This window comes from Roseivirga sp. AWQ4_251, from assembly GCF_056158225.1.
Genome location: NZ_JBSWSW010000001.1, coordinates 1,149,467 through 1,207,137, shown reverse-complemented (window position 1 = coordinate 1,207,137; position 57,671 = coordinate 1,149,467). Strand labels below are relative to the sequence as shown.

Below are 57,671 nucleotides of genomic sequence, written 5' to 3'. Positions count from 1 at the left end.
TTAACTGCTCGTTCACTATTACGAATGGCTGCTGCTGACAATGAATATTTATTAAACCCCGATTACGAAAGAAGAAAGAGAGAGTTAGAAAATGTTGCAAATGCACTAACGGAAGATGTTTTAAAATACTGGAGCCAAAATCCAGAATTGAGAGTCAATCCAGATATAACACAAAAAACTGAACAGAATCGAAATGGGCAAACTTCAGTAATCGATGAGCTGAAAATAAGAATATGGGACAATAAACATTTATTATCACTTCCGTTCAATGAACACTCAACAGGATTCCAGTGGTTTTTCTCTTTTTTGTCTGCGTTCTCCGAATATGAATTCTCTACAAACCAGATGGCCATTCTTTTGGATGAGCGTGGTCTTGGGCTCCATGGAAAAGCTCAAGACGATTTCCTTCGATTTATAGATGAAAGACTTGCCATCGAAACAAGACAAGTTTTATACTCAACCCATTCACCATTCATGATTCAACCAGATCGGTTGGAAAGAGTAAGGGTAGTTGAAGAGAAAGGCAGAGATGAAGGTTCTAAAATCACTGAAGAAGTCTTTTCGACTGATGGTGATACTTTATTTCCTCTCCAAGGAGCTATTGGTTATGAATTAAGTCAGCACTTATTTATTTCACAAAATAATTTAGTTCTAGAAGGTACATCCGATTATACCTACTTATCAATAATTTCGGACTATTTAAGAGAACTTGGGAAGGGAAATTTAGATGAAAAGTGGACACTGGTCCCAGTGGGTGGTGCAGATTTGATTCCCACTTTTGTTGCGTTGCTAGGAGTCAAACTGGATATAACCGTTATAATAGATGCTCGTAAAGAAGGAAATCAAAAACTCTCAAATCTTAGTAAAAAAGGCTATTTAAACACTCAAAGACTAATAACCTTAAATGAGATAACTGGCAACAATTTATCTGACATAGAAGACCTCTTTGAGCCGACTGATTATTTGAATATGTATAATATTTGTTTTAATAAACTTCATCAAATTCAAGATTTAACCGGTGATGATCAAATAGTAAATAAAATAGCGAGAAAAGAAGGAATCAAAAGGTTTGATCATGGTAAACCAGCAGATTATTTCTTACGAAATAGAGATAAAATTTTACCAACCCTAAGCAAAATAACTCTTGATAACTTTGAGAAATTAATTCTCAGGGTAAATCAGACTTTAAAAAACAAGCCATAACAAACACTAAAATGAATATGCGAACTGAGCACTTTGAAAAGACAATGCGAATTAGAAACTTCGGTGTTTATAGCAACTGGGGCGCATACTTTTTTTAGTTGGACTTTGTGTAGGATTTATTTTTGGGACAGATCAACTGAGCCAATATTTGACAATGCCTGACTCAATATGATGGCACAAAATATTCTTTCGACTAATTAGTCATCCTATTTTCATCATTCACCATGTGGAGCATCTACTCGGGGAGATAGTCAAAACAATAAATTTCTGAAACTTTATAATCGTCACTTTTTTCAACAACCTTTTGATTAGTTTCAGGTTGAAAAGGCGTTTTTAGTTAACATTGCGAAAAAAATTACATGGCCCAAAAAAGGAAACCAACCCCCAAAAAAAAGACTGCTGCAAAACGTAAATCAGGAGGAGGACCAAGCTTAGGTAAAATCAGCCTTGGACTTATCATTTTGATTGGATTGGGGTATGGCTATTTGGCTATAAAGGAAGAAAAACTTATTCCTTCGGTTTTTGAAGAAATAGAAGCTCCCTTTATGGAGTCGGATGAAAACCCTTCTATTTCAACACCAGAGGAAAAAAAACCGACAACTACAAAACCTGAAAAGGGCACCTCTTCTACTCCAAAGAATCAGAATACAACCGTTGATTTAGACAACTTCGACCTGTACTTCACCAAGGCTTTTGATTTTGCCTGGCCGGCCTACGAGGCGAATCAAGCAATTATTGAAAGACCTTATTACACGCTTCGTTATAATGAAGAGCATGAACAGGCCATGTGGGTGGCTTATGTGCTTTATGCCGATAGCTTGAAACAAGAAACGTTTAAGCGCAAAGATGATTTCAGGGAAGACCCAAGAGTAAAAACAGGCTCTGCTGATTTAAGTGACTACAAAGGCAGCGGTTACGATCGCGGACATTTAGCACCTGCAGCTGATTTTTCGTACGATGAATTCGCCCTAAGCCAGTCCTTTTACATGAGCAATATGAGTCCGCAAGATGCTTCGTTCAATAGAGGCGTTTGGAAAAAGCTTGAAGACCAGGTTAGAGATTGGGCAATGGAAAATGATCAGATTTACGTGGTGACTGGCCCAGTGCTCAATAAAAGCTACAAAACCATTGGCAAGAACAAAGTATCGGTACCTGAGTATTACTACAAGATTGTGCTGGACATTCGCAAACCTGAAATCAAAGCCATTGCATTCTTAATGAAAAACGAAAAGAGCTCAGCGCCATTGAGCAGCTTTGTAGTCACTATAGACAGTGTTGAGAAACTGACAGGGTTAGATTTCTTCCCAAGTATGTCGGATGAGTTGGAAAACGCTTTAGAAAGCACTACCATGACAGGAAAATGGTTTTAAGCCCGATCTTGATTACCAAAAAACTCACTTAAGAAGAGAATACTTCTCTTAATACCAAAACAAAAAAGGCTTCGGGTTTCCCCAAAGCCTTTTTTGTTTTCTTCTTTAAAACCTTATTTGCAATGTTTAGCCAAAGCTGCTTTTGCTTCTTTCGAACCTAAAGCGCTTGCTCTTGTAAAATCATTACAAGCAGACTTATTTTGGTTTAATGCTATTTTCAAAGCTCCTCTGTATAAAAAGGCCTCTGAATTCTCTTTATCGAAATTGATGGCTTGGTTGTAGTTATCCATCGCTTTATCGAAATCTCCTAATTGGTGATAGCTTCTTGCTCTGAACATATAAGCGTCAGAACGTCTACCTTCTACCATAATCACTTTATCGAAGTAGTGAATACCTTTTTCGTACTCCTTATTGGTATACCAGTATTTACCCAAACTCATATTCGCATTTAGGTTATCTGGAGCAATATCAATTGCCTTGATGAAATCTTCTTTGGCTTTTTCGGTATCGCCAAGCTCTTCATAAGCTCGTCCACGATTGTAAATGGCACGCACATCTTTAGGATGAGTAGTTAAATACTCGGTGTATGCGTCAATTGATTCTTTGTACTTACCCTGATTGAACAGCTGATCACCTTTCTGGCTCACATCCGATCCACACGCCATTAAGGCCAAACAAAAGAAAGCTATCAGTGCTAATGAATTCTTCATGAATAATTTTGATTCGAATTTTCTTTAAGCCTGCAAAGGTATCTGTTTCGATAATATTCGAAAAGGTTTTAACATCTGTTAAAGTAAATCGGATGCAAAAACATGTGGCAGGCTTTCGGTTGTAAGGATGTTTGCGCCAGAGAATAAAAGAAGAGGGACTTAAAAAGCCCCTCCCTAGGTAGCGTGAAAGACCTCTACCTCTTTCACGCTTTCTCAAAACATCATTAACTCAAAACAACAACTGCATTATTACAAGCCTTACACCAAAATACCAATAAACTGATTATCAATTATTTAACAATAATCAAACATCCAAATCCTTCTCTATTTGAGAAATTCATTCCCAAAACAAAACTTAAGCGAACGTTAATAAACTCGTCAAAAAATTAATGGTTCAGTCAAACTTGCCCTCCAACCTTTGTTCTTCAATAAGTGCCTAAACGGAAAACTCTCTTCGTATGAAATTGAAACCCATCAGAAACGGATTTTACTTGAGCTTGCTTTACTTATGCATTGCCAGTTGCGAACCAAGCGAAATGGTAGACAAAGACCTCTTTAATATTGAATTCACAGAAATCGGTCAGGGTAACCTTTATGGGAATAAGCAGGAAAGGATTTCGAAATCCAACCTTGTAATCCGCAAGCAGGAAGACTGGGAAAGCCTTTTGGAAAAAATGAATTCAGTCAATCAGGTGAGTGACGAATTTACGGAAACTGATATCGATTTTGAGCAATATCAAATCATTGCCGTTTTTGATACCATATATGGAACTGGTGGCAATTCCATAGATATAACAAACATTTCATCTTTTGGTGGCTACGATTATGTGAAGGTAGAAAACCTTTTAACTGGCAATTTGGCCACTGTAATCACTCAACCTTTTCACATTATAAAAATGCCTAAAGACAAGCGTTACGTTTTCTTTCAGTAAAAGAAAAAGCTGCCCAAATGGACAGCTTTCTATTAAAAATCTTCGAAAGAAAATCGCTTAAACGGCTACATTGTTTTCTCTCAACGCATCGTTTAAAGAAGTTTTCTTATCAGTACTTTCTTTTCTCTTTCCGATAATCAAAGCTGCAGGCACTTGATATTCTCCGGCTGGGAATTTCTTAGTGTAGCTTCCTGGAATCACTACCGATCTTTCAGGAACATAGCCTTTGTATTCCACAGGTTCGTCACCAGTAACATCGATAATTTTTGAGCTTCCGGTCAAAGTTACATTGGCGCCAAGCACAGCTTCTTTTCCAATTCTTACTCCTTCTACCACAATACATCTTGAACCGATGAAAGCGCCATCTTCCACAATTACAGGAGCAGCTTGTACAGGCTCTAATACTCCTCCGATTCCTACGCCTCCACTCAAGTGAACATTCTTACCGATTTGCGCACAGCTACCTACCGTTGCCCAAGTATCCACCATAGTTCCTTCGTCAACATAGGCTCCAATGTTCACGTAAGAAGGCATCAAAACCACACCACTGCTCACGTAAGATCCGTACCTTGCAATGGCATGAGGAACTACTCGCACACCCTTGCTAGCATAGCCTGTTTTCAGTCTGATTTTATCATGGAATTCGAAAGGTCCTACCTCAATAGTTTGCATCTTTTGAAGTGGGAAATACAAGATCACAGCCTTCTTAATCCACTCGTTTACTTTCCAGCCGTCACCATCTGGTTCAGCCACTCTTCTTTCCCCTCTGTCTAAATCTTCAATGATAGTTTTGATGGCCAAAACAGTTTGCTTGTCTTGCAATAAACTCCTGTCTTCCCAGGCTGATTCTACGATCTCCCTTAAATCCATAAACGCTTTAGAAATTTTCGATAAATTAGAATGTTAATGAAAAAGACCAAGGTAGTCATCGCTTCAGTGCTTAAGCCCATAGACGACACTCGCATGTTCGAGAAGCTTGGTCTTTCAATGGCGAAAACAAATAAATATGAGGTTAATATCATAGGCTTTACCTCAAAAAATGCCATCAATCATGATTCCATTCGGCTCCTCGGCCACGGACCTTTCCAAAGAACGTCTTGGCAAAGGCTAATTTGCAAATGGAAAGTTTTCAGAAACTATATTAAAGTAAAACCTGAACTTATCATATGTAATACTCATGAATTACTGACAGTTACCTCTTTATACAGAATTTTCTTTGGCGCAAAAATCATCTATGATATTCGAGAAAACTACCAAAAGAATATTCAAGAGACGAATGTGTTCAGCAATACGCTAAAACCCATTTTAGCACATTATGTACGATGGAAAGAAAGGCTCAACAAACCGTTTTTCCATGGTTTTATTCTTGCGGAAAGAGTATACCAAAGCCAATTACGCTTCATTCCCTCCTCAAAATCGATAATTATCGAGAACAAATTCATCCCATTACCTAATCATTCTTCTGGGGAAAGAACACTCGCCAACACTAACATCACATTGCTTTATTCTGGCACCATTTCAGGATCAAACGGTGTTTTTGAAGCCATTGAAATCACTAAAGCTTTACATAACATAGATTCAGACATCAGACTGAAAATCATTGGGTATTGTGCCTTGAAAAAAGATTTAAAAGCTTTACAAGAAGCCATCCAAGACAAAGATTACATTGAGCTCATTGGAGGAGATTTTCTGGTGCCCCACAGTCAGATTGTAGAAGAAATTAATCAGGCCAATTTCGGCTTAGTTCTTAAAAAACCAAACAATGGTGTAAATGACGATAAAGTACTTACGCGCCTATTTGAGTATACCGCATGCAAACTACCCATCATTACTTTAGACAATCCCACCTGGGTTAAATTCTGCCAAGAATTCAATGCTGCCATCCCAATCGATCCTACTAATTATAGCCCTGAAGAATTACTTCACAAGATGAAAAACACTCAATTCTACACATCAGGGAACACGGATAGTAGCTTATGGAAATTAGAAGAAAATCGCTTCCTCAACTTCATACAATCCATCCTCTAATCATTTTTAGATTTATCTAAAAAATATTTACAAACATTTCAACACACTAATTTTCAAAAGATTACACTAAAAACACATACATTTAGAAACTACTTATATTTTTTTTAGACAATTCTAAATACTATATTCGTTACCAGATTTAACTGTTTAGCCTTAGTAAGGCCAAGCATTAAAAAAGTAACCATGTTAAGCTTTGTAGAAGAGAATTACCTTAAGGCCATTTACCACCTTTCCGATAGCGGAAAAAGGTCCGTCAACACCAATTCATTAGCCGATGAAATGAAGACAGCCCCAGCCTCGGTCAGCGATATGATCAAGCGACTGTCGCAAAAAAAGATGGTGGAATACCGGAAATATCGAGGCGTAAATATTTCGGAAGAAGGGAAATCCCGTGCCTTACATGTGATCAGAAAACACCGACTTTGGGAGGTATTCTTGGTTGAGAAACTGAACTTTCATTGGGACCAAGTTCATGAAGTTGCAGAGCAATTGGAACACATAAAATCCCCCCTACTGATTAAGCGACTCGATGAGTTTTTGGGCTTCCCAAAATACGATCCTCATGGCGATCCTATCCCCGATGAAAATGGTCAGTTGATTGAAAAAAGAAAAGACCCAATTGCAGATTTAGCCATTGGCATTAGCGGTGTTGTGGTGGGTGTCAACGACTCTAGCTCAGCCTTCCTCAAGTACCTCGACAAGGTTGGAATTTCCATTGGAACGAAAGTGCGGATTGAAGATCGGATGGAGTTTGACGGTTCTGTCGACATCAAAATTGACGGCTCTAAATCCATCACCATTTCCTTGACCGTAGCAGAAAACATTCTGATTTCCGAAGCATGATCCATCGACTTCTCCCCTTACTTGCCCTTCTCTTTCTATTCTCTTGCAAGCCCAAAGAAAGGCTTAACAAAGAAAAAGTGAATGTTGTAGCCTCCACTGGAATGATAGCCGATGTGGTTAGGAATGTAGGACGCGATTCCGTGACCGTCACAGCGCTAATGGGCCCCGGAGTAGATCCACACTTATACAAGGCCACTCAAGGCGATTTAAGCCGCCTTAAAAGCGCTGATGTAGTTTTCTACAATGGTTTACACCTAGAAGGAAAAATGGGCGAAGTATTCAAAAAATTGGCTCGCATCAGAACTGTGGTTCCTGTTTCTGAAGAATTGGACGAAAGTCAAATCTTAAACAATTCGGCATTTGTGGGCGCACACGACCCTCATATTTGGTTCGATGTAAGCATTTGGGCGGCAACCATCAATGAAGTGAAGAAAACACTCGTGGAAAAAGACCCCAACAGCAAAGCCTATTATGAAAAGAATGCCGAAGAGTTTCATGCCAAGCTTTTAGAGCTTCATCAATGGGTTAAAGCGCAAATCCAGACCATTCCTGAGTCACAAAGAATTATGATTACTGCGCATGATGCCTTTAACTATTTCGGCAGAGCTTATGGAATTGAAGTAAGAGGGCTTCAAGGGATTTCGACACTTTCAGAATTTGGCTTAAAAGACCGTGTTGATTTGGTCAATTTTATTGTAGAAAAAAAAATCAAGGCGGTGTTTGTGGAAACTTCGGTTTCGGAGAAAAACATCAAAGCCATAATTGAAGGTTGTAGACAAAAGGGACACGAAGTATCCATTGGCGGCAATTTGTTTTCTGATGCCATGGGCGCTGAAGGCACTCCTGAAGGAACGTACATTGGCATGGTAAAGGCCAACGTGAACACCATAGTGCACGCCTTGAAGTAACAAAAATTGAACGTTTGAAAATGGCTTGACCATTCGATACGAGAAGAAATAATTGAAAAGAAATGAAAATAGATGCAAATGATCCCGCGGTTGAATTCCATGACCTAACGGTTTCTTATCATAAGAAGCCCGTTTTATGGAATATCGACATGACCTTGCCAAAAGGTGCTTTGATAGGCATTATTGGCCCTAATGGCGCAGGAAAATCTACTTTGATAAAAGCAGCCATGGGTTTGCTGCCTCTCGGTTCTGGTTATGTAGAAATGTTTGGCCAACCGCTAGACAAAGTTAGAGACAAGGTGAGTTATGTGCCGCAAAGAGAAACGGTTGATTGGGACTTCCCTACTTCGGTTCTGGACGTAGTGTTGATGGGCAGATACGCCAAACTTGGCTTGCTCACTCGCCCACGAAAAGCAGATAAAGAAATGGCTTTGAACTGCCTAAGAAAAGTGGGAATGGATGCTTACGTAGACCGTCAAATCTCGCAGCTTTCCGGAGGTCAGCAGCAACGTGTTTTTCTTGCAAGAGCATTAGCGCAAGAAGCAGAGCTTTACTTTATGGACGAACCCTTTGCTGGAGTGGATGCCGCCACCGAGTTGGCCATATTGGGCATTATGCAGGAAATGACGGCTCAAGGAAAAACCGTGGTCGTGGTGCACCATGACTTACAGTCGGCAGCCGAGTTTTTCGATTGGATCGTATTTCTGAACATGAGATTGGTGGCTTCTGGCCCTATCGATAAAATCTTCACCAATGAAATGCTACAAGAAACCTATGGAGGCAAGCTAACCGTTTTGGCCGAAGTTGGTGAACTGGTTCGCAAACGACAGATCCCGAGCAGAGAAAAGTACTGATATGGATACTTTTATAGAATTCTTTTCATTTCAGGATCCAAGCGTAGTAAGCGTGGTAATTGGAGCCATGCTACTTACAGCTTCCTCTGCCGTGGTCGGCACTTTCACTTTCCTTAGAAAGAAAGCTCTGGTTGGCGATGCCGTTGCTCACTCTGTACTTCCTGGTATTTGTTTGGCATTTATTCTTTCTGGAACCAAAGACCCACTAGTTTTAATTCTTGGAGCTTTTTGCACAGGTTGGATTTCTCTCACTCTAATCGATTACATTACCGAAAGGTCGAAAATCAAGGAAGACACTGCCATAGCCTTGGTACTCTCCGTATTCTTTGGGGTCGGCATTTTAATGTTGACCAATATTCAGCATAGTGGTAATGCAGCCCAAACCGGCTTAGACTCCTTTCTATTTGGAAAGGCTGCAGCTTTGGTAGGCAACGACCTAATTACCTTTGGCATCGTTGCGGTTGTTCTAATTCTTACCGTCACCCTTTTCTTCAAAGAATTAAAACTGATTGCCTTTGATGCGAACTATGCCAAGGCCTTGGGCATTCCTGTAAAAGCCATTGACCTTTTGCTAACCACCCTGACTGTTTTGGCAGTGGTAACAGGCATCCAAGCTGTTGGCGTTGTATTGATGGCCGCGATGCTCATCACCCCTGCTGCCGCAGCCCGTTTCTGGACAAACAATGTAAAGAAGATGACTTTCATTGCTGCAGTAATGGGCTCTCTTTCGGGTTTATCTGGTGCATACGTAAGCTATATTGCTCCTGCCATGCCTACAGGCCCTTGGATTGTGATGATCATTTCAGCCCTGGCACTGCTCTCATTCTTTCTTGCTCCTAAAAGAGGTATTCTTTCAAGGCTTGTCAGCCAAACCCGATTGCAGAATATGATCATGGACGAAAACTTGCTGAAATCTCTTTTCCATTTGGGAGAAGAAGACGAAGACATGTACAAAGCGCGAAGCACTGAGCAAATTCTGGAGAAGCGGTATTTTCCAAAGAAGCGCCTGAAAGCTTCACTTCAAAGACTGAAAAGGCAAGGCTATTTAGCAAAAAGCAGTGGCAGTTGGCGATTTACAGAAGTCGGTAGACAAAAAGGACAAAGAGTAGTAAAACTTCATCGCCTTTGGGAAATGTACCTTTCAAAGTACATGAAAATCGCATCTGATCACGTGCATGAAGATGCTGAAACTATTGAACACATCATTACCCCTGAATTGGAAGCCGAACTTGAGCGCATGCTGGAATACCCAGAAGTAGACCCTCATGAAGAAAGAATTCCTTATTAACTAATAAATCAAAGCTGAAAAAATGGACGCATTGCTCATTATTCTTACCTCCACCCTCATCGCAATTTCTTGTGGCATTTTGGGTTGCTTCTTAATTCTAAGGAAAATGGCGATGGTTGGGGATGCTATTTCACATGCAGTTCTACCAGGTATTGTTTTAGCTTTCCTTTTCTCAGGATCAAGGGATTCCATTTGGATGATTCTGGGCGCTGGTTTAATCGGAATCTTTACAACATTCCTCATTGAGTTCTTCCATAAAAAAGCGCAGCTACAAACCGATGCAGCCATTGGCGTTACATTTACTTGGCTTTTTGCATTGGGAATTATCCTTATTTCAGTTTTTGCCGGCCAGGTAGACCTCGATCAGGAATGTGTGCTTTATGGCGAAATTGCTTACGTACCAATCGATCTATGGATTTCAGACAGCGGGCTTATTTTTGGCCCTAGAGCACTATGGATCGCATCGTTTATCCTTATTCTCAATGTGCTTTTCGTGCGAATTGGCTTCAAACAACTTTACCTAACCACTTTCGACCCTGCCTTTGCGGCAACGGTAGGTATTTCGGCCAGTCTTTGGAATTACCTTTTGATGGGAGCTGTTTCTATGACCACCGTGGCTTCTTTCGATTCTGTGGGTGCCATTTTGGTTGTTGCATTGATGGTTGCTCCTCCGGCCACAGCCTACTTACTCACCGATAAATTCAGCCATATGATTGGCTATACCATTGCCATAGCCTTCGTTATCAGTGTTGCAGGATACTTCTTGGCTGTCGCATTGGACGGATCTATTGCTGGGGCCATTACCACAGCTGCAGGTGCTTTATTCCTTCTCGTCTTCCTCTTCTCTCCTTCCAATGGTTTGATCACAAAAAAATGGAAGCAAAAGAAATTGAGTTCGCAGCAAGCTACCGCCTGACCATCCTTATTTCACAATCACAAATTCAACTCTTCTGTTCAGTTCTCTACCTGCATTAGAGCTGTTTTTAGCTAATGGCTTTTCACCTCCATAGCCAATCGTTTCAATTCTATTGGATGCGATGCCTTTGTTGGTCAAATATTCTTTGACTGCATCCACGCGATCGAGAGAAAGCTTTTTAAGCAATTTCGGATTTCCTCGGTTATCAGTGTGGCCCTCCAAACGGATTTCCAAATCTGGGTTGTTTTCCATCAATGAAACTAGATGGTCGAGCTGTTTTGCAGAAGTTGATACATTAGAGAATTTAGCCGAGCCTTGCTCAAATAAAATGTTCTCGATTTTAATGGTTGCACCAATTTCCCTTGGTGTCATTCGGAAACCTTCTACACCACCAAACTCCGAATCGTTTGTCAATGGAGTAGCATTGGCTTTGAACTTTTCCTTGTACTTAAAATAGCCTTCTGCCTGAATTTCAACATATACATCGATCCCTTCTTCAAGCGTTACTAGAAATTTCCCTTCGGGAGAATCTGCTTTTTCAGTATTGATTTCAATTTCGCGATCTCCATAAAGAAGTTTCACCTTAGCATTCAAAATCGGACGTTCATTTCGGATGTCAAGCACCTGCATGGTCATAGCCACAACGGGTTTTGAAGGTACTTCAGGCAAACTAGGTTCGTCATCCACAACTACTTCAGTTGCTTCACTTTCAACTGCTATTTCTTGAAGTGCTTTTTCCGTTTCATCCAATGGAATTTCGAAAATATCACCAAAACCTTCGCTATTCTGAGTTGTGGAGAAATAAGCCACATTTCCGCTGGCAGGAATAAAATAACCTAGTTCCACTCCTTTGCTGTTAATTTCTGGCCCGAGATTCACTGGTTTGCTCCATTCTTTCCAAGAACCTTCTTGTCTACGCGTTACGAAAATATCGCGGCTCCCTAAACCTCCATGGCCGTTGGAAGAGAAGTACAAAGTCATTTTATCGGGCGCCAAAAATGGAGCCCATTCTTCACCAGCGGTATTAATTACATCGCCCAAATTCTGAGGCTGCGACCAGTTGCCATCTCTTTGTCTGAAGGTGACATACAAATCTTCATTCCCAAAAGTATCTAAGCCTTTGATGCTTAAGATCATTACATTTTCGTCAGGCGAAATACTTCCCGCCATATACTCACTCGAATTTGAAAAGAAACGAACATCCAGCCTTTTTGGGGTTGACCAATGGTCTCTTACCCATTCCGCAACCGCGACACCATTTCTTAAATTTCCGCCTGTATCTTTATAATTCTGAAGGTAAATTCTTTGACCATCGACCGAAAAACCGATGATGCCGTTCAGCCCCGTATGATTTATGGTAATGGCATGAACTGGCGTTTTCCAAATGCCAGCGCTATCCTTTTCTGTATACCAAATATCGCCCTTATCGATTACTCCACCTTCGTTTTGAGGATGACCCGAACGCACAAAATACAAGCGCTGACCATCGGGTGAAAGTCGCGGGTTTTGTTCATCATAACTTGAATTGACACTATCGACTGAAACGTGATTTTGAGCTTTGGCAAAGCCCAAAGTCATGAAAAGAAGGAATGCTGAAATTAGAGTCTTCAATATAGAAATCTGGTTACTTTCTTAATTCAACGCACTGGGTTGAAAATAATTTGGTTCGAAGATAATGGGATTGTAGAAAAGATAAAGATTCGTAGCCTTCTGTTAACAAGTTTTAAGTTAATAACAGGCTTTTTTTTGGTTATGAACTCCTAAAAATAGATTTCCTGAGCCAAACGATAAGTATTGGCATGTGCCTCTACAATGTGACTGATTTTTTGAGAATATCCGCCTCCCATACTTGCTACTACTGGAATTTGGTTGAGCTTACAAGCTTCCAAAACTATTCTATCTCTATTTTTACAACCATTGATCGTCATGCCCAAACGCCCTAATTTATCAGTCGCTAGTACATCTACGCCTGATTGAAAAAAGAGAAAATCGGGCTGAACTTTGTCCAAAAGCGCTTTGAGGTTGGCATCTAATAAAGTTAAATACGTATCGTCATCGGTGCCATCTTTCAGACCGATATCTAAATCTGACTTCTCTTTATGCAAAGGATAATTAGCCGCTCCGTGCATGCTGAAAGTGAAAACTCTAGGTTCATGCTGAAAAACTTCAGCAGTACCATTCCCTTGATGAACATCCAAATCGACCACCAGTATCTGTTGAACGAGCTCTTGATCCAGCAAATAATTGGCTGCAATGGCGATATCGTTTAGCAAACAAAAACCTTCTCCTCTACTGGTAAAAGCATGATGCGTGCCTCCTGCAGAATTCATGGCAATTCCATATTCCAAAGCAAATTCTGTAGCCAAGTGAGTACCTTCCATAATGGTGATTTCGCGTTGAACCAATTCTTCAGAAAGTGGAAATCCTGTCTTTCTAATTTCTTTAGCCGTTAACGTTTGATTCTTCAGCTTGCTCCAATATTCTTGATCATGGGTTCTCAGAATTAAGGATTCGTCCAAAGGCTCTGGAGAAAAGAAATTGCTTGATGTTACTGTGCCTTCATAAAGTAATTGTTCAGGCAGAAGGTTATACTTTTCCATCGGAAAGCGGTGATTCGCAGGCAATGCATGAGCATAAATATCCTTCCAAGCAATTTTGAGCATAAGCTGATCGGTTATGGTTTGGGTACCCCAACAAAAAAATGAGGTTTCCAGTGCCCAAACCAGAAACCTCAAATTAAATATTGAAGTGGTGTTAAACCAAACTTATCATTTCAATAAAGTGTGTAAGACGAATGTTTCAAAAAATTCAAACTAATTGAAGTTTTAACAAGAACTTTTATGATTTAACCAATCACACACTTCAGAATAGGCTTTAATAAAGATTAATCTTCCTCCTCATCTTCCGTTTGGAAAGAATAATAGGTGTCATCCAGTTCCAAATCATCAGAATTAAAAGCTTTGATAAAGTCTTCAATTACTTCAGGAGTTACTTTATCTATGTTCAAGCCAATGTCCAAGCCGATGCCGTAATCGATGTTTTCATCAATATCTACATGTTCTTGAACTTTTACAGCTTCCTCTTCTTCTAGCTCTTCCATTACTTCAGTAATGAAAAGCCCAATTTCTTCTTCTTTATCGCCAAGCGGTTCAATATCACCGTTTTCGTCTTCTTCATAGGCAATAGAACGATATTCTGGAAAACGTTGCGCAGCTTTATGTTCAGCCAATTCATAAATTTCGCTAGCGTGGTGAATTTTCAATGTATATAAAGCTGCATCGAAAATAACTTCTTCGCCATCATAAGACCCCACGAAATAGAAGTTCATAAATTCATCTGAATTGTCTTCAGATTCAATCACTTTGAAAGACTTACCAGAACGCTCAATTTCCGCTTTCAGTTTGGCGATCTCTTTTGGATCAAATCCCAAATTATCCATAGTAGTTGTGTAAAATACGGTTGTTAATTAAAACTCGTGGGTAATATAGTGGTCTTGGTTAGTTTATATGAATATAATCTTCAATAATCATTAAATCAAATGGTAGGAAGTATCTGTTTTTTCACTTCGGCTACCCTTTCATCGAATTTATGCGGATGAAAATCGACATTTGGATAAAGTACCGCTCTTAAATAAGCCGTTACTTCTTCGGAATGATCGACAGTTCGGCTTGTGTTCATTCCAACGTATTTAAAGGTGGTCCACATCAGGGTCTTCAAATAGCTTTTTGAATCATCCGTCATGATGTATTCAATCACCACGGTATTGCTGTCGAATGAAACAACTCGGGTGAAAATCCGAACCCATTCGGCCATGTTTGCCGGTTTCAAATAAGCAATGTGGTGATTGTAAACTACCCAAATGGCTCCAAAAGATTGAATCACATCACGCATTTCAACACCATAAATTTTAGGCACTTGATCTTCCCTAGCATTGAAGAAATAATCGAAGTACTTCGCATTGTTTAAATGGCGCAGCGGATCGCAATCTTGAAAACGAACTAAAACGCGGGATTCTGTTTCTTTTGGATAGTCGAAATTGGGATCGATGATAAACATTATAGATATCTTTCTTTGATGATTTGCAAATGATGCGCAGCGTGGCCAACCACCATGGTTGCCAAAGCCCTAACCGTAACTTTGTTTCCGCTAGCAATTCCTTCGTGCATTAGCTGTTCTTCGTTTAGGTTTTCAAAAAGAAAAAGAGAAGCTTGCCGCAGCACTTTAAATTCTTCTAGCAAGCTTTGGAAGGTTCTTTGATCCACTATGGAATTTGCCTGATATTCATTCTGATCCATTCCTGGTAAAGCCTGTTGATCGCCACGCGCAAAAGCCAAAGCCCTAAAAGAGAAAATTCTCTCCGTGTCATTCATATGATTGAGCAGCTCTTTGAGTGTCCATTTACCTTCGGCATAAGCTTTATTGGCGACTTCTTCAGAAACACTGCCCAAAACCTCAAATATTTCTGTTGGCTGCAAGCGCATGCATTCCAAAACATCCTTTCCTTCAAGTTGATTGATATAAGGCTGATAGAAGCTGTGGTATTCTCCTTTTTGAGGTAGGGAAATCATAAATGAATATAACTTAAATTTTAAAATATTCTGAAGAGATTTTCAGCGATAAGGCGAGTGAGTTTAGTCAATATCTTCAATCCAAGAACTGTACATTATATAATTATCAGGCGTTTTATCGATTACTTGTTTCAGCCTATCATCAATATCTTTTATTTTTCTCGCTGGCGTACCACCATATAATGTATTAGGCTCTACCAGTGTGTTTGCCAAAACCACGGAACCCGCTGCAATCATAGAACCCGTTCCAATTACTGCATTATCCATAACGATTGCGCCCATACCTATAAGTACATTGTCTTCAATAGTACAACCATGCACAATAGCATTGTGCCCAATACTTACATTGTTGCCCATGATGGTTTTGGAATGGTTCAAGGTGCCGTGAATCACAGCTCCGTCTTGTACATTACAATTATCCCCCATTTCTATTCGGCATACATCTCCGCGAACCACACCGTTAAACCACACACTGCAATTGTTACCCATCGCAACATCCCCTACTACGGTGGCGTTATCAGCTAAAAAACATTTCTCTCCAAAAGTGGGCTTTATGCCCTTTACAGCTTTGATTATTGCCATGTTTTAAATTTATATGTACATACATTGAACTTATTGAATTGCATTGTAGTTTTGCAACAAGTTCGAACATTCTGAACCTACCATGGTTTAGGTTTGATCCAAAATGGAAAGCAAATAACAATAATAATTTAAACCTTAATGAAAACTTTAAGATCAACTTTCGCATTACTTACCTTGGCCGTTTTAGCCGTGGCTTGTGGGCCAAAAGAAAAAACTGTTGAAACTTCAGAAGCTAAAGCTGTAGCTTCTTCTGAAAATGTACAGTCTGTTGCTGTAAACACTGAAAACAGCAAAATTACTTGGATTGGAAGCAAACCAGCTGGAAAACACAATGGTACCATTCAAATTACTGAAGGAGAAATTGGTTTGAAAGGAAGCGATATTGCTACTGCTTCTTTCACAATCGATATTAACACAATCGAGAACCTAGACATGGCTGGTTCTAAAGGTGCTACTGACTTAGTGAACCACTTGAAAAGTGCTGAAATTTTCGATGCTGCAACTTACCCAACCGCTACATTCGAATTGACTTCAGTTGCTCCGTATAAAGCTGAAAACTTGGAAGCTGATAAAGAAGAATACGAAACTGAATTTGCTCCTGCTACTTTAAGTGAAGTAATGGTTGAAAACCCAACCCATTTCATTTCTGGTAATTTGACTATGAGAGGCACTACTAAAAACATCACTTTCCCTGCTTCTGTAACGGTTAAAGATGGTGTAGTTAAAGCGATCGCGAACTTCAACATTGACAGAACTGACTGGGGTTTGACTTACGGAGATGAAGCTTCTGCTGTGGATAAAGCAAAAGATAAATTCCTTTACAACACTGTAAACGTAGGTTTCGAATTGGAGGCTGGCAACACCGCTTCTTTATAATTCAACACCATCTAAGAAATAAGAGGGAGCCATTGCGCTCCCTTTTTTATGCCTAAAGCTTTTTTACCTTTGTAATTACAGTGCAAAGTAATTTGAAGTCCATAAAGCTTTATAATAAGATTGAATTCCTGAACAAGGCCTTGTATTGGGCTAATCAGCATTCTCATTTTTCATATTTTCAATCGAACCACATTAGTTACCCCCATGGTGGCTTTGATGAAATATTGGCTGTTGGCGTCAAACGCATTCTACCCAAAGCAAATACGAACCGTTTTCAAACCCTTTCTGAATTCCATCAAAACAAATGGCTATTTGGGTATTTGGGTTATGATTTAAAAAATGATGTAGAAAAGTTTTCAAGCAACAACCTTGATCATGTAGGTTTTCCTGAAATCTCGTTTTTTGAACCTGAACATCTGATCATTTTCAAAGGCAAACAAGTTGAATTGATTTCAGAAAAGGCTGATTTAGATCAAATCATTCTTTCAACCATAACGCAGGAAACTTCCAGCAATTTCTCTAAACCGGAAGCCAGTGTTTCTGAAAAAGAATATATCGAAATCATAAATAAGCTTCGAAATCACATAGAAGAAGGTGATTGTTATGAAATCAATTTCTGTCAGGAATTTCATGGAAAAACCACTGCATTCGATCCTGTTTCTACATACCTGAAGCTTAATGGGATTTCTCCCAAACCTTTTTCGTGTTTTCAGAAACATAACGACAATTACATTATTTGCGCTTCACCGGAAAGGTTCATTAAAAAGCACGGCCACACTATTATTTCCCAACCGATTAAGGGCACTCGACCGCGCGGCAAAAATTCTGAAGAAGATAAAGCCTTAATTGAAGATCTAAAAACCGACAAAAAGGAACTGGCCGAAAACATGATGATTGTTGATTTAGTGAGAAACGATTTGGCGAGAACATCAAAAACAGGATCAGTAAAAGTTGAAGAAATTTTCGGCATTTACAGCTTTGAGCAAGTTCATCAAATGATCTCTACCATTCGGTCAGAAATGCGAGAAGATGTAAACTTTGTAGATGTAATCGAAAAAGCTTTTCCTATGGGCAGTATGACGGGTGCCCCAAAAGTGAAAGTGATGGAGCTGATAGAAAAGTACGAAATCACGAAAAGAGGGCCTTTTTCAGGGGCAGCTGGCTACATAACTCCTGAAGGTGATTTTGATTTCAACGTATTGATTCGCAGCCTTTTCATTAATCAACAAACTCAAACCTATTCCTTTCAAGTGGGCAGCGCCATTACTTACGATTCCGTTCCAGAAAAAGAGTATGAAGAATGCCTTGTAAAAGCCAAAGCCATTCTGCAATTGCTCAGAAACAATTCATAATCGCTCTCTGCATTTAGCACAAACACTCTCTGCCAATCTGTCACTTCTTCTTACAAAAAGCTTATATTTGCGATTCTAAATTCGAGGGTAGAATACAATACACATGAGCAATATTATTCAGGACATAGACATTCTAGACAGGAATAGTCAAGAGGCGATGGAAACTGTGAAAACTTCGAAAGAAGAAAACACAGGCAAAACGAAGAAGCTCTATATAGAAAGTTATGGTTGTCAAATGAATTTCGCAGATAGCGAAATTGTGACTTCCATTATGAAAGAAAACGGTTATGACACTACATCGGAATTCGAAAATGCTGATGTGGTGTTTCTAAATACTTGTTCCATTAGAGAAAAGGCCGAACAAACGGTTCGCAACAGGCTGAATCATTTTAACGCTGTAAAGAAAAACAAGCCCGAAATGACCATTGGTGTTTTGGGTTGTATGGCTGAAAGGCTTAAAGAGAAACTTCTGGAAGAAGAAAAAATCGTTGATGTAGTTGTTGGACCAGATGCTTATCGCGATCTACCTAAATTGGTAGAATCGGCAGAAGAAGGCTTAAAAGCGGTAAATACTTTCCTTTCTAGAGAAGAAACTTATGCCGACATCTCCCCTGTTCGATTAAACTCCAACGGAATCACAGCCTTTATTTCCATTATGCGTGGCTGCGACAATATGTGTTCTTTCTGCGTGGTGCCTTTCACAAGAGGCCGAGAAAGAAGTAGAGATCCGCATTCTATTGTTCGCGAAGCTCAAGACCTTTTTGACCAAGGCTATAAAGAAGTAACCTTGCTTGGCCAAAATGTAGACAGCTACAAATGGTCTGAAGAAGAAAACAACAAGGCTTGGTTAGAAAAGAAAGAGAAAAAAGGAGAAGAAGTAGCTGTGGTGAATTTTGCGAACCTGTTAGAAATGGTGGCCAAAATATCGCCCGACTTGCGTGTTCGTTTTTCTACTTCTCACCCGAAAGACATTACTGATGAAGTGCTTCATACAATGAAGAAGTACGACAACATCTGTAAATACATTCACTTGCCAGCGCAAAGTGGCAACACAAGGGTTTTGGATTTAATGAACAGAACCTATACGCGCGAATGGTATATCAACCGTGTAGATGCTATCCGGTCAATTTTGGGAGAAGAATGCGGAATTTCATCCGATATGATTGCAGGTTTCTGTACCGAAACTGAAGAAGAGCACCAAGAAACGCTTACCCTTATGGATTACGTGAAGTATGATTTCTCATACATGTTCTTCTATTCGGAAAGACCAGGCACTTTGGCCGCCAAAAAATTTGAAGACGACATTCCTTTGGAAATCAAAAAGAGAAGACTTCAGGAAATCATCAACAAACAGCAGGGTATATCGTTGGAAAGAAACAAACTTGACATTGGCAAAGTACACAAGGTTTTGATTGAAGGCACCTCAAAGCGCTCTGAAGATCAACTTCAAGGTAGAAACACAGCCAACAAAGTGGTTATTTTCCCAAAAGGCAACCACAAAAAAGGTGATTATGTAAACGTTTTGGTAGAAGACTGTACAGCGGCAACCCTTTTCGGAAAAGTAGTTGATTAAACTTATCGACCCCAAACATTGAACAACAGCGAAATATTAAGCATAAAACAACGCTTCGGCATTATTGGTAACAGCCCGCAATTGAATCACGCGATTCAAGTCGCATCTCAAGTGGCTCCTACTGATATGACCGTGTTAATTACTGGAGAAAGCGGTAGTGGAAAAGAATCTTTTTCGAAAATCATCCATCAGCTAAGCCCACGCAAACATGGCAAATTCATAGCCATCAACTGTGGAGCTATTCCCGAAGGAACTATAGATTCAGAGTTATTTGGTCACGAAAAAGGTTCTTTTACCGGTGCATACGATTCTAGAAAAGGATACTTTGAAGTAACCGATGGCGGAACCATCTTCTTAGATGAAATTGGCGAAATGCCCATGTCTACCCAAGCGCGATTGCTGAGGGTTTTGGAGAATGGAGAGTTTATTAAAGTAGGTTCTTCAAAAGTTCAAAAAACCGATGTGCGCGTAGTTGCAGCGACTAATGTTGACTTACTTTCTGCCGTAGAGAATGGCAAATTTAGAGAAGACCTTTATTATAGATTAAGTACCGTCCCTATTTCTGTGCCGCCATTAAGAAATCGGGGTACGGACGTGGATTTGCTGTTCAGAAAATTCGCCTCAGACTTTGCTGAAAAATACAGAGTAGAATCCATCAAGTTAGACGAAGAAGCTAAAAGCATTCTACTTCGCTATAGTTTCCCTGGCAACATCCGACAGCTCAAAAACTTGGTAGAGCAAATGTCGGCCTTGGAAATGGATCGACATATTACTGCAGAAACTTTGGTCAAATATTTGCCTCAAAACAGATCGAATTTACCTGCGCTTTATAAAGCGGCCAATGCTCAAGGTTCGGAAGGCCTAAATGAGCGTGACCTTCTTTATAAAGTGCTTTTCGATATGAAAAAGGACATGACCGAACTCAAAAAATTGGTGCACGACATTCTGCAAAGTGGTGACATTAATGAAAACGTAATCAATGATCACCCGAACCTGTTTCGCAACATTGATGACGAATCACATACGCCAACCATCGTTTCTGACACTCAAGAATCGGCAAAGGAACCGTATTACTTGGCTCCAAAGTCAATCGATTATGCCGATGATTATGAAGACAAAGTTGAAGACATTACGCATGAGATGGAAGATAAGTCGCTCTCTATAGAGAAAAAGGAGAAAGAACTCATTATTAAAGCGCTTAAAAAGAATAACAATAAGCGAAAATACGCGGCCAAGGATTTAGGCATTTCTGAAAGAACCCTTTACCGTAAAATCAAGCAATATGAAATTGAGTAAAGGCATTTTATGGTCTCTTTTGATCATCCCATTTCTTTCTGGTTGTATTAGCTACTCTTTTTCCGGTTCTACGCTAGACGAAACCATGAAAACTATTTCCATTGCCAACTTCTTCAACGATTCTGGCGGTGGCCCTCCAAACATGGGTAATCTTTTTACCGAAGAGTTAAAAGATTATTTCCAACGGAATACAAAGTTGGAATTAGTGCAAAAAAATGGCGATCTTCAATTCGAAGGCGCAATTTCAGACTATCAGGTAAGACCCCAGGCAATTGTTTCGAGTGGAAACAGCAATCAAGCCGATCAGTCGGGTTTGATGCGTGTCACCATCTTTGTGGAAGTGGCCTTTGTAAATCAAAAAAGGGAAGACGATAACTTTCAAAGAACGTTTTCTTTCTATGCAGATTACGACCCTCAATCCACTACTTTGAATGCTGTTGAAGCTGATTTGGTTGATGAAATATTCAAGCAGATTATCTTCGATATTTTTCAAGCCTCAGTTGCCACGTGGTAATTTTCAGTCTATTTTAGTTATACCAAAAACTCTCGTAAAGTGAACAAAGAACGGTTTAATCAACTTATCGGCAATCTGAATGAAGTCTCCAATGAGGACATTAAATCGCTCAATGATTTGCGCAAAAAATACCCTTTCTTTCAAACGCCATACGTTTTGGTAGCGAAAGCTTTGAAAGAAAGAAACCATCCTAAAACGGATGCCTTCATCAAAAAAGCAGCCATCTATTCTCCCGATCGACCTTATTTAAAGAAGATCATCATGGGAGAAATCTCTTTTGAAACTGAAGAGGCAGCGGTTCAAAACACTACTTCCTCTCCCGAACAACCTAAGGCTGAAGCAAAAGAGATTGTGCAATCTGAAGTTAAACAACAGGAGCCAGCTGCAGAGAAGAGTAAAAAAGAGGAAAAGACAGAGGAGTCGGCTCCTACTCCCATCAAAACAGAGGTTATAGCTCCTGAACCCGCTCCATCAAAAGATGAGCCTGTTCAAACCCAAAAGAAGGAACCGGCACAGTTAAATGAACTTGAAAAGGATTTAGCTGAATTAAGAGAAATCAAAAAGAGATTTGCTGAGCGATTTAATCAACCTCAGGAGGAAGAACCAAAAATAGAAAAGAAAGCAAGTCCGAAAAGAGGAAAAGCGCAGGTTGAATTGATTGAAAAGTTTATTCAAAATGAACCTCAATTAGACAAAAACAGAAGGTCTTTAGCTGAAGGTGAAAATCATCAAGAAGACTTGTCGGTAAAGAATCTAAAGCCTCAAGACGAGTTTGCCACAGAAACATTGGCCAAACTTATGCTCAAACAAAAGAAATATAGCCGAGCCGTTGATATTTATGAAAAACTTAGCTTGAAGTTTCCTGAAAAAAAGAGTTACTTTGCCACCCAAATTCAAAAAGTAAAGGACGCACATAATGTTTAAGTTATTAATCATCCTTGCAATCATCGTAGCGGTTTTGCTTATCCTGATTGTATTGGTTCAGAATTCAAAAGGCGGTGGACTATCAAGCCAATTTGGTGGCTCTGGAGCCAATCAAGTTATTGGGGTTAAGAAAACCACAGATTTATTAGAGAAAGTAACTTGGGGCTTTGCTATCGCTCTTCTTGCTTTGAGCTTGGCTTCAGGCGTAATGCTAAACTCTGGCTCAACTTTCTCAAGCAGTAATCCAAATATTGACCGAGCACTTCAGCAGCAACCAGCTCAACAAAATGCTCTTCCGATTACTCCATCTGAAACAGATGAAAATCTTGAGTTTGTTATCGACACTACTCAGAAATAATAAGAACTAATTTCTTAAAATATAAAAGCCGTCTATGACGGCTTTTTTTGTGCTCAAACTTTCATAACACTTTCGATTGCCGCCCCTCTATTCTATTTATATAGAAATAAACTCTACGTCCTCATTCATGCAAGTAACTTCTCAATTCTACATACTTATTACCAAAGCTTGAGAAAGAGTAACCCTTTCTTTTAGTTCCCTCATGAAGAGGTAAAGGTTGACAAAACAGATGGGGCAGCTCTGGCCATAAAAAAAGCCACTCCTTTCGGAATGGCTTCTAAATCTATTCTTTATTGACTTTAACGAGGAGAACCTGAGTAATCAGTTTGCTCTAAAATTCTCACTTTATCGTTTCCATCAACCACGTAATCAACCCTAAACTTACTAGCATCATTAATGCTTCCTCTACAGATAAGCAGCGCAGCCTCACAACCTACAGTGATACATTTTTCAACTTCTTGGTCTCTAATGATAATATTGAAAGGCTTTGAATCAGCTCTTGCCAGTACAATTCCTGAGTTACCTAACTCGGCCTTTTTGAAAGGGTAAATATGATAATCAGGGCCTAATCTTTCTATTTGAAAACGGCTAAAATCTAACTTCTTAGAAGCTCCTTCAGCCAACAACGTAACGTAACCATCTTTAACTGCTAGTGCCGCATTTTCGATATATTCTCCATCTCCCAAGTGAACAGTAGCTCCTAAAAGAAGTCTTCCTTCCATTGCCTCACCATAAGATGCTATTCGCGTGTCTGCACAGCTAGAAGCGAAGATTGCCATACTTAAAAGTATAGACAACCTTACCAGGTTAATACGTTTCATGTTCGAGTGTTGATTAGGCTCTTCCCTACTCTATGGTCAAAACCATGTTTTACTATCTGAAAGACAATAACGAGTATGGAAAGTGCATTTTTATTCCTATGTAAATTTAGGAAATTTTCTCAACTATCAAATTATGATTCGTATAAATGCAGATGTCAGCTGCTATTTTAAGGCTTTCTTCAACAATTTCTTTACTGTCAAGGTACGGAGCGTGAGCTGTGAGTGCCTGTGCTGAAGCCTGGGCATACATGCTTCCCGATCCGATGGCAGCAATACCATTATCTGGCTCTAACACATCTCCAGTACCAGAAAGAATAAGAATATCATCTTTATCGGCCACGATAAGCATAGATTCCAGCTTTCGTAAATAGCGATCCATTCTCCAATCCTTGGCAAGTTCAATGGCAGCTCTCTTCATATTTCCGCCATATGCTTTCAACTTTTCGTCAAAACGCTCCAAAAGAGTAAAAGCATCTGCAGTAGAACCAGCAAAACCTGTGACGATTTTACCATCTTGAAGCTTTCTGATTTTCTTTACATTATTTTTTGCTACCGTATTTCCCATAGTAGCTTGACCGTCTGCCCCTATCGATATTGAACCGTTATGTTTAACCGCCAAAACGGTTGTAGATCTAATTTTTGTCATACGTTATAAAATAAAAAGTCCCGTATGAAAACGGGACTATGAATTAATAAGTTCTACTAAAATCTTAGATAAGGATTCTTACTGGATCCTCAAGCAAAGATTTGAAAGTTTGAAGGAATGCTGAACCAATGGCTCCATCTACAACTCTATGATCACATGAAAGGGTTACTTTCATGATATTACCAATCGTTAACTGTCCATCTTTTACAATGGCAGTTTCTTTAATACCTCCAACAGCCATGATACAAGCATCTGGTGGGTTTACAATCGCTGTAAACTCATCAATACCGAACATACCTAAGTTTGAAATGGTAAAGGTGTTGCCTTCCCAATCAGCAGGCTGAAGTTCTTTATTCTTCGCTTTACCGCCAAGTTGTTTCACTTCGGCAGCAATGTGAGAAAGCGGCTTATTGTCAGCAAATCTTACCACAGGAACCAAAAGACCTTCTTCAACCGCAACTGCTACACCAATGTGAACGTGGTGGTTAATTCGGATTTTGTCTCCTAACCAAGAAGAATTTACTTGAGGGTGCTTTCTAAGAGCCGCAGCAGCAGCCTTAATCACCATATCATTAAATGAGATTTTTACAGGAGAAATCTCGTTCATGCTCTTTCTTGCTTCAATGGCCTTATCCATGTTGATTTCCATGGTAAGGTAGAAGTGAGGAGCTGTAAATTTACTTTCTGAAAGACGCTTAGCAATAGTTTTTCTCATTTGAGAAACTCTTACTTCGTCATAACTTTCTTCTCCTACAATTCTTGGAAGCTCAACTACTGGAGCAGAAGCTTTAGCCTCTGATTTAGGTGCTTCAGCTGCAGGCTTAGCCGCAGGAGTAAAGTTTTCGATATCTCTTTTAACAATTCTACCGCCATCACCTGAGCCTTTAACCTCAGCGATATTGATACCTTTTTCTTCTGCTAATTTTTTAGCCAATGGAGAAGCTTTGATTCTTCCGTTGTTTGAAGAAGTAGAAGTTGCAGCAGGAGCACTTTCTTGCTCTTTAACTTCTTCTTTTGGAGCTTCCTCCTCTTTTTTAGCTGGAGCAGCTGAAGAACCACCTTGGCTTTCGGCTTTCAAAAGAAGCTCGTAATCTGCTCCTTTTTCACCTACAATTGCCAAAACGCCATCTACTTTCACAGATTCGCCTTCATTGGCTCCTAAATAAAGAATAGTTCCGTCATTGTATGACTCATATTCCATAGTAGCTTTATCTGTCTCGATTTCGGCAACCAATTCGCCTGACTCTACAGAATCACCTACTTTTTTATGCCAAGCAGCAATCACACCTTCTTCCATGGTGTCGCTCATTTTTGGCATTCTAACAATCTCAGCATTAACACTGCTGGTATCTATTGCCTCAGATGATGCTTCTGATTTAGTTTCTTCTGAAGATTCTTTTGCTTCACTTGAATCATCGCTACCGCTATCGGCACCATTCAAAAGAGCTTTATAGTCTTCGCCTTCTTCACCTACAATAGCTAAAACGCCATTCACCTTTACGGCTTCGCCTTCTTCGGCTCCGAGATAAAGAACAGTACCTTCATTATATGATTCATAATCCATGGTAGCCTTATCTGTCTCGATTTCAGCCATCAATTCACCGGATTCTACTTTGTCACCTACTTTTTTATGCCAAACAGCGATCACTCCTTCTTCCATAGTGTCGCTCATCTTCGGCATTTTAACGATTTCTGCCATATGATCTGTGAAAAATTGAGCCCAAAAATAGTTTTAAATCAACCGATATTCAAATAAATAGAACACCTATTCCAAGGGCTTTTCAACGTTGATTTATAAATTGCTAAAGTTCAATGCAATGTTCTTTGAACCATAGCCCAACGCTAAAGGTTCGATCAATTAGCATTATTAAAGCTCAACGCTTAACTTTCTGAAAACTTTTTATGGCATCCAGCTATTCTATTGCGTGTTCTCCGGAGTCAATTGAGGCTTATTTCAATGTGGAAGTGACCCATAATTTCCATAAACGGTATAATGCAGCCCCTACCCAATTGCTGCCTATCATTACCGCTGAAAACCCTGATGGACTTTCTTTTTTTTACTGGGGAATCAACCCTTCTTTCACCAAAAAGAAAAGTATTAGCGAAAAACTGATTTACGCTCCAAAAGATCAGCTATTGGACAAGGCTAGTTTAAAAAAGAATTTGAAAACACAACGTTGTGTGATTATTGCCGATGGCTTTTACGCTTGGAAAAGCATTTCGAAAAAAGAGCGCGTGCCTTACCGATTTCATTTAGCTGATCAATCTCCTTTTGGCATTGCTGGGCTTTGGGATGAGTTTGAAAATGAGAATGGAGAAACGGTTCATACATTTATGATGATAACTACAGAAGCCAATGCCGATGTTGCCGACATCACGAATAGAATGCCCGCTATATTGAATTCCGATTTGATGAACGAATGGCTCAATGAGTTGAATACAGAAGAAAGCATGCTGGACCTTCTTTCTCCTTTCAAGGAAAAAACAATGGATCGATATACAGTAACACCAAGAATTGAAGATGGGAATTACGATAGCCCAGATATTCTGAAAAGAGTACCTCCGGCTAATCAATTCGGAAGTTTCACTCTATTTGGCTAGTTAAGCTTTCTCACTTTTACATTTTCCAGGTTGATTTCTGAAATCTCCCTCAACTGGTTTGTTTTAAAGGCATAATCCAGCTCCTGTGCTGGGTAATCCCTATCAATAGTATAATTGATATAATCCTGGAATCGGTAACCTTCAATTTCACGAGGATTATAAGCCTTTCTAAACCTTACCCCTCCACCATTTATATTGAAACTGTAGGCTAAATAGTCGATGGTGAAGTTTTTCTGGTGAATCCAGTAAACAAAAACATCTTCAAAATCTTTGCCTCCCCCATTTTTACCGTAAGTGATTTCCACCTTATAATAAGGTTCTCCATCAATTTCGATGGAAGGCATGAGTTGAGTGCTCATAGCTTCCTTATTCAAACCATAAGGCAAAAGCGCAAAATAGATCACGGAACGTGTATCATCGGCCGACCACAAGCTTTCCGGAGTGTGTTGCACAATCTGATTGTTTACCTTTCGGCTAAAGCTGTCTTTGCTGATTACATCCTCAACTAGGTCAGCGCCTTCGTGTAAAGTTCGGGAATATGTATCGCCTTGATTTGTGATTTGAGCCGTAAAATGCTTTTCTCGGAAGTCGAATTCCACTTCAAACTGTTGGCCAGGTTTAAAGCCATGCCTTTCAACGGCCTTTCTTAAAATTTCCTTAGCAGCAGGATCATTAACTCCACAGCTAGTACACGCCATAAAAAGCAAAAGTGCAATCAAGCCATTTGGATTAACTCTAGTCATTTTCCTCATTTCAATTCTTCCGTAACAATTACGCTTATTCGCATAAATTGTTTCCTGCATTATTCGGTTAGGTGAATAAGCCCCCATCTTCCAATTTTGACAACAAAGTCTGTGATGAATGGCAGATTTTTGCTTTTGACCTCTCAGATTACGCAAACGATTTCTTACTAAAGGATATTTAATTAATTTGTCGGTTCAAACATCAGCAGATATGAAGAGTTCGCGAATTGTAGGTTTGGGGCATTATGTTCCTGAAAACGTGGTGAAGAATCAGGATTTGGAACAAATCATGGACACCAACAACGAATGGATTGTTGAGCGTACCGGAATTGAAGAGAGAAGATGGTTTAATCCTGAGAAGGACACCGTTTCCAACATGGCGACCAAAGCCGCAAAAATGGCTTTAGAGCGATCGGGCACCGATGTTAAAGAGGTAGATTTTATTGTGTTCGCCACCATAACCCCAGATTACTTCTTCCCAGGCTCAGGAGTTTTGATGCAAAGGGAACTCGGATTACAAGGAATTGGCGCTTTGGACATTCGCAATGCTTGTAGCGGCTTTATTTATGGATTATCTGTAGCCGATCAATTTATAAAAACTGGCATGTACAAAACGATTTTAGTGGTTGGGGCCGAAATTCAATCTTCTGCTATTGATAAGTCAACTGCTGGTCGTTCAAGCGCAGTTATCTTTGCTGATGGCGCAGGAGCTGCGGTTTTAAAGGCTTCTGACGATACAAAAACAGGCATTCTTTCTACACATCTTCATGCAGATGGTGATTATGCCGAAGAACTTTATGTAAAAGATCCGGGAAGCAGTAGAAGCGTTAGACTTTCTCATGAACTGATTGACGGCACTACTTTCAATCTAACCATGAATGGAAATGCCGTATTCAAACATGCAGTGGTTCGTTTCAGCGAAGTCATTCAGGAAGCACTAGAAGCGAATAATCTTTCCGCCACAGATATCGATCTTTTGGTTCCTCATCAAGCCAATTTAAGAATTAGCAACTTTGTACAAAAACAGCTGAATTTACCTGAAGAAAAAATCTTCAACAATATTATGTATTACGGTAATACCACAGCCGCATCTATTCCTATTGCGCTGAGTGAGGCCTGGGAAAAAGGAAAAATCAACGAAGGTGATTTAGTTTGTTTAGCCGCCTTTGGCAGCGGTTTTACTTGGGCTTCTGCATTGATTCGTTGGTAATTAATGGCTCAAAACTTTTCCTTTTCTGATCAAGAACTTGATCTCCTCAATGATCAAGCTTTCTTACTCACTAAACAGAAACTCGATTTAAAAATGGAGCAATGGCTGATTGATTATCAGAAAGCTCTACTTCCATTTTTCGAATCGCAGCAACATAAAATACCTCAAGTCAATAATTGGCTGCCAAATAAAATCAATAAGGGGCAAAATTATAATGGCCTCCCCTATTGGGTTGTAGATTTCCCTAGTGTCTTTAAAGGGCAACACTTTTTCACTTTCCGAACAGTAGTGTGGTGGGGCAATTTTATTTCCTGCAATTTTATCGCTCAAGGAAGCTTTTTTCAAACTATTCAGTTCGAACCTTTACAACTTTTAAACTCCTCTGTTTTTTTCTGCGTAAGCCCTACACCATGGCGCTTAGAGTTTGAACCAAATAATTTGATAGCTGTTAATTCAGAGAACATGGATGCTATTAAACATCATATGTCAAATGCTGAATTCTTAAAACTTTCTACCCGAATAGAACTAAACGACATTAAGAATTTACCAGATTTGGGTCAAGAAAGTTTTGAGACGATACTCTCAGCCTGTGATTGGCGTAATATTTGATTGCAACATGCCCAGTAATTTTAACCTGAAACAGAATTTTATGCGTTCAGCCTCGAGCTTCCGTCTTCTCAATAAATGCTATTCTATTTTTATTTTATTGATCACATTTGGCGTTTCGGCTTTCTCCCAAGAACAATACGATCTGGTTTTCCCTTCAAATGACACTACGCTTTTAACAGTACATGAAGAACCTTTAAAGGGTGGAAAACGCATGGGGCTATGGACCATGTTCAATGCTGATAGCACTGTTTTTCAGAAAGGGAATTACATTAATGGAGAGCGAACAGGCTTCTGGATGGTGTTTATTGATAGAATGGAAAAAGCCAGAATGCAGTATAAAGACAACATTTTGAATGGCAGTTACATTCTATTTCACGATTCAGGCCGGCCTAGCGTAAACACCAATTTCGAAAACGGAAAACTTAATGGCAATTGGACTTCCTATCATGAAAATGGAAATATTTTTGAAAGAGGAAAGTTTGAGAATGGTCAAAAAGAAGGCACATGGGAAACCTATTACGATGGCGTTCACCTTCAACTTAAAACTCAATATAAAGAAGGGGAACTAAACGGGAGATTTCAACAATATGATCCCTTTGGTCAATTGATGATAGAAACCAATTATAAAGAAGGACTTTTAAACGGGGCATGGACTAAATATGATGGAGAGTTTGTAACCGAAAAAGGCCAGTTCGTAATGGGAGAACGCGATGGAGAATGGCTTTATTACGAATTTTCTGACAGCAGACCTTCTATTAAGGAATACTACGAGAATGGAAAAAAGACAGGCACTTGGTATACCTACGATGTTGACGGTAGAAAGCTAAGCGAAATCACTTATGTAGACGATAAACCTGTGGGCGCTGAAAGGTCTTGGTTTAGCAACAGACAACTTGAATCAGAAACTTTCTACAGACTGGGGTTAAAAGATTCCACATTCACAGCTTGGTATCCTAATGGTGTGAAATCCGAAACCGGAGAGTATGATTTAGGTGCTAAAACTGGTGTTTGGAAGTTCTTCCACGACAATGGAATGATTCAAGAATTCGGAAGCTATGAAAACGACAACAGAGTTGGCAATTGGAAAAGCTTTAATCGATCTGGAAAACTCATTGCAGAAGGCAACTACAGACTTGGAGAACAACATGGCCAGTGGTTCAATTATTATGATAATGGAAAGCTATCTTCCATCGGGAGTTATGTAGCAGGCGAAAAAGATGGGCTTTGGGGTTACTTTCATGAAGATGGTTCTACCATGCTTGAAGAAACTTGGAACAAAGGAAAACTCCTGAGTTTAACCGCATTTAAAGATGAAGACGGAAACGAACATAGTAGTGGCACATTGAAAAATGGCATTGGCGTAAAAATCAGTTACTATGCAGATGGTACCAAATTTTCTGAAGGTCCTTATCAAAAAGGAATGCCCAACGGAAGCTGGACTTTCTTTGATGAAAAAGGCCGAAAGCTCACTTCTGGAACTTTAGTAGAGGGCATCAAACAAGGCATTTGGCTGGTGTACTCTAAAAGCGGAAGTTTGATTCGACAAGAAACCTATAAAGATGGAGAATTAGCCGAGCCTCAGAATTCTACTTTCTAATGCTTTATACCAAAACTGGCTATCGTTAAAGAATCCTTCTGGACTACCTTCAACATTTTCTGAACAGATTCAACTACCAAAGGATATTCATTCCAGGGAAGGAAATGGTTTTGCCCTTCCAACATGATAATTTCATGAGGAGCATTAACCAAAACACTATCCGCAAAAGGACCGTTTCCCGGATTTACCAAATCATCGGCTTCACCCTGAATCACAATGGTTGGAGCTTTAACTCCTGACCAAAGCGGAAGCATTTCATCAAGTTCTTCCTCTAAAAAAATCAGCTCTTCATTTGAAACCCTGAAGACTTTCGGGACTATACCTTCAATGATAGGCCAACGCATTGGCACTCTAAACCAATCTTCTTCGGGCTCTAATTGCGGAGCCAAAGCTGGCGCTAAAAGCACCATGCCATCAACCAAATCAGGGCGATCCATTGCCATTCTGGCTACGATAGGCCCACCTAATGAATGACCTACCAAAATTCTAGGTGCTGGATATTTTTCGAGCATCGGAGCCATTAGCTCTACTTGTCGAGCTAATGAAGCCACAGGCTTTCCATAGCTGGACTTACCAAAACCTGGTCGGTCTGGAGATAGAATCACTGCATCATCGTACAAAGTACTGTCCGTAAAGTATTGAATAAAAGCATCCCAACTGCCGGGAGTTCCGTGGATAAAACAGATAGTAGCTGGTTGATTTAAGTCCAACACTTCATAATGCATTTGGTAATCGCCTACCTTATATGTTACACTTTCTGGCTTTTCTGCTTTCTCTTCGAAGTACGAACGCACCTCCTTATCGCTCATGGAGAAGCTGATGCAGCCGCTCACGAATTGAGAAAGCACCACAATAAGAATGACGCTGGATAAACAGCCAATTTTAATTCGCTTGGGCCACTTTGATTTTTTGGACATATCGAAAGAAACTTAAAACAAAAAAACCACTCCTTAAAAGAAGTGGTTTTAAAATTCGTCAAAATACTGACTTTATCTCAAGAAAAGCATTTCTCTATATTTCAATAGTGGCCATTCTTCATCGTCCACCAACAATTCTAATTTATCAACAGAAGTACGAATTGTATCGAAGTACTTCATTTTAATTCTATCGCAGTAAGCAATTGCTCTATCCCTAGATTCTTCAATCTCATTCACTTCTCCCCTTTCAGCGTTCATGGCTGTAACTTGAGACTGAACAGTAGCAATATGACCGTTGATTTTTTCAATTACCGCCAAAACGTGACCGTTATCGATACCTAAACTAGCAAGTTTAGTAGCGTTGTCGATCAATTTGCTTTGGTAACGAATAGCCGCTGGCAAAATCATGTTTAGAGCGATTTCTCCGATCAAACGTGCTTCGATCTGCAATTTCAAAATGTAGTTTTCCAATTGGATTTCATTTCTGGCTTCCAATTCAACTTCATTCATTACACCAAACTCTTCGAAGATTGAGATAGACTGTTTAGTAACGTAAGCATCTAAAGCTCTCGCAGTATCTTTTACGTTTGGCAAACCTCTTTTCTCTGCTTCTTCAGCCCACTCTTGAGAGTAACCATCACCTTCAAAACGTACTGCTTTTGATTCTTTGATGTAGTCTCTCAATACCTTAACGATTGCAATTTTCTTGTCTTCGCCACCAGAAGTAAGTTTGTTTACTTCAGCATAGAATTCTTTCAATTGCTTAGCTACAATAAGGTTAAGCACAGTCATTGGCTCAGCAACGTTTTGATCAGAACCTACAGCTCTGAATTCGAACTTGTTACCAGTGAAAGCGAAAGGAGAAGTTCTGTTTCTATCAGTATTATCAAGTATAATCTGAGGGATTTTATCAATACCCAACTTCATATACATGTTCTCGCCCTTATCTACTTTAATGTTACCGTTGCTTTCTAGTTCATCTAAAACTGCAGTTAATTCTGAACCTAAGAAAACAGACATGATAGCCGGAGGAGCCTCATTAGCACCTAATCTGTGGTCGTTACCAGCAGAAGCAATACTTGCTCTTAACAAACCAGAATTCTGGTGAATCGCCTTGATCGTAGTCACCAAGAAAGTAAGGAACTGAAGATTTTCTCTAGCACTAGAGCTTGGTTGGAAAACATTTACACCTGTGTTGGTTATCAACGACCAGTTGTTGTGTTTACCAGATCCGTTCAATCCAGCGAAAGGTTTTTCATGGAAAAGAACTTTCAAATCATGTCTTTCAGCCACTCTGTCCATCACATCCATCATCAATGAATTGTGGTCAGTAGCAACGTTGATATCTTCGAAAATTGGAGCTACCTCGAACTGAGCAGGCGCTACCTCATTGTGACGAGTAGATACAGGAATACCCAACTTCAAACACTCGATTTCGAAATCCTTCATAAAATTGTATACACGGCTAGGAATCGAACCGAAGTAGTGATCGTCCAACTGCTGACCTCTTGCTGGGTGGTGACCGAAAACGGTTCTACCACTCATTACCAAATCAGGTCTTGCGTTGAATAAAGCTTTATCTACTACAAAATATTCTTGCTCGCAACCCAATGAAGCATTCACTCTGGTTACGTTTCTATCGAACAACTGACAAACTTTAGTAGCCGCTTTGTCTACAGCCTCAACAGCTTTCAACAATGGCACTTTGTGGTCAAGCGCTTCTCCAGTATAAGAAACGAAAATGGTAGGAATACAAAGTGTTCTACCCCAAATAAAAATCGGTGAACTTGGGTCCCAAGCCGTATATCCTCTAGCTTCGAAAGTACTTCTGATACCTCCGTTAGGGAAAGAAGATGCATCTGGCTCTTGTTGGATCAAAGCACTTCCTTTGAAAACCTCAATGCCTTTGTGTGCATCAAAGAATGAATCATGTTTTTCAGCAGTAGCCCCTGTTAATGGCTGGAACCAGTGCGTATAGTGAGTTGTACCTTTGCCTAAAGCCCAGGTTTTAACTGCAGAAGCTACTTCGTTAGCAGTTTCTACATCGATTTTTTTGCCTTTTTTGATGGCTGATTCAACTTTCTTGAAAGTATCAGGAGCCAAGGTGGCTCTCATCTTGTCAAGAGTGAAAACATCATCTGCAAAGAAATCTGAAATTTTGTCCGCTGGGGCAAAAACACGCTCCGTAGTTCTTGTTTGAACGATATTGAGCGCACGCTGACGTTGATTCGACATGTCTTTTGATAAGTTGGTTTAAATTTCATTTCAAAATTAGCACAATTACAGAAAGTACAGTCAAATCAGACCATTTTTTATACGCCAAAAAGAAGAATTACAGAAATCGATTCAAAATTTGGTCAAAAAACGAACTTTTCGCGCGAAATTCTGAAATACACCAAGTTTCAGGACTTCGCCCCAAGCCATTTTTTTTCTGTTTCACACTGAATATCATTACCTTTGCAGGCCAAAATGAAAAAAGTCGCATTCTATACCCTCGGTTGTAAACTGAACTTCTCAGAAACTTCTACCATTTCCCGTCAATTTGAGGAAAAGGGGTATAAGAAAGTGGGCTTTTCTGAAACTCCCGACATTTTTATCATCAATACATGTTCGGTTACCGAAAACGCGGATAAAAAGTGTGCGAAGATTGTTCGCGAAGCCCAAAACGTGAACCCCAATGGTTATGTAGCCATTATTGGTTGTTATGCGCAACTTAAGCCAAAAGAAATATCAGAAATCCCGGGAGTAGATGCTGTTTTGGGAGCTGCTGAAAAATTCAGGTTGATTGAATTGCTGGATGGCTTTGTTAAACCTGAAAACGCTCAGGTTCTGGCTTCTGAAATCAAAGAAGCCACCACATTCAACAACGCCTACTCTATTAATGACAGAACACGGACTTTCTTAAAAGTTCAAGACGGCTGTAATTATCATTGTGCATTCTGTACCATTCCTTTAGCTCGCGGCAAAAGCCGTAGCGACAGTACTGAAAGCATCATCAAATCGGCTAAAGAAATTGCCGCTACCGATGTTAAAGAGGTTGTTTTAACTGGCGTAAATATTGGCGATTTCGGCATTCAAGATGGCAAAAGAGCCGAAAGGTTTGTTGATCTGGTAAAAGAAATTGATCAGGTTGAAGGCATTGAAAGAATTAGAATTTCTTCCATAGAACCCAACCTGCTCACCAACGAGATTATTGAGTACGTTTCTCAATCGAAGAGATTTGTACCTCATTTTCATATTCCATTACAATCGGGCAACAATAAGATTCTTCGAAAAATGAGAAGAAGGTATTTGCGCGAACTTTATGAAGATCGTGTGAATAAAATCAAGCAGTTGATGCCTAATTGCTGTATTGGCGTGGATGTAATTGTAGGTTTTCCGGGCGAAACTCATGAGGATTTTCTTGACACCTACAACTTCCTTAATGGCTTAGACATTTCTTATTTACACGTTTTCACTTATTCTGAAAGGGCAAATACGGCTGCACCAGAAATGGAAGGCCGAGTTTCTTTGAAAGAAAGAAAAGAGCGTTCTAAAATGCTGAGAATTCTTTCCGAGAAAAAGAAGCAACAGTTTTACAGAGAGAATTTGGGTAAAACGGCCACTGTGCTTTTTGAAGACGATGTTGAAGACGGCATGATGCATGGCTTCACCGAAAATTACGTGCGAGTTTCTGCTAAATACGACCCCATGTTGATTAACGAATTGAAAACAGTTCAATTAAGGGAAATCAACGAAAAAGGCACTGTAGATGTAGATGAACCAGAAATGGTTTTTGAAACACATTAATTCGCGACTGAAAAGCTACTTCAGAATCTCTTTCTGAGCAGTTGATTTTCAATCAAACTTCCCTGAAAAACAAAACCCTGCCTATTTGAATAAGCAGGGTTCCATATTTAATTAAAGTAAGCTTCTTATTTCTTATTCAGTTTGATCGGGTTCTTTTGAGCTCCCTGATAAATTGAATTGAAAATCAGTTTGTAAGTTCCTCTTGGCTGGCCTCTAAACTGAGGACTGAATCCAAACATCACCAAATTTCCTCCGCCATAATTTACGTTCAACATTGCAGAAGTATTGGCCAAGTATTTTTCTTCGCCCAAAGCCCAACCACTCATCAATACATCGTCTGATGCATATTTGGCTATTTCGGTAATACCTTCCGCACCATCGTTAATTTTGAAGGCGCTACTGTTATCAAAAGAAGCAGCAACTTGGCTTTGCATACCAAAAGCAACAGGATTGTCGGTATGAATATCCGTTCTCACCAATGAACCTGGAATAAAGAAGTCTGTAGACTTCAGCCCGCTTAAAACATTGGTTACAGGCAAGTTAAATTCTTCGATCGCGAAATCACTAGCACCATCGAAGAAGAGAATTGTACCTCCACCTTTTGCATAAGCATCTAGCGCAGCCACACCTTCTTTTTCTACACCGCCTACAAATCTCTCTGGTGCTCTGCCTTCTCTATTTCCGCTAAGAATACTTCTTGGGCGTTGGTTAGGAATAATGATGGCGCTGTATTGAGAAAGGTCTCCTTTTTGAATGTCGTTGTTGTGCAAAGTATCCAAATCGAACTCGAATTGTTCAAGCATCCATCTTGTCCAACCTTCGTCCATATTGGCTTGCCACGACTTATAAATACCAACTTTCACTTTCTTAAGCTCAGCTAGTTCCGAAGAAGGCTTTTTCTCCACACCTTGGAAATCAAGGCCCAATTCGTTGCTCAAAGTGCTCAACTCTTTAGCCAAACCTCTTTTGCTTTTTACTACAGCCGAACCCGCTTTCAAATCACCTTCGTCTGACTGAAGAATGCTAACCGTATAACCTGCTTTCTGAAGTCGGTTAATCGCTGTTGCGCTTAGGTTATCGTGGTTAGAGAACGCAAAGCCATACTTGCCATTCCCCGCAACTGAACCTACTTCTGGTTTCAGTTTTTCAGTGATTTCTTCAGCTGAAGCATTGAACTTCGCAGTCACTCTATCTACAGTTACTCCCATTTGCATTGGCAAAGTCCAACCGGCCAAATCATAAGGAGGCTGTGGCGGCCCGCCAGGATAAAGGAATTGATCAGGATATTCCTGAGGCTCCATTAAATCGGCCAAGAAAGGACGAAAAGCTTGACTTCCGTAGAAAATGATAGAACCCGCTTCGTAGCTTTTTCCATTTACCGAAAAATCAGCCGTTGCCTTATGAGCTTCTACCCCACCCTGCATTAAAATGTTGGTTAGGTTCATCGCTTCACTTGGGTTCCACTGGTCTTTAGGGATCACATAAGCAAAAGCTCCGTTTTGATCTTCTATCGCATCGCGGCCCATGCTATATATATTATATAGAAACTCTTCTTTCTTTTCAGCGGCCAAATCTAAAACCGCCATAGAAGCTTCAATCATATAATCAATAGCCATTCTGAAACGCATGGTTCCGCCTTTCCATGGATATGGATAGAAAATCTCGGTAGAATTAGCTCTTTTTCCTCCTACGAATTCAGGCATTTTTTCAGGATCGTATTCTGTTGGCGTTGGGGTTGGCTGAGCCGTTTCTGTTAAAATACCAATTTGGTTATGGTAGTAAGGTGCGGTTCTCATACCGCCATTCCAGAACATACTATAAGAAGTTGTAGCAATAGCACCTGGCATTTTCTTAGCCGCAAATCTGTGTGCCATAGCCGTTCCTACCAAGTTCACTCCGGTAGTTACGCCAGGGTGAATTTTCTGATTTACAGGGCTACGGAAAGGAGGAATGAAAATCATGGCTCCTCTTGGCGCAGTTTGGTGGTGATTGTGAACAATTTGTGGGTACCACTGGCTGTAAAGCACTGTAGTTACCGCCTTGGTTTCAGGCATATTGTTCATAAACCAATCGCGGTTGTTATCGTGGCCTACGTATTTCTGATACAAAATCGGAGGACTTGAACTTTCGTATGGTGTTCCCAAAGTTTTGCGATACCAATCTACCACAATGTCCACACCGTCAGGGTTGATTACAGGCACAACAAGTGTAATCACATTCTCCCTTATATTTCTCATTTCGTCCGACTCTTCAGCAGCAATGCGCCACATTAGTTCAGAAGTCATTTGAGCGTGGGCTCTTTCTGTAGCGTGCATTCCACCATCGAACCAAACAATCGCTTTTCCTTCTTTCGATAATTTCTGTGCCTCTTCTTCCGTGATTTCAGCCCTAGAAAGTTTCTCGCTAATCTCTCTCCATTTATCCAGTTGCTTCATGTTTTCTTCCGAAGAAATGAAGACCAACTTCATAGGACGACCCATTACGGATTTTCCAATTTCGATCATTTGAACCCGATCGGTAGAAGCTGCAAGCTTATCGTAATACTCCAACATTTGATCGTAGTCGGCCAATTTGTAATCGGCACCGACTTCGAACCCAAATGTTTCGGACGGTTTAGGGATTTGAGCACTAAGGCTCACCGAAACCATGACAAACAAAGCAGTTAGTAGTTTGATTGATTTGTTCATTGTTAAAAATTAAGGTTTGGCTGAATATAATCATTAAGCTTTGGCAGCCCTTCAAGTAATTAGACGACCACTGTATTTTCACAATAAGTGGGAGAATAGTGGTTTGAAGCGATTCTGGAAATGGGCCTTAAATGATAGATGATAGATGATAGATGATAGATGATAGATGATAGGCGAACGGAAATCGCCTTAGCGGGTTGGTTAAACTTTCTGTTTCCGGAAATAACAGTTAAGAATCTACTCTACCACTCATTAAAACATAAGTAATTACTGAAAAAACATGCCAATGCTAATTCAAGTAATAGGTTATTGCGGAAGTTTTTGGCAAATTCCGCATTTATAAAGTCTTAGATTTTATTATTTGTTTAACTCAAATCTAGAAACCAATTTTGAAAACTGAAAAGGAACATATTAAAGTACTAACAACTCTTAGTTTAGCGGCTTCTGACACTCGCAAAGACACACTTACCTCTATTATTATATCGAGTCTTTTTCAAAATCCAACTAGAAGGAAAGACCTGATCAAACAGATTGAAAATCATTTTGACTTTGAACCATATGAATCAGAAGTTTTTTCTTTAATCGATCAGCTTGTCATAGACAACCGAATCGATAATAATTCAGAACTTCTATCACTTTCAGAAGAAGAAAAATCCAGATTTCAGAATCTTGAAACTGAACTTCAAGATAAAGACAAACAGCGATTTCAAAATTTCAAAAATTTTGTCGTTGATGATCTAGAGGAGAAGCTAGAAACATCCCAAATCAAGTTGATATGGAGTGTATTTGTTGAATATCTCTACAATAATTTTTTTGAATTCGGAGAAGAAGCCTTTTATAGATTCCATCCTCATTTAGAAGACAAAGGTAACTCAAATAATGATGTTGACTTTTTCAATGTCGCCTCCAAAAAACTACAAAACAAAGAGCTATTTAGAATCTTCAAGCAGGCTGTTGAAAAGTTCCCAGAATATGCGTCCTCTGATGATATTGATTTTCTAGTTGACTTGGCTCAAAAAACGATATGCTTTTCATCATTAGGAATTGACCCAAAGATTGTTGACGATGGAACAAACCAATCCATCGTGGATTGGGTGCTATACCTTGATACTAATGTTCTCTATTCCATATTGAGTTTGCATTCTCACCCTGAAAACGAGGCATGTATAGCTCTAATGGAACTAATCAAGAGTAATCAAGACAAACTGAAAATAGTCTTGAGATATTCTGAGTTAACAAAAAAAGAGCTCTCCGCTAAGAAGGATGATTTTCAAATGATTGATGAAAAACTTCCAGATTCAGCCATTAGAGCATTGCTCAAGTCTGATGATCTTGATGATTTCTCCCGTCAATATTATGACAACTTAATAAAGGATGGTGATTCAACGCTTCATCCATCAAAAGTCATAGAACTAGGTCCACAGACCATGCTCAAAAAATACAGTATTGACGTTTCAAGGAATAAAAAAAGACTTGAGCAAATTGGCGATGAATATCTGAATGTGAAAATACAGGATTATCGTAGGTTCATTGATGAAAAAAACTTAGTTCGTCAGGAATTCAATGAGAAAAAGGGAACTCACATTAGACCAATATTCAAAAGTGATAAACAAATTACTCATGACATAAGTATCCGAGAATTACTTTTACATCAGCGTGCATCTGTATTGAAGTCTGGTGTTGAGGCATCAATGAGTTCGGTAAAGTATTTTGGACTAACAATTGATTCTCTCTTACTTGATTTTGATTTAAAGCAAGTCAAAGATTATAATGACGAAAATAGTTTTCCTGTTTTTTTTCGGCCGTCATACCTACTAAGCAAGCTTGTTAAGCTGCTTCCAATAAAAACAACCGATTACAAAAAGGCATTTATTAAAGCAGTAACTACAAAAGGGTTTAACAAAGACCCACAGAAATCAAGCGATATTCTGCGTATCGTTAACTATTTAAAGAAGATGGGAATTGATGATGAAATGGTTATTTATAACCTTATTTCAAAAGAACTCTTCCTTGAAACATATACCAAGAAAAAAAAGGAATCTGAATTTGACGAATCTGAATTCATTGAATCAGAACTTAACAAGGAGTTTACGCTAAGAAAAGAAGAACTCGAACAGACGAAAGAGGCATTGAAGGTAAAGGAACAGGAACTTCAAACCACTAATCAAGAAACTAAAAGCATACTTGAACGAGAAACCAATCTTAAGGTCAAAAAGGAACAACTTGAAACAGATTTATATATATATGAAAAATCGATACACAGGTTACAAAAGGATGTCAAGAGATTGGAAAAATCCATAGAACAGTCACCAAACCATCAAAGTCAATTCAATTTTGACGCGGCCTCTGGAAAGAAGGAAACTCAGAAATTAAAAAATAGACTTAAAAAGGAGATTGAGGATAATATAAGAAGATATAAGAAAGGTGAACTAAAGAAATGGCAAAGAAGATTTTGGTATAATTTGTTATGGGCTATTCCAATTACTGGCATTTGTATTTGGATATTATTTTTTAACACGTCAATAAACTTTATAGAAACAAATCAAACAGCCGTCCGAATTACGATTGGCTTTCTAACTCTGATTTTAGATGGCTTGTTTATTAGTCTTTTGAAATCGAGGTTTGATGAGACCAGCAAACAAAAACGAATGGAAAACACCGAAATACCTGAATATCTAGCGAAGGAATTACTTGAATTGGATAACTGACTAAAAAGTAATGAAATCTAGCAAACACTGTCATCCATTTGCAAAGATAGGCGTGGTACTTTTAAAGAAATTTGAAAAGTCCAGCTTACAGGTTTCAGCTTGACGTTACAACCCATTCCATAAATGATCGAAATTATAATCACATCTCTTATTGAATTAGGGATTCTTCGCGCTGACTTTAAACATTATAATAAAGTCAAAAAGCAAGAACAGAAAGATGGAAAGAAGAGAACATTATCTAAATATCTGCTTCAGCCGTCATCGATTGGACTGTTAATTTTTATCCTACTGGCTGTACTAATTTTCCCTCTGTTAATAAGTGGGCTAGCAAAAGGAAAACTGCGAGCCACGACAAACGAAATGCATGAAATCAAAGAAGCTATAGAGGAATGGAGAACTGTTTACAACTTTTATCCTACCGAGCTTAAAGAAATCACAATGGGGAGACCTCTCAGAAATAATTGGTTAATGGATCAATGGGGAGAACCTTACGTTTATCAACCCTTCGAAGGTGATAAAGGCTTTATATTAAAATCATCCGGTCCTGATCAAACTTTTGGAAATTCGGACGACCTGGAAGTAAAGTAAAAATCGCAAACACATAGGCTAGAATCACAACCAATCACTTCCCTCCTAACAAATGATTAATGCTATTTCGGCACGTTTGGCCAATGGGGATCTGATGATCCTTCTGGTAAATTATATTGCCTTGAATAAGCCTAATTTTATCTGTAGATACCAGAAAGGATTTATGAATTCGCAGAAAGTTTTCTTTAGGCAGTAAAGTCTCCAAGGTTGAGATTCTCTCATAGCTTAGGATCATTCCTTCCAAAAAAGGAAAATGCAAAAATCATTTGCGCGGAAGTCATTCAATTTTTGTAAGAACTCAAATATTGACCGAAATCAAGTGAAGTGACTCAAATAGAACCGACACTTTATAAACTTGAGGTATAAGGAATTCAAGCAAAATCAATCCAATCTCTATTGGTACAATAGGTTATTGTGGAAGTTTTTGGCAAATTCAGCAGGTGAACGTTTTGCATAGCATTTGACAAATGACCGGAACAGAAGAACAAATACAAGCAGATTATCGAAATCGTGTCAACCGAGTTTTTGAGTTTATCGATGAAAACTTGGATGCCGACTTATCCTTAAAAACTGTTTCTGAGATTGCTTTTTTTTCACCATTTCATTTCCATAGAGTTTTCAAATTTGTAACGGGCGAAACCTTAAATGAATATGTAACAAGGCGAAAAATCGAGAAATCATCTTTGTATCTGTTACACAAAACAGTAACTACAACGGAATTAGCTCATAAATTTGGATTTAGCGACAACTCTTCTTTTTCACGAACCTTCAGGAAATATTTCGGAGTTAGCCCAACCGAATTTAAAAAGCAAAACCCGAACAGACATAGCAAGATACGTCAACTTGAAAGCAAGAACGGACAAGACTATCCTGAATACGAGAAATACATTTGCATCATTGATAATCTAAAAAGTTGGATAAAAATGAATGCAAACATCGAAATTAAAGAAATGCCTAAAATGGAATTGGCTTACGTGCTGAGTATCGGACCTCAAAATCTCGAAACAGCTTATGGAAAGCTAATGCAATGGGCAACGCCACAAGGTCTGATGAATGGCCAAACAAAAATGGTAACCATATACCACGACAGTTTTAAAGTTACCCAAGCCGATAAGGTAAGAATGAGTGCCTGTATTCTGTTGGACAAACCTACCGAAACCAATGGCGAAATTGGAACCACCTCGATCGAAAAAGGAAAGTGGATCGTTGGTAATTTTGAAATTGGATTAAATGAATTTGAGAAATCTTGGACAGGTTTGTTTTTGTGGATGAACGAAAACGGATATAAAAAATCTGACAGAGAACCCTTTGAGATTTATCATAACAATTTTCATGACCATCCCGAAAGAAAAGCCATCGTGGACTTTTGCATACCCATTGAATGAAAAACGCTGTATTACACCATTGTGGTGCATTTTAAAAAAATGACAGACAAAGTAAAAATCAGAGAACTTCATCAAAGAATTGATGAAGTTCTTTATTACATGTGGGATCCAATCGGAGTATCGGACGAACCTTGTGCAAGAGCGGAATACAATTCTTATACAATGACCGTATTGAAATATGTTTTAAAGGAAGATTTGAATCAAATAGCAAATCAGTTAGGAAAGATAGAGACTGATTTAATGGGTTTAACGTCAAATAAAGACCATAACCTAAAGGTAGCTCAGAGATTGTTGGACTACAAATATGCTGTTGAAGAAGGACTTAAATGAAAATGAAAAACGAAAACAAAGAATTAATAACAAAGAAGGAAGGTTACGAAGCAATGCTATACTGTTTGAAAGCCTATTGGGAAAATAGTGGTTCAAATGACTTAACAGATATATTAAGTGGTGGAGAATATTGGAAAGGAACAGATGAACCAGCAGATTCCGCATTTTGGGAGTATTGGACGGAAGCAATTGAAAAGGTCAAAACAGACGGCCCGATATACAAAGAATTAAAATAAAAACTAAGACAACAACACATACAGCTTTTAACAGGTGGACAGCTCTCCGTAAAGCCTTCGCGCCATGGCCAGCTTTGGTTTCTGTAAGTAAGAAATCCCTCGAAAATAAAAAAAATCTAATAAAAGAACCGAATTCTTCACCTGAAGCCCCCCTACTTATATATCTCCAAACCATTTTTTTAATTCAAATAAGTCATAAAAGCAGAATTTCGAAAACCTACTCTAGAAAGCTTTAAACAGGAATTTAAGGCTTATTTTTAAGATCGAGCATATCCCAACTTTTGGTATAAAACCATATTTTACAGTCTCGATTTATGTCCAAATCCCTTTGTGTATTAACCCGATAAGGATATTTTTGATCACACATTCACTAACCGCTACGTGAGAATTATCAGTAAAAAAGCTCTTAACAAGCCTTGGTTGTTTGCTATATGCATACTCTTTTCAACCACTTATGGCCTTTCTGCTCAAAACATTCAAATCCAGAGCAGCAAATCAAAAACAGTGGCTACTTATCGGGTAGAAGTCAACAACAAAATCACTGAGGTTTATGGAGACAAAGATGATAGTGAACTTGAAATCATCATCAAAAGAGGCCACTCTTCGTTCGATTTCCCTACAATTTCTGTGACTTCGGCCGATGAGAACATCATTAAATCCATGGAAAACAAGCAATTGGACAGTGACACGCTTCGAATTCCTTACAACCATTTATTCAACACGTTTTCGATTGATTTGGCTATTCATTTAAGCGGTGAAAATTGTGAACTGGATGATACATTTCTGTATGAATTTGTAAACGAAGCTCCGGTAATCGAAGATCAAACCTTTACAATTCAAGAAAACATTGCACAAGGCACTGAAATTGGCAAAGTGGTCGCTACCGATGCAGATAATGATGAGTTGGTTTATGCCATCCAGAACAACGGCACCTATGCCGGAGTGCTAGATTTAGATCCTGCCACTGGCATTATCACTTTATTAGATAGCGCATACAATGATTTCGAAACCATTCAGCAATACCTTATTAGAGTTGAGGCATACGATTCGCGAATAAGAAACTCTGGTTTGATCACCATTAAGGTGGAAGATATAAATGAAGCGCCAACTGTAGTTGCTACTCAAAGCGTTGAGATTGAAGAAAACACGGCCGCCAATACGGTTTTGGGGAGCATAACAGCCACCGACCCGGAAGATGATGAAATCACCTATTCCCTTAAAGAGCAAAGTTTAGAAGGCGCACTTTCAATTTCAGAAACTGGCGAAATCTTAGTTGCCGATGCTTCTTTATTGGATTTTGAAACCCATCCTGAAATCAGTTTAACTGCTGAAGTTTCTGATGGTGAATTTTCTTCAGAATCCGTTTTTAACCTAAGCCTGACCAATGTAAATGAAGCGCCCGAGTTGATTGAAACGGAGTTCGAAGTAGAAGACATTGCTGAAGTCGGTACTGTGGTTGGGCAGCTCGAAGCCACCGACCCAGAAGATGATGAAGTCTCTTTCAAACTAACTTCCACCACCGAGTTTTTTGAAGTCAGCGAAAGCGGTATTATCACACTTACAAAACTGATTGGTGCGAGCATAAACGATCAACCTTTCACTATCAATGTGCGAGTATCCGATGGCACTTTAAGTTTCAACAAAGTCATCAATATCAAAGCCCTGGCTTCCATTGTTACAAGCCTGGAAGGAATTATTGAAGGATTGAAAATTTACCCTAATCCGGTTAAGAACTTTCTTACCATTGAACTGGAATCTGCACAAGTACCGAGCACGCACTTTCAACTGATCGATGCTCAGGGAATTCAACATAACATTCCTTCGACACAAGAAATTTTCGATCAAAAAGGCATAGATGTTCATCATTTGCCCAAAGGCATTTATTTGCTCACCATTTCAAATAACAACCGAAGCGCCACGCTCAAAATCCTAAAAGACTAAGATGAGAAATATTATAAAAACCACCTTAGCCATTTTTCTGGCCCTATTGAGCAGCACTTCTTTTGCACAAGAAATCATTGAGATTTGCCCTGAAGACAATCACAAGATTCAGATGGATCATCTGAAAACTGTTGAGTGGTATGCTAAAGAATGGAACGATTCTATTTTCAGATACAAATCCACAAGCCCTACTCTAGATTTAGACGCACTTTACCCCAATAAAACGCTAAGCAAACTTCAAGTTTATTCTATTGAACAGCTGGAAGATTGCTCGGTAACCATTTCAGATACATTAGAAATTGTGCCAAGGGGATTTTTCACTCCAGAAATGATGGATACCGCCATTATCGTTTCCAGAAGTACCTTTATTAACGATACTTCCACTTTCATCATAAGACCAGAATACAGTGAATTGCTCGACCCCAATGCAGCAGGAAGCCCAGACAGCATTTACTTCTCTTTTCCGATTTTAGCAGGAAGAAAGGGAGAAGAATTCACACTTACACAAAAAATCACCAGCGATACTTTACAGTTCATCATTCCTCCTACTTCAATAATTCATGCTGAAAATCAGATCGATTTTTCCAGCACTTTAGCCATTATGGGAAGCTGGGGCGACTGTGAACTTACGGATGCGCTTAACCTACCCGAGTTCATTTGGGATGAGCGTAATTACATTGTTGAAGCCCAAGAGAATGATCAACCCAATGGCCTTTATTTCTTTGCGAGTGGTTTGATTGATAAAATGTATGCAGGAGAAAATCCTGAGAATCTGATCGGAATGGTGAACACCGCTTCAGACACCCTGAAACAACTCGAATACGAGATTTTATACACTTCCAACGACCCTGCTCTTTCGACTGCAGCTATGAGATTGTCAAGCAATGATTCTATCAAGATAGCGCCTGCTGGGGTTCGATATATCGGTATTGATGACGAAGCCAATTATCCATTGGAATTAGCTACTGCAGAATATAATGTGAATATACTGGCCATTAACGGAGCAACACTTACTGGTTTAATTGAAAGTTTTCGTCCTTATCAGTTTGTGAACAATCTTGACTTTAGTCCTCAAGCTGAGCTCAAATTGATCGACAAGAAGTATATGGGAGACCCACTTCATAATATGGAAATGACGCTCTCCTCCTCTCCTTTCAGGTCATTTTACCAAACTGAATTGCGTTACTTCTTCCTAAGTGAAGATAAGCAAGACACCAGTGTTTTGGGTTTTGTTCCTGTTCCTTATTTGGAAGCCGGAAGTACCAATACTTTTGAAATGGATATGATCACTGGTGACAGAACCTACCAATACGACACCGTTTACATGAACCTGACCACGGTGGAAGGTCACCCAATTGCTAGCTATACTTTCCCAACCATGTTGGAAAGTTTCTATGTACAACCCAAGAATGGCCTGATTTCTCAAGATATAGCTGAATTAGTAGGCTACAATCAGGTATTTGTTGGCGATACCCTGGTGAACTGGGTGGGTGCAGGAGAAAACCTTGTAACAAACAAAATCGACTATGACTGGGGTAAAGCCTTCTACAATCTTCCGGCAGAAAGCTCAGTCGGAAAAATTGAAACCTACTACAATAAGCCATTGATGGATCTGAACTTCAGTCTCTACTATAAAGTAACTGATTATTATAAAAATCAGAGCCAGAACGATGAGAGAGAACTCGTTTTAAAAGATACGCTCCATATCCAACATAGATTGGTTTTTGATTATGACTACATCACAAATAGTGGAACGCAGGCAAGAAGCGTCATTCTGGATTCATCTGAAAAAGACACTATTGTTTCCTATGAAGACAAGAAGTCTTTCATGCTCAAGTTTAACAGTAACCTGGATGGCTCCAAATATTTTGAATTCATAAATCGCCCTGAGAATGTATTCAAAATTGAAAATGGGAATATTTATCAGCAGACGGTTATCGCTTACAAGAACTCTTCTCCTACCGATTTCAACTCACCTTCATCACTTTCTGATACCCTTAGATTTGATATGCACACCAAAGGTACATTTATCAATGATATTGATTTTGACTTAATCGGACTTGAAAGTTCCCCTTATACACCAGACGAACCCACCAAATATCTATGGAGTGATTATGGCTGGAATGCGGTAAATAAACGATTTGATTTAGAGCTCAATCAAGAGGTATATGATCTGAGAGCCAACATAGCCAGATCGAAACTACCAACTGACTTTGACTATTCCGAGTTAGAAGTAGGTATATACCGTGCAACTGCTGCCTGGGATAGCCTTCGTTATCAAAGAGCAGGAAACCGTAATTTTGCTTACTGGATTGGATTTGGCGATAACAATAGAGAAGGAAAAAATCAAGTACATCAGGACATTTACAAGGTTGACAGTTTAATGACGCTTTATGCTATTAAACCGATCACTGAGCTAATGGATGATAATTTTGCAACCAGTGGCAACTTCACTATAACAGTTCCCTATGAAGCCGACAGACCCAACTTCGTGGTTGTACTAGACCCTAACAACAAGTTTAGGGAGTATAACGAAATGAATAACATCAAGACAAATAATCCATTCTTAAACGTTAAGTCTGGCGTGTTATTAAGATTGGCAAAGGACAGTACAAAAACCATAGACGCCAATACAACCGAAAGAATATCAGCCATTACTTTTGAGTATCGAGGTAAAACTTATGATGCCCTTTATGCTACTGACAACAACCATTACGGAAGCTCATCAGAAGGATTGCTATATAATCCTGATGTGCCAGAAACCTTTCAACTTAATCCAGCGGAGAAAATAAAGTTCAATTTTCAGATTGAAAATATCGGCAACCATGTATCATCAGGCAAAGCCAGGCTTGTGGTTTCTGCCACTGACATACCTCAAAACGCGTATCTAGATTTTAAAACAACATTGGTAGATACCATTGACATTACTACCCCCATTTTACCACAGAACGGTGAAAGAAGTAATACTATAACTACCTCCATTGAGTTCGTTCCAGCCGATTATTTCTATTCAAATAGAGGGCTCCTTCTTTCCGTTTATTTAATTTATGACGAATATGAAAACAGCTCTTCTACTGAAAAAGAGAACATAAAAAATAAACTAGGTACATCTGGAAACTTACCACATCGTGTTGGGGCTTATTTTTCTAGAATGGTGGTACAATCACCTGACCTGATACTTGAAAACATTATATTCCCTCAAGATACGGTAGTGAATTGTGGTGACGATTTTCCAATTGAGATTAACCTCTTCAATAATTCTAATAAAAGTGCCTTGAATGAAACTTTCTACCTCAATGTAAAAGACAATTACGGCTATGAAGAGGTAATTCCTGTTGAAGGAATAGGGATTAAGGAAAGAAAAACCGTCACCTTCCACAAGAATTTCAGGAGAAGTCTAACAAGTGGAAATAATCAAAACTATCAAATTGAAGTAGAGCTGGATGTTGACGATATCGGGCTGGCAAATCAGGTAAAAGAAGCCGAACAGGAGGTAGTTGTTATGTTGGAAGTTGGTAGCATTGCCACCCCCACTCCACTCTATTTTGATGGAGAAGTTTTCAACTGGACACGTGTAGGAGAAAATATGAGCTATGAATATTACATTAGAGCTAGCTACGATGACGGAGACTACAAAGAATTCCATGGTACAACCACGGGCAATAAGGTTGTTCTTATCGATCAAGGCTTTCCATTTAAATACGGGAAATTTTATGCTAATGTATACGCTACAGATAATAACTGTGGCTTTAGTCGAGTAGTAGGTAAGGACTTCACTTACGAAACACCACCTACGACAGAAGAAGGTAGTATTGACTTAGGTACTGGCGGTGGCACTGGTGGCGGAGGCAATACAGGGGGACAAGACCCACCAACTAGTGACAATTGCTATACCAATGTTTCTGGACCTGCATTTGTCAAAGGGAAACTGACACAGTTAAGTGATGGTAAGTACAAGTACGATATGACCATCAAAAACTTCTGGAACGTACCTGTAGATGCTAGAATGTGTGTAGCCAGTACATTGGAAGGAGGTTGGAACTGTGGCGATGCCAGACAAATAAAGCCAGGCGCCACATATACCATCACACCATACCATGTAAAAGTTGAAGGGACTAGTGGTGTCAGAAGGATTATTCTGTTCTACCCTTCTTCCATTGCTGGCTCTTGCCATTTTCCAAGGCCTTCGAATTAAATAAACAGAATATTCACCATCCAAAAAGCCAAACTGAGTTGATCAGTTTGGCTTTTTGCTTTTAGTTATCAATAAAGCAATTCACTGAGGCAGCAATAAGCATTTAAAACATAACTGAAATTATAAATCTCAGGATCGAGCCTATTTTCATTTTGTTTTTCATCAACCCAGAATAATCAGATGCGTATAAACGGGCAAAACAACACGGTCACAACTTACCTATGAAAAAACTCGGTCTTTTACTCATCGCTTTATGCGTGTCTCTTGCTATTCCCGCATCTTCCCTAGCCTGTTCCGTACTCTTCTATATTGATTCAAAAACTGGAAAAATCTATGCAGTGAACAATGAAGACTATTGGCTCGATGTAGATGCCTACATTCAAATAGAACCAAAATCGAAAAACCAGTTCGCTCGCCTTTGGTACGGCTGGGATAACTTCGCCCAAGGTGGTGTAAATGAAAAGGGACTTTTCTTTGACGCAGCCGTAACTCCCGAGCAAAAGAAAATCAAGGGATATGGAAACCCTAAAAACAACTTGGGCGATAAAATTTTGGCCCAATGTGCTACTGTGGAAGAAGCCCTCGCTCTTCTGGAAAAAGAAAAAATAGCCCTAAACAATAGCCACATGATGTTTGGCGATAAATCGGGCAAAGCGGTTGTGGTAGAATGGATTAACGGAGAAAGAATTCTGAACTGGATGACAAGCAATAAACTGATCATGACCAATTACCTTTTAGCCCAACCTAAAGCGGGTAATTATCCTTGCCCACGTTATGCGAGTATTGAAGAAAGAATTGCCCAAATGGAAAACTCCGATAGCGAGGTTAATCTTTTTACGGTAGCCAATACTTTTGGTCAAGCTGGGCAAATTCCTCAAAAGCTAGAAAAGGGAAGAATAGGCGGAACGGTTTACTCATCCTTTATTGATATTACGGACAACAAGTTTTTCCTCTCCTACAAGCTAAGCAACGAAAACATAATTAAGCTAGACCTCAATACCGAGTTTGCTAAATCCAAGCCTCAAAAAATAGAATTAAAAGACAAGCCCTAAAGGGCTACCTAGAATGGCTAAGCAGATTCAAATCATTGGAATAGGTAATTGAGGAAGATTTCAGTTATTTCCATAAATCAATGTTTCAAGGCTATGACACGAATGTCGCAAACATGCCATAAACATGCCGTGGCAATTAAAACCTTGTTCTTTTACCATTGCTGTCAGAAAACGACAACATAAAATTATGGAAACTATAGCATTAAGAATTAGTGAAATCAGATTACAAAAAGGCTATTCTCAAGAAGCTTTAGCCGAATTATCAGGCCTGAATTTGCGCACCATTCAACGGATAGAAAAAGGAGAAACCACACCAAGAGGCGATTCTTTACAAAGGCTTTCAAAAGCTTTGGGAACTTCACCAGACGAGCTGATTGACTGGACGGTTAAGGAAGATAAAAGCGTATTGTTTTTATTAAACATCTCTCAATTTTCCTTTCTGGCTTTTCCGTTGTTAGGGGTTTTAGTACCTATGGCAATTTGGATTCTTCAAAAGGATAAAGTTTCCAACGTACTCAAAATTGGTAAAGCCATTTTGAATTTTCAGATAACATGGACATTAACCTTTTTCATCTTCGCAGGCCCTCTGCTCTATCTCCATTTGCATATTTGGCCAACAACCATATTTATTTTAGGAAGCGCTTTACTCTATGCCTATAATATTGCAATCATTCTAGCCAATTCATTTCTATTGGCTAAAAAGAAGAGCGCTTTTTACGAACCCTCCATAAAATTCTTAGGGAAATAGGATTACAAAATCAGCTCTTTCGATGTGTGTAAGCTTCTTCACCCAACAAGCCGATAACTTTAAAATCCTCTCTTAATCCCCCAAAAGATCCTGAAACAAGTTCAGGATGACTGTTTTTCGTCTAAAGTTTATCGAAAAACCAGACGCTTTTGGCCGTTCTTAAGATGTAATCGATTCATGAAAAAGTAAATCATTATTGATTCCAGAAGTAGGTTATTGAATAGGTTTTAGGGAAATTCCGCATATAAACGCTTTCGTTGCAACCATGAAATGAGAAATTGCACATTGACAAGTAAAACAACAAAGATTCGATTATGAAGAAATATCTATTTATAATATTGGTTATTTCTCAATTACAGATTTATGGACAACCTCTCATAAAAGAAAAATTTGTTATTTATGAAGATGTGATAGAGGAATTAAAATCGACAAAAAATATTGAAAGTTTAGAGAATCAATATGATTACACCGCACTTCTGTTACTGGACTCGGCAGAAATTAAATTGATTAAAAAAACTGGATATCAATACATCGATGATTTTAGAAATTTTGTAACAGGACTTGCTCTTTCAAAACAAACTTTTGGTTTTGTGACAGATAAAAAAAATATCAAAGAAATATTTCTAGATGACAATTCTTTGGCAAGGATTCTTGATTGCTCCAAAAACTATAATAGTCCTGACTTAAAACGGACAAAATTTAATTACCCAGTATATATTAAGGAAAATACCGCAATTTTTGAGACCTCAGGACCAACATGGTCTGACACCTATTTTGCAAGACTTGAGAATGGAATTCTACAAATAAACTGGCTTGGTGGAATAATTGAATAAAAAATAACTTCACCTAACATATTCTATGAATGAATAGATTTTATCGTTCAGAATATTTGGAGTCTCGAAGTTTCGGTAGGAAAGTCCGCCACACTTAATAAATTTAAATCAAGGCGTGGCTATGTGCGAGACGAGAGGTTGGTGCATTCTAATCCCCACTCATCATAGCTTGGCGTTAGCTGTATCACAACAAAATGAACAATAGAGATTCGTTAGTAAATTTCATTTCAAGTGTCGTCAAAATTTCAAAAGATGATGCAGAACAAATTGCAAACACATTTCATCCGATTGAAATCGAGGAAAAAGACTATTTGCTAAGGGAAAATGAAGTAAGTGATGATTACTTCTACTTGGAAAGTGGATTAATGCGAACTTTTCTATATAACCTTGAAGGTGAAGAAATTACCATTGACTTCTTTACAGAAAATAACATTGTATTTGAAATTACTTCATTCTTTAATCGAGTTCGTTCAGAGGCATATATACAAGCCATTACAAAATGTAAAGGGTTTAGAATTTCTTACGAAGAATTAAATAGGCTATTTCATGATAAACCTGCATTCAGAGATTTTGGCAGAGCCATTTTGGTGAAAGAATTTATAGCTTCTCAAAGCAGAAATTATGGAATGATAAATCGAACGGCTAAAGAGAGATATCAGAACCTTTTAAGCTCAGAACCCCAAATACTGCAATATGCGCCTCTAAAGTATATCGCTTCTTATTTAGGTGTTACCGATAGCACTTTGAGCAGATTGCGAAAAAAAATATAGATTTTTAATTCTTGCCTTTTGTCAAGTGGATTTGAATCTCACCTATTGAACTTTGCCTTAAAGTTTAATTGACATGGCAGAAATTTCTACTCCAATCGTACTATTTTTCACCTTTACCACCTTAGTTACTTTGTTGTTTTTTTATCAAACCAATAAAAGCAAAAAGCTCCTTGCAGGAATCTTCATTTGGATGGCTGTAGTCGGAATCTTGGGTTATTTTGGGTTTTACCGAGTTCAAAATACGATGCCACCAAGATTTGTTTTTCTTTTGGCTCCTGGTATCCTTTTCGTTTTTGCATATTCCTACTTCACAAGAAACAATACGATTCGCAATGAGGAAAATTTAAAATGGTTGACTCTATTACATACGATTAGAATTCCTGTAGAAATCGTATTGTACTATGTTTTCATAGAAGGGTATATTCCTGATTTAATGACTTTTGAGGGCTATAACTTTGATATTCTTTCTGGCATTTCAGCACCAATAATTTACTATGCCGTATTTGTGAAGCACTGGATTGGAAAAAAGGGGCTTTTAATATGGAATTTTATTTGTTTAGGACTGTTAGTTAATATTTTGACTATAGCCGTTTTGAGTGCACCAACCCCAATTCAGCAATTAGCATTTGACCAACCCAATATTGGTGTAACCTACTTTCCTTTTGTCTGGCTTCCTGCTGTAATTGTACCTATTGTACTTTATTCGCATTTAGTAGGCATAAAAATATTGCTGAATTTTCGAAAGAGTAAAACTGCAGCTAACAACGGCTATGAACAATCCAGATTATAGTGGCTTAGGTAAGTTACCTTATTAACCTTTCGTCAAAACAAGTTTTGACGAATTATTTTTGAGTATTTTAATCCGCAAAAATTAGTTCCGGCTAACATTATAAGTAGATTGAAAACTACCGCTTTTCAACCTCACACTGCGCATAGCCAGAATGTTGTGGTGCATTAAAAAAAATGACTGAAGAGAAAAAATACATCGAAATAGCAATTGAAGAGCTTCTCAATCCAACTTTTGAGACAACAAAGCAACATGTTGAAGTTATTGAAGTGCAAACAGAAAACAGAAGACCTGAAATTGCAAGAGTGGCTTTTTCGGATGATTTAGTTTCAATCTACTTCAAAGTAAAAGACCAACGATTTTTCTTGGTTATTAATGTAGTTAAAGGTGAAAAACCAGAACCAGCAGGAACTTGGATTCAGTCAGGGCATAGAATCTACTTAACAGCGACTTCAGAAACATCGAGTTTTCAAGAACTCAAAGAACTCTTACAACTAAATCCTGTAACAGGATGGTCTAAAGGAGAAAAAAAACCAAATGGAAAATCAGAATACACATTTAGTAGAATTTCTTTTGAGCCTAACTCAAATGAAGCATATGACCTAGAAGAAAAACTTTCTGAATTACTTACCGAAATTGAAAAGGACAAAAATGGAGTTTTAAGACTTGTTGAAAATTCGGACGCATACATTTCCGTTTGCAGATATCAATATGTAAGTGGAAATGCTGGAGTTCACTTTGACTTAACAACCATTAACCGACTTCAGCAACTCCATTTGCCAGTAGACATTGATACATATATCGTTGGAGAAGAATTGATAGAATAAAAATACACACAACAACACATATAGCTTATGGCAGGTGAACGGCTGCCAGCAAGGTTTTAGCTCCGTAGCAAGCTTTGATTTCAACTGGTTGTTTAGCGTTTGCAAAACAGTAACTCCCCTCTCTTTCAATGCAAACTGAAATAATTCCAACAGATCCTGAAATAAGTTCAGAATGACTGTTTCTTTAGCTAAAAAACTACGAGCCCACCACAAAAGCAGTTCTTTCAAAATTCCTCATACTGCTGAAGTTCGGCAATAACCGCTAAATCGAAGGCAAGTTAACAACTCTTAAAATATGCAGAATTCAGGAAAAAATGATGCTATATACATATTGAAAAAATAGGTTATTGCGGAAGTTTTAGGCAAATTCCGCACATAAAGGTGTTAGCCACGAGTTTGATTAAAGACAATGAAAAAGGAATCACCTAAATCAATAAAAATGAGACTTACAACTGAAAGCCCAGAACACAACAGAATGCAAGGAGACTTCTTGGACGATGAATTTTGTTTAAAATTTTATGAAATAGCGTTGCCTTTTGAATTTTCAGACAGGAAAGAAAGAAGTTATTCTACAATGATTGGTAAACGACAAATACAAGTTGACTTAAAAAATCCGACAGGCGAGAAATACATTTGGAACAAAGATTTTGAAAAAAAGGGGATTGATATCTCATTTTGCATTGCAATCGATTTCGAGCAAATAAAAGATTCTTGGGATACAAAAACATTACAAACTTATGGAAACCGCGAGGAACTTGATTTGACTTATTATACCAAAATTTTAAAAATAGAAATTGTTCCAGAGGTTTCAGACGATTACCCAAGTCTTTTAAATCAAATGCAAAAATTAGATGCAAATTGCTTGTATTTAAACAATTATATTGGAAAAGGAATTGATGAAGAAAAATTTATAATGATGTTTAAGCAACAAGGAATCATTGTGGTATTTGAAAAACAATTGAAGGAAGTTGAAAAATAATAAAAACCAGTGGCTAACAAATTGTATAAGGCATGACTGGGTTTGTGCGGATTCGACAAGTCGAATCTCGTCCCAACCTCAATTTCGCTTGAACCCTCAGACTATCGTCTGACCGCCACGACCTCATACTACCACCGTTGTGAGGAATGAGAAAAACGGCAATTACAAAAAAGAGATTGACGAAAAAACGTATGTTTGAGTACGTTGAATAATTTATATATCATATCGGGTTGTAACGGAGCTGGAAAAACAACAGCATCATACACTATTCTTCCAGAAATACTGGACTGTGATGAATTTGTAAATGCAGACGAAATTGCAAAGGGACTATCACCTTTTAATCCAGAATCAGAAGCTATTGCGGCTGGTAGATTAATGCTAACAAAAATTGACAGACTGATAAGCAAGAAAAATGATTTCGGTTTTGAAACTACACTAGCAACAAAAAGCTATAAGAATTTTGTCCTTAAAGCGAAAGACAATGGATATCGAACGACATTGCTTTTCTTCTGGTTAAGAAATCCTGAATTGGCGGTTAAACGCGTAGAAACGAGAGTTAGGGAAGGCGGACATAACATTCCAGAGGACGTAATAAGAAGACGATATGAGAATGGACTTAAGAATTTCTTTTCGATATTTGAACCTCTTGTTGACGAATGGATGTTTATTGATAATTCAGGTGAACCCTACCAAATTGTAGCTCACAAGAACACAAAAGGGATAATCATTAATAATCATCTTTTGTGGGACGATCTAATAATTAAGTACAAAATTGACTAATATGGACAATACGGATAAAATTATTGTTGGATTGGAAAAGGCTTATCAAAAACTTATTGAATTTAAAAAGTATAAGAGAACGCCAATAATTGTTTCGAAGGACGGTAAAGTGGTTGAGCTGAATCCTGAAAAAATAACTCCTCACAACAAGGTATATAGCAAATAGGACGATGAGGCATGTAAAAGTCCAATGGTTATCTGAAACACCACCAAATCGTTGATTTAGTTCGCTGAGTGCTTGTTTTCAATGGTGTTCATGAACTTAGGTTGGGCTTTTAAGAAGGAATAAATTAAAAACAGAATACAACGTTTTGGCTAAGTACAAACTCTAAAGTTTATCGCTTTCCACTGCCCTACTTACCGTATCCTAAACGTTTCTTCAAATCCATTCCTACCACCAATATAAAATCCGTTAACTCTAGTGGTCTAAAACTTTTCTGGTAGTATTTTAATCGGATGAAAACGCCTTCATTCAAAACCTTTTTTAAATCCATTGCTGCCATTTTATTAATCTGCAGTTCTTTTTTCAACCTAAAAGCCCAGCAAATACCAACTCCTGAAAGCATATTGGGCTTTCCTGTTGGGGCTGATTTTAAACTCGCCACTTACGATCAATCGCTGGCTTACTTTCAAAAACTGGCAGAAGTCAGTGATCAAATCCAGCTTTTTCAGGCCGGAGAAACTTCTGAAGGCAGACCCTGGTATTTCTCGGTCATTTCTTCCAAAGAAAATCTAGCCAAACTCGATCGCTATAAGGAAATTGCCCAAAGGCTGGCTCACCCCGAAGGCTTAACAGA

Annotated in this window: 54 protein-coding genes (2 of these 54 running past the window's edge); 38 read left to right on the top strand and 16 right to left on the bottom strand. The window is 38.8% G+C overall.

Features of this window, described 5'->3' with window-relative positions:
* Together ACXACJ_RS05440 and ACXACJ_RS05435 are read left to right on the top strand one after the other, a co-directional pair.
* A protein-coding gene (locus tag ACXACJ_RS05440) for an AAA family ATPase (RefSeq protein WP_475133260.1) crosses the window boundary here: on the top strand, positions 1-1,203 show its 3' portion. 723 nt of this gene lie to the left of the window's left edge; 1,203 of the gene's 1,926 nt are visible here — the last part of the coding sequence; its start codon lies off the left edge, out of view; the stop codon is at positions 1,201-1,203.
* A gap of 359 nt (positions 1,204-1,562) precedes the next feature.
* Positions 1,563-2,573, top strand: coding sequence for a DNA/RNA non-specific endonuclease (locus tag ACXACJ_RS05435; protein ID WP_475133259.1), 1,011 nt, complete (start codon positions 1,563-1,565; stop codon positions 2,571-2,573).
* Positions 2,574-2,686: 113 nt separating this feature from the next.
* Here the strand turns inward: ACXACJ_RS05435 and ACXACJ_RS05430 are convergent, their stop codons facing one another.
* Positions 2,687-3,283: a tetratricopeptide repeat protein gene (locus ACXACJ_RS05430; protein WP_475133258.1), complete on the bottom strand. Its 597-nt coding sequence runs from the start codon at positions 3,281-3,283 to the stop codon at positions 2,687-2,689.
* A 458-nt stretch (positions 3,284-3,741) separates the two neighbouring features.
* Between ACXACJ_RS05430 and ACXACJ_RS05425 the strand changes: the two genes are divergently transcribed.
* Entirely contained in the window at positions 3,742-4,215 is a 474-nt protein-coding gene (locus tag ACXACJ_RS05425) for a hypothetical protein (protein WP_475133257.1), read from the top strand.
* 57 nt (positions 4,216-4,272) lie between these two features.
* On the opposite strand, the gene ACXACJ_RS05420 is transcribed toward ACXACJ_RS05425, so the two are convergent.
* The gene (locus tag ACXACJ_RS05420; RefSeq protein WP_475133256.1) at positions 4,273-5,085 is read right to left on the bottom strand and encodes a 2,3,4,5-tetrahydropyridine-2,6-dicarboxylate N-succinyltransferase; all 813 of its coding nucleotides are present in this window, start codon (positions 5,083-5,085) and stop codon (positions 4,273-4,275) included.
* Positions 5,086-5,121: 36 nt separating this feature from the next.
* Between ACXACJ_RS05420 and ACXACJ_RS05415 the strand changes: the two genes are divergently transcribed.
* The 6 genes from ACXACJ_RS05415 (at position 5,122) to ACXACJ_RS05390 (ending at position 11,052) form a co-directional block, all read left to right on the top strand.
* Positions 5,122-6,243, top strand: coding sequence for a glycosyltransferase family protein (locus ACXACJ_RS05415; protein WP_475133255.1), 1,122 nt, complete (start codon positions 5,122-5,124; stop codon positions 6,241-6,243).
* Between the two features lie 183 nt (positions 6,244-6,426).
* Complete coding sequence (locus tag ACXACJ_RS05410; RefSeq protein WP_475133254.1) at positions 6,427-7,086, top strand: metal-dependent transcriptional regulator; 660 nt, start codon at positions 6,427-6,429, stop codon at positions 7,084-7,086.
* On the top strand, positions 7,083-7,994 hold the full coding sequence (locus ACXACJ_RS05405) for a metal ABC transporter solute-binding protein, Zn/Mn family (RefSeq protein WP_475133253.1): 912 nt from the start codon (positions 7,083-7,085) through the stop codon (positions 7,992-7,994). The genes ACXACJ_RS05410 and ACXACJ_RS05405 overlap by 4 nt, the downstream gene beginning before the upstream one ends.
* Before the next feature lie 62 nt (positions 7,995-8,056).
* The gene (locus tag ACXACJ_RS05400; protein WP_475133252.1) at positions 8,057-8,848 is read left to right on the top strand and encodes a metal ABC transporter ATP-binding protein; all 792 of its coding nucleotides are present in this window, start codon (positions 8,057-8,059) and stop codon (positions 8,846-8,848) included.
* Position 8,849: 1 nt separating this feature from the next.
* The gene (locus tag ACXACJ_RS05395; protein ID WP_475133251.1) at positions 8,850-10,136 is read left to right on the top strand and encodes a metal ABC transporter permease; all 1,287 of its coding nucleotides are present in this window, start codon (positions 8,850-8,852) and stop codon (positions 10,134-10,136) included.
* A gap of 22 nt (positions 10,137-10,158) precedes the next feature.
* The gene (locus ACXACJ_RS05390; protein WP_475133250.1) at positions 10,159-11,052 is read left to right on the top strand and encodes a metal ABC transporter permease; all 894 of its coding nucleotides are present in this window, start codon (positions 10,159-10,161) and stop codon (positions 11,050-11,052) included.
* A 6-nt stretch (positions 11,053-11,058) separates the two neighbouring features.
* On the opposite strand, the gene ACXACJ_RS05385 is transcribed toward ACXACJ_RS05390, so the two are convergent.
* The 6 genes from ACXACJ_RS05385 to ACXACJ_RS05360 form a co-directional block, all read right to left on the bottom strand.
* Positions 11,059-12,663, bottom strand: a complete 1,605-nt coding sequence (locus ACXACJ_RS05385; RefSeq protein ID WP_475133249.1) for an OmpA family protein — start codon at positions 12,661-12,663, stop codon at positions 11,059-11,061.
* A gap of 149 nt (positions 12,664-12,812) precedes the next feature.
* Positions 12,813-13,715 (bottom strand): histone deacetylase family protein, encoded by a 903-nt coding sequence (locus ACXACJ_RS05380; RefSeq protein WP_475133248.1) that lies wholly within the window; start codon positions 13,713-13,715, stop codon positions 12,813-12,815.
* A gap of 221 nt (positions 13,716-13,936) precedes the next feature.
* Positions 13,937-14,491: a hypothetical protein gene (locus tag ACXACJ_RS05375; protein WP_475133247.1), complete on the bottom strand. Its 555-nt coding sequence runs from the start codon at positions 14,489-14,491 to the stop codon at positions 13,937-13,939.
* A gap of 95 nt (positions 14,492-14,586) precedes the next feature.
* Complete coding sequence (locus ACXACJ_RS05370; RefSeq protein ID WP_475133245.1) at positions 14,587-15,108, bottom strand: acyl-CoA thioesterase; 522 nt, start codon at positions 15,106-15,108, stop codon at positions 14,587-14,589.
* Positions 15,108-15,620, bottom strand: coding sequence for a DinB family protein (locus ACXACJ_RS05365; protein WP_475133244.1), 513 nt, complete (start codon positions 15,618-15,620; stop codon positions 15,108-15,110). Before ACXACJ_RS05365 ends, ACXACJ_RS05370 begins: the two co-directional genes overlap by 1 nt.
* Positions 15,621-15,683: 63 nt before the next feature.
* On the bottom strand, positions 15,684-16,202 hold the full coding sequence (locus tag ACXACJ_RS05360) for a gamma carbonic anhydrase family protein (RefSeq protein WP_475133243.1): 519 nt from the start codon (positions 16,200-16,202) through the stop codon (positions 15,684-15,686).
* A gap of 138 nt (positions 16,203-16,340) precedes the next feature.
* Here ACXACJ_RS05360 and ACXACJ_RS05355 point away from each other — a divergent pair, with 138 nt between their 5' ends.
* The 7 genes from ACXACJ_RS05355 (at position 16,341) to secG (ending at position 23,095) form a co-directional block, all read left to right on the top strand.
* Positions 16,341-17,078, top strand: a complete 738-nt coding sequence (locus ACXACJ_RS05355) for a YceI family protein (RefSeq protein ID WP_475133242.1) — start codon at positions 16,341-16,343, stop codon at positions 17,076-17,078.
* 92 nt (positions 17,079-17,170) lie between these two features.
* Positions 17,171-18,430: an aminodeoxychorismate synthase component I gene (gene pabB / locus ACXACJ_RS05350; RefSeq protein WP_475133241.1), complete on the top strand. Its 1,260-nt coding sequence runs from the start codon at positions 17,171-17,173 to the stop codon at positions 18,428-18,430.
* 103 nt (positions 18,431-18,533) lie between these two features.
* On the top strand, positions 18,534-20,003 hold the full coding sequence (gene miaB, locus ACXACJ_RS05345) for a tRNA (N6-isopentenyl adenosine(37)-C2)-methylthiotransferase MiaB (protein WP_475133240.1): 1,470 nt from the start codon (positions 18,534-18,536) through the stop codon (positions 20,001-20,003).
* 18 nt (positions 20,004-20,021) lie between these two features.
* Positions 20,022-21,299, top strand: a complete 1,278-nt coding sequence (locus ACXACJ_RS05340; RefSeq protein ID WP_475133239.1) for a sigma-54 interaction domain-containing protein — start codon at positions 20,022-20,024, stop codon at positions 21,297-21,299.
* A complete protein-coding gene (locus ACXACJ_RS05335) occupies positions 21,286-21,813 on the top strand; it encodes an LptE family protein (protein WP_475133238.1) in 528 nt (175 codons plus the stop codon). Before ACXACJ_RS05340 ends, ACXACJ_RS05335 begins: the two co-directional genes overlap by 14 nt.
* Positions 21,814-21,852: 39 nt before the next feature.
* Complete coding sequence (locus ACXACJ_RS05330; protein WP_475133237.1) at positions 21,853-22,737, top strand: hypothetical protein; 885 nt, start codon at positions 21,853-21,855, stop codon at positions 22,735-22,737.
* Positions 22,730-23,095, top strand: a complete 366-nt coding sequence (secG, locus tag ACXACJ_RS05325) for a preprotein translocase subunit SecG (protein ID WP_475133236.1) — start codon at positions 22,730-22,732, stop codon at positions 23,093-23,095. Before ACXACJ_RS05330 ends, secG begins: the two co-directional genes overlap by 8 nt.
* A 299-nt stretch (positions 23,096-23,394) precedes the next feature.
* Here secG and ACXACJ_RS05320 read toward each other — a convergent pair whose 3' ends face one another.
* From ACXACJ_RS05320 to ACXACJ_RS05310, 3 genes are all read right to left on the bottom strand, one after another.
* Positions 23,395-23,916: a hypothetical protein gene (locus ACXACJ_RS05320; protein ID WP_475133235.1), complete on the bottom strand. Its 522-nt coding sequence runs from the start codon at positions 23,914-23,916 to the stop codon at positions 23,395-23,397.
* Between the two features lie 106 nt (positions 23,917-24,022).
* Entirely contained in the window at positions 24,023-24,562 is a 540-nt protein-coding gene (gene hslV / locus ACXACJ_RS05315; RefSeq protein WP_475133234.1) for an ATP-dependent protease subunit HslV, read from the bottom strand.
* A gap of 64 nt (positions 24,563-24,626) precedes the next feature.
* Positions 24,627-26,261 carry a pyruvate dehydrogenase complex dihydrolipoamide acetyltransferase gene (locus tag ACXACJ_RS05310; protein ID WP_475133233.1) on the bottom strand — a complete coding sequence of 545 codons (1,635 nt, stop codon included), beginning with the start codon at positions 26,259-26,261 and terminating at the stop codon, positions 24,627-24,629.
* 203 nt (positions 26,262-26,464) lie between these two features.
* Between ACXACJ_RS05310 and ACXACJ_RS05305 the strand changes: the two genes are divergently transcribed.
* A complete protein-coding gene (locus ACXACJ_RS05305) occupies positions 26,465-27,163 on the top strand; it encodes an SOS response-associated peptidase (RefSeq protein ID WP_475133232.1) in 699 nt (232 codons plus the stop codon).
* On the opposite strand, the gene ACXACJ_RS05300 is transcribed toward ACXACJ_RS05305, so the two are convergent.
* Positions 27,160-27,906 carry a DUF6503 family protein gene (locus tag ACXACJ_RS05300; protein ID WP_475133231.1) on the bottom strand — a complete coding sequence of 249 codons (747 nt, stop codon included), beginning with the start codon at positions 27,904-27,906 and terminating at the stop codon, positions 27,160-27,162. The genes ACXACJ_RS05305 and ACXACJ_RS05300 overlap by 4 nt on opposite strands.
* A 211-nt stretch (positions 27,907-28,117) precedes the next feature.
* On the opposite strand from ACXACJ_RS05300, the gene ACXACJ_RS05295 reads away from it, so the two are divergent.
* The 3 genes from ACXACJ_RS05295 to ACXACJ_RS05285 are packed head-to-tail and all read left to right on the top strand — an operon-like array spanning position 28,118 to position 31,322.
* The gene (locus ACXACJ_RS05295) at positions 28,118-29,116 is read left to right on the top strand and encodes a 3-oxoacyl-ACP synthase III family protein (RefSeq protein WP_475133230.1); all 999 of its coding nucleotides are present in this window, start codon (positions 28,118-28,120) and stop codon (positions 29,114-29,116) included.
* 3 nt (positions 29,117-29,119) lie between these two features.
* The gene (locus ACXACJ_RS05290; RefSeq protein ID WP_475133229.1) at positions 29,120-29,725 is read left to right on the top strand and encodes a hypothetical protein; all 606 of its coding nucleotides are present in this window, start codon (positions 29,120-29,122) and stop codon (positions 29,723-29,725) included.
* A 40-nt stretch (positions 29,726-29,765) separates the two neighbouring features.
* Entirely contained in the window at positions 29,766-31,322 is a 1,557-nt protein-coding gene (locus tag ACXACJ_RS05285) for a toxin-antitoxin system YwqK family antitoxin (protein WP_475133228.1), read from the top strand.
* On the opposite strand, the gene ACXACJ_RS05280 is transcribed toward ACXACJ_RS05285, so the two are convergent.
* Positions 31,319-32,239 (bottom strand): alpha/beta fold hydrolase, encoded by a 921-nt coding sequence (locus ACXACJ_RS05280; RefSeq protein ID WP_475133227.1) that lies wholly within the window; start codon positions 32,237-32,239, stop codon positions 31,319-31,321. The genes ACXACJ_RS05285 and ACXACJ_RS05280 overlap by 4 nt on opposite strands.
* Before the next feature lie 72 nt (positions 32,240-32,311).
* A complete protein-coding gene (locus tag ACXACJ_RS05275; protein WP_475133226.1) occupies positions 32,312-34,474 on the bottom strand; it encodes a glutamine synthetase III family protein in 2,163 nt (720 codons plus the stop codon).
* 234 nt (positions 34,475-34,708) lie between these two features.
* Here ACXACJ_RS05275 and mtaB point away from each other — a divergent pair, with 234 nt between their 5' ends.
* Positions 34,709-36,028, top strand: coding sequence for a tRNA (N(6)-L-threonylcarbamoyladenosine(37)-C(2))-methylthiotransferase MtaB (mtaB, locus tag ACXACJ_RS05270; protein ID WP_475133225.1), 1,320 nt, complete (start codon positions 34,709-34,711; stop codon positions 36,026-36,028).
* Between the two features lie 125 nt (positions 36,029-36,153).
* Here the strand turns inward: mtaB and ACXACJ_RS05265 are convergent, their stop codons facing one another.
* Positions 36,154-38,715: a M14 family metallopeptidase gene (locus ACXACJ_RS05265; protein ID WP_475133224.1), complete on the bottom strand. Its 2,562-nt coding sequence runs from the start codon at positions 38,713-38,715 to the stop codon at positions 36,154-36,156.
* A gap of 389 nt (positions 38,716-39,104) precedes the next feature.
* On the opposite strand from ACXACJ_RS05265, the gene ACXACJ_RS05260 reads away from it, so the two are divergent.
* Both ACXACJ_RS05260 and ACXACJ_RS05255 read left to right on the top strand, forming a co-directional pair.
* On the top strand, positions 39,105-41,423 hold the full coding sequence (locus ACXACJ_RS05260) for a hypothetical protein (RefSeq protein WP_475133223.1): 2,319 nt from the start codon (positions 39,105-39,107) through the stop codon (positions 41,421-41,423).
* Between the two features lie 123 nt (positions 41,424-41,546).
* Entirely contained in the window at positions 41,547-42,011 is a 465-nt protein-coding gene (locus ACXACJ_RS05255) for a type II secretion system protein GspG (protein WP_475133222.1), read from the top strand.
* Between the two features lie 34 nt (positions 42,012-42,045).
* On the opposite strand, the gene ACXACJ_RS05250 is transcribed toward ACXACJ_RS05255, so the two are convergent.
* Positions 42,046-42,246, bottom strand: a complete 201-nt coding sequence (locus ACXACJ_RS05250) for a LytTR family transcriptional regulator DNA-binding domain-containing protein (RefSeq protein WP_475135074.1) — start codon at positions 42,244-42,246, stop codon at positions 42,046-42,048.
* A 232-nt stretch (positions 42,247-42,478) separates the two neighbouring features.
* Here ACXACJ_RS05250 and ACXACJ_RS05245 point away from each other — a divergent pair, with 232 nt between their 5' ends.
* From ACXACJ_RS05245 to ACXACJ_RS05175, 15 genes are all read left to right on the top strand, one after another.
* A complete protein-coding gene (locus tag ACXACJ_RS05245; protein ID WP_475133221.1) occupies positions 42,479-43,396 on the top strand; it encodes an AraC family transcriptional regulator in 918 nt (305 codons plus the stop codon).
* Between the two features lie 39 nt (positions 43,397-43,435).
* Entirely contained in the window at positions 43,436-43,726 is a 291-nt protein-coding gene (locus ACXACJ_RS05240) for a hypothetical protein (protein ID WP_475133220.1), read from the top strand.
* A gap of 2 nt (positions 43,727-43,728) precedes the next feature.
* Positions 43,729-43,962 carry a hypothetical protein gene (locus ACXACJ_RS05235; RefSeq protein WP_475133219.1) on the top strand — a complete coding sequence of 78 codons (234 nt, stop codon included), beginning with the start codon at positions 43,729-43,731 and terminating at the stop codon, positions 43,960-43,962.
* 381 nt (positions 43,963-44,343) lie between these two features.
* Positions 44,344-45,903, top strand: coding sequence for a cadherin domain-containing protein (locus tag ACXACJ_RS05230; RefSeq protein ID WP_475133218.1), 1,560 nt, complete (start codon positions 44,344-44,346; stop codon positions 45,901-45,903).
* Between the two features lies 1 nt (position 45,904).
* Positions 45,905-50,098, top strand: coding sequence for a hypothetical protein (locus ACXACJ_RS05225; protein ID WP_475133217.1), 4,194 nt, complete (start codon positions 45,905-45,907; stop codon positions 50,096-50,098).
* Positions 50,099-50,319: 221 nt separating this feature from the next.
* On the top strand, positions 50,320-51,150 hold the full coding sequence (locus ACXACJ_RS05220) for a carcinine hydrolase/isopenicillin-N N-acyltransferase family protein (RefSeq protein ID WP_475133216.1): 831 nt from the start codon (positions 50,320-50,322) through the stop codon (positions 51,148-51,150).
* A gap of 187 nt (positions 51,151-51,337) precedes the next feature.
* A complete protein-coding gene (locus tag ACXACJ_RS05215) occupies positions 51,338-51,898 on the top strand; it encodes a helix-turn-helix domain-containing protein (protein WP_475133215.1) in 561 nt (186 codons plus the stop codon).
* A 314-nt stretch (positions 51,899-52,212) separates the two neighbouring features.
* Positions 52,213-52,731 (top strand): hypothetical protein, encoded by a 519-nt coding sequence (locus tag ACXACJ_RS05210; RefSeq protein WP_475133214.1) that lies wholly within the window; start codon positions 52,213-52,215, stop codon positions 52,729-52,731.
* A 194-nt stretch (positions 52,732-52,925) separates the two neighbouring features.
* Positions 52,926-53,501: a Crp/Fnr family transcriptional regulator gene (locus ACXACJ_RS05205; RefSeq protein WP_475133213.1), complete on the top strand. Its 576-nt coding sequence runs from the start codon at positions 52,926-52,928 to the stop codon at positions 53,499-53,501.
* 73 nt (positions 53,502-53,574) lie between these two features.
* Positions 53,575-54,291 carry a hypothetical protein gene (locus tag ACXACJ_RS05200; RefSeq protein ID WP_475133212.1) on the top strand — a complete coding sequence of 239 codons (717 nt, stop codon included), beginning with the start codon at positions 53,575-53,577 and terminating at the stop codon, positions 54,289-54,291.
* A gap of 173 nt (positions 54,292-54,464) precedes the next feature.
* A complete protein-coding gene (locus ACXACJ_RS05195; RefSeq protein WP_475133211.1) occupies positions 54,465-55,115 on the top strand; it encodes a DUF4279 domain-containing protein in 651 nt (216 codons plus the stop codon).
* A 409-nt stretch (positions 55,116-55,524) separates the two neighbouring features.
* Positions 55,525-56,094, top strand: a complete 570-nt coding sequence (locus tag ACXACJ_RS05190; protein WP_475133210.1) for a hypothetical protein — start codon at positions 55,525-55,527, stop codon at positions 56,092-56,094.
* A 195-nt stretch (positions 56,095-56,289) separates the two neighbouring features.
* Positions 56,290-56,874, top strand: coding sequence for an ATPase (locus ACXACJ_RS05185; protein ID WP_475133209.1), 585 nt, complete (start codon positions 56,290-56,292; stop codon positions 56,872-56,874).
* A gap of 1 nt (position 56,875) precedes the next feature.
* On the top strand, positions 56,876-57,040 hold the full coding sequence (locus ACXACJ_RS05180) for a hypothetical protein (RefSeq protein WP_475133208.1): 165 nt from the start codon (positions 56,876-56,878) through the stop codon (positions 57,038-57,040).
* Positions 57,041-57,330: 290 nt separating this feature from the next.
* On the top strand, positions 57,331-57,671 hold the beginning of the coding sequence (locus ACXACJ_RS05175) for a M14 family metallopeptidase (protein ID WP_475133207.1). Its footprint extends 2,329 nt past the window's final position; the window shows 341 of its 2,670 coding nt (coding positions 1-341); its start codon is at positions 57,331-57,333; its stop codon lies off the right edge, out of view.

Bases quoted from the DNA above. Each gene is read 5' to 3' on its own strand.
- ACXACJ_RS05435 (WP_475133259.1), top strand. From the start codon at position 1,563: ATGGCCCAAAAAAGGAAACCAACCCCCAAAAAAAAGACTGCTGCAAAA.
- ACXACJ_RS05210 (WP_475133214.1), top strand. From the start codon at position 52,213: ATGAAGAAATATCTATTTATAATATTGGTTATTTCTCAATTACAGATT.
- ACXACJ_RS05420 (WP_475133256.1), bottom strand. From the start codon at position 5,085: ATGGATTTAAGGGAGATCGTAGAATCAGCCTGGGAAGACAGGAGTTTA.
- ACXACJ_RS05250 (WP_475135074.1), bottom strand. From the start codon at position 42,246: ATGATCCTAAGCTATGAGAGAATCTCAACCTTGGAGACTTTACTGCCT.
- ACXACJ_RS05405 (WP_475133253.1), top strand. From the start codon at position 7,083: ATGATCCATCGACTTCTCCCCTTACTTGCCCTTCTCTTTCTATTCTCT.
- ACXACJ_RS05390 (WP_475133250.1), top strand. From the start codon at position 10,159: ATGGACGCATTGCTCATTATTCTTACCTCCACCCTCATCGCAATTTCT.
- ACXACJ_RS05280 (WP_475133227.1), bottom strand. From the start codon at position 32,239: ATGTCCAAAAAATCAAAGTGGCCCAAGCGAATTAAAATTGGCTGTTTA.
- ACXACJ_RS05305 (WP_475133232.1), top strand. From the start codon at position 26,465: ATGGCATCCAGCTATTCTATTGCGTGTTCTCCGGAGTCAATTGAGGCT.
- miaB (WP_475133240.1), top strand. From the start codon at position 18,534: ATGAGCAATATTATTCAGGACATAGACATTCTAGACAGGAATAGTCAA.
- ACXACJ_RS05400 (WP_475133252.1), top strand. From the start codon at position 8,057: ATGAAAATAGATGCAAATGATCCCGCGGTTGAATTCCATGACCTAACG.
- ACXACJ_RS05320 (WP_475133235.1), bottom strand. From the start codon at position 23,916: ATGAAACGTATTAACCTGGTAAGGTTGTCTATACTTTTAAGTATGGCA.
- ACXACJ_RS05335 (WP_475133238.1), top strand. From the start codon at position 21,286: ATGAAATTGAGTAAAGGCATTTTATGGTCTCTTTTGATCATCCCATTT.
- ACXACJ_RS05300 (WP_475133231.1), bottom strand. From the start codon at position 27,906: ATGACTAGAGTTAATCCAAATGGCTTGATTGCACTTTTGCTTTTTATG.
- ACXACJ_RS05425 (WP_475133257.1), top strand. From the start codon at position 3,742: ATGAAATTGAAACCCATCAGAAACGGATTTTACTTGAGCTTGCTTTAC.
- ACXACJ_RS05365 (WP_475133244.1), bottom strand. From the start codon at position 15,620: ATGATTTCCCTACCTCAAAAAGGAGAATACCACAGCTTCTATCAGCCT.
- ACXACJ_RS05220 (WP_475133216.1), top strand. From the start codon at position 50,320: ATGAAAAAACTCGGTCTTTTACTCATCGCTTTATGCGTGTCTCTTGCT.
- ACXACJ_RS05195 (WP_475133211.1), top strand. From the start codon at position 54,465: ATGACTGAAGAGAAAAAATACATCGAAATAGCAATTGAAGAGCTTCTC.
- ACXACJ_RS05240 (WP_475133220.1), top strand. From the start codon at position 43,436: ATGACAGACAAAGTAAAAATCAGAGAACTTCATCAAAGAATTGATGAA.
- ACXACJ_RS05235 (WP_475133219.1), top strand. From the start codon at position 43,729: ATGAAAAACGAAAACAAAGAATTAATAACAAAGAAGGAAGGTTACGAA.
- ACXACJ_RS05355 (WP_475133242.1), top strand. From the start codon at position 16,341: ATGAAAACTTTAAGATCAACTTTCGCATTACTTACCTTGGCCGTTTTA.
- secG (WP_475133236.1), top strand. From the start codon at position 22,730: ATGTTTAAGTTATTAATCATCCTTGCAATCATCGTAGCGGTTTTGCTT.
- ACXACJ_RS05215 (WP_475133215.1), top strand. From the start codon at position 51,338: ATGGAAACTATAGCATTAAGAATTAGTGAAATCAGATTACAAAAAGGC.
- ACXACJ_RS05265 (WP_475133224.1), bottom strand. From the start codon at position 38,715: ATGAACAAATCAATCAAACTACTAACTGCTTTGTTTGTCATGGTTTCG.
- ACXACJ_RS05415 (WP_475133255.1), top strand. From the start codon at position 5,122: ATGAAAAAGACCAAGGTAGTCATCGCTTCAGTGCTTAAGCCCATAGAC.
- ACXACJ_RS05245 (WP_475133221.1), top strand. From the start codon at position 42,479: ATGACCGGAACAGAAGAACAAATACAAGCAGATTATCGAAATCGTGTC.
- hslV (WP_475133234.1), bottom strand. From the start codon at position 24,562: ATGACAAAAATTAGATCTACAACCGTTTTGGCGGTTAAACATAACGGT.
- ACXACJ_RS05180 (WP_475133208.1), top strand. From the start codon at position 56,876: ATGGACAATACGGATAAAATTATTGTTGGATTGGAAAAGGCTTATCAA.
- ACXACJ_RS05290 (WP_475133229.1), top strand. From the start codon at position 29,120: ATGGCTCAAAACTTTTCCTTTTCTGATCAAGAACTTGATCTCCTCAAT.
- ACXACJ_RS05430 (WP_475133258.1), bottom strand. From the start codon at position 3,283: ATGAAGAATTCATTAGCACTGATAGCTTTCTTTTGTTTGGCCTTAATG.
- ACXACJ_RS05295 (WP_475133230.1), top strand. From the start codon at position 28,118: ATGAAGAGTTCGCGAATTGTAGGTTTGGGGCATTATGTTCCTGAAAAC.
- ACXACJ_RS05275 (WP_475133226.1), bottom strand. From the start codon at position 34,474: ATGTCGAATCAACGTCAGCGTGCGCTCAATATCGTTCAAACAAGAACT.
- ACXACJ_RS05360 (WP_475133243.1), bottom strand. From the start codon at position 16,202: ATGGCAATAATCAAAGCTGTAAAGGGCATAAAGCCCACTTTTGGAGAG.
- ACXACJ_RS05285 (WP_475133228.1), top strand. From the start codon at position 29,766: ATGCGTTCAGCCTCGAGCTTCCGTCTTCTCAATAAATGCTATTCTATT.
- ACXACJ_RS05225 (WP_475133217.1), top strand. From the start codon at position 45,905: ATGAGAAATATTATAAAAACCACCTTAGCCATTTTTCTGGCCCTATTG.
- ACXACJ_RS05395 (WP_475133251.1), top strand. From the start codon at position 8,850: ATGGATACTTTTATAGAATTCTTTTCATTTCAGGATCCAAGCGTAGTA.
- ACXACJ_RS05190 (WP_475133210.1), top strand. From the start codon at position 55,525: ATGAAAAAGGAATCACCTAAATCAATAAAAATGAGACTTACAACTGAA.
- mtaB (WP_475133225.1), top strand. From the start codon at position 34,709: ATGAAAAAAGTCGCATTCTATACCCTCGGTTGTAAACTGAACTTCTCA.
- ACXACJ_RS05255 (WP_475133222.1), top strand. From the start codon at position 41,547: ATGATCGAAATTATAATCACATCTCTTATTGAATTAGGGATTCTTCGC.
- ACXACJ_RS05370 (WP_475133245.1), bottom strand. From the start codon at position 15,108: ATGTTTATCATCGATCCCAATTTCGACTATCCAAAAGAAACAGAATCC.
- ACXACJ_RS05200 (WP_475133212.1), top strand. From the start codon at position 53,575: ATGGCAGAAATTTCTACTCCAATCGTACTATTTTTCACCTTTACCACC.
- ACXACJ_RS05410 (WP_475133254.1), top strand. From the start codon at position 6,427: ATGTTAAGCTTTGTAGAAGAGAATTACCTTAAGGCCATTTACCACCTT.
- ACXACJ_RS05205 (WP_475133213.1), top strand. From the start codon at position 52,926: ATGAACAATAGAGATTCGTTAGTAAATTTCATTTCAAGTGTCGTCAAA.
- ACXACJ_RS05310 (WP_475133233.1), bottom strand. From the start codon at position 26,261: ATGGCAGAAATCGTTAAAATGCCGAAGATGAGCGACACTATGGAAGAA.
- ACXACJ_RS05375 (WP_475133247.1), bottom strand. From the start codon at position 14,491: ATGGATAATTTGGGATTTGATCCAAAAGAGATCGCCAAACTGAAAGCG.
- ACXACJ_RS05380 (WP_475133248.1), bottom strand. From the start codon at position 13,715: ATGCTCAAAATTGCTTGGAAGGATATTTATGCTCATGCATTGCCTGCG.